The organism is Streptomyces sp. NRRL F-5135 (assembly GCF_000719775.1).
Taxonomy (GTDB): Bacteria; Actinomycetota; Actinomycetes; order Streptomycetales; family Streptomycetaceae; genus Streptomyces; species Streptomyces hebeiensis.
Genome location: NZ_JOHR01000002.1, coordinates 171485 through 225990 on the forward strand (window position 1 = coordinate 171485; position 54506 = coordinate 225990).

63 protein-coding genes, 4 tRNA genes and 1 pseudogene (2 of these 68 running past the window's edge) are annotated in these 54506 nt (G+C 69.1%); 55 read left to right on the top strand and 13 right to left on the bottom strand.

The genetic code is table 11. The annotated features are described in order from the left end of the window. The 4 genes from IG02_RS0104560 to htpX form a co-directional block, all read left to right on the top strand. A protein-coding gene (locus tag IG02_RS0104560; RefSeq protein WP_030742119.1) for an NADH-quinone oxidoreductase subunit L crosses the window boundary here: on the top strand, nt 1-803 show its final stretch. The gene continues 1204 nt to the left of window position 1, outside the view; 803 of the gene's 2007 nt are visible here — the last part of the coding sequence; its start codon lies beyond the left edge, outside the window; its stop codon occupies nt 801-803. Between the two features lie 27 nt (nt 804-830). Beyond that, the gene (locus IG02_RS0104565) at nt 831-2495 is read left to right on the top strand and encodes an NADH-quinone oxidoreductase subunit M (protein ID WP_234314607.1); all 1665 of its coding nucleotides are present in this window, start codon (nt 831-833) and stop codon (nt 2493-2495) included. Continuing rightward, entirely contained in the window at nt 2426-4264 is a 1839-nt protein-coding gene (locus IG02_RS0104570; protein WP_420707720.1) for an NADH-quinone oxidoreductase subunit N, read from the top strand. The genes IG02_RS0104565 and IG02_RS0104570 overlap by 70 nt, the downstream gene beginning before the upstream one ends. A 242-nt stretch (nt 4265-4506) precedes the next feature. Continuing rightward, nucleotides 4507-5370: a zinc metalloprotease HtpX gene (htpX, locus tag IG02_RS0104575; protein ID WP_030742123.1), complete on the top strand. Its 864-nt coding sequence runs from the start codon at nt 4507-4509 to the stop codon at nt 5368-5370. A 70-nt stretch (nt 5371-5440) separates the two neighbouring features. Here htpX and IG02_RS0104580 read toward each other — a convergent pair whose 3' ends face one another. After that, nucleotides 5441-5842, bottom strand: a complete 402-nt coding sequence (locus IG02_RS0104580) for a YccF domain-containing protein (protein ID WP_030742125.1) — start codon at nt 5840-5842, stop codon at nt 5441-5443. A 186-nt stretch (nt 5843-6028) separates the two neighbouring features. On the opposite strand from IG02_RS0104580, the gene IG02_RS0104585 reads away from it, so the two are divergent. Continuing rightward, nucleotides 6029-6298, top strand: coding sequence for a GlsB/YeaQ/YmgE family stress response membrane protein (locus tag IG02_RS0104585; protein WP_030742127.1), 270 nt, complete (start codon nt 6029-6031; stop codon nt 6296-6298). A 194-nt stretch (nt 6299-6492) separates the two neighbouring features. Here the strand turns inward: IG02_RS0104585 and IG02_RS0104590 are convergent, their stop codons facing one another. Then, entirely contained in the window at nt 6493-6981 is a 489-nt protein-coding gene (locus IG02_RS0104590) for a YajQ family cyclic di-GMP-binding protein (RefSeq protein ID WP_030742131.1), read from the bottom strand. 218 nt (nt 6982-7199) lie between these two features. Here IG02_RS0104590 and IG02_RS0104595 point away from each other — a divergent pair. Further along, nucleotides 7200-7281: transfer RNA gene (locus IG02_RS0104595), tRNA-Tyr, on the top strand. 142 nt (nt 7282-7423) lie between these two features. On the opposite strand, the gene IG02_RS0104600 is transcribed toward IG02_RS0104595, so the two are convergent. Both IG02_RS0104600 and IG02_RS0104605 read right to left on the bottom strand, forming a co-directional pair. Further along, nucleotides 7424-8083, bottom strand: a complete 660-nt coding sequence (locus IG02_RS0104600) for an SDR family oxidoreductase (protein WP_030742132.1) — start codon at nt 8081-8083, stop codon at nt 7424-7426. Nucleotides 8084-8162: 79 nt separating this feature from the next. Continuing rightward, nucleotides 8163-9506, bottom strand: a complete 1344-nt coding sequence (locus IG02_RS0104605; protein ID WP_030742133.1) for an amidohydrolase family protein — start codon at nt 9504-9506, stop codon at nt 8163-8165. A gap of 450 nt (nt 9507-9956) precedes the next feature. Between IG02_RS0104605 and IG02_RS0104610 the strand changes: the two genes are divergently transcribed. The 6 genes from IG02_RS0104610 to IG02_RS0104635 all read left to right on the top strand — a co-directional run bounded on the left by IG02_RS0104610 (nt 9957) and on the right by IG02_RS0104635 (nt 12549). Further along, nucleotides 9957-10029, top strand: a tRNA-Thr gene (locus tag IG02_RS0104610). Nucleotides 10030-10076: 47 nt separating this feature from the next. Then, nucleotides 10077-10149 (top strand) — tRNA-Met (locus IG02_RS0104615). Nucleotides 10150-10237: 88 nt separating this feature from the next. Next, nucleotides 10238-10402: a 50S ribosomal protein L33 gene (gene rpmG, locus IG02_RS0104620; protein WP_003956487.1), complete on the top strand. Its 165-nt coding sequence runs from the start codon at nt 10238-10240 to the stop codon at nt 10400-10402. A gap of 144 nt (nt 10403-10546) precedes the next feature. Further along, complete coding sequence (locus IG02_RS0104625; protein WP_030742134.1) at nt 10547-10999, top strand: MaoC family dehydratase N-terminal domain-containing protein; 453 nt, start codon at nt 10547-10549, stop codon at nt 10997-10999. A 5-nt stretch (nt 11000-11004) separates the two neighbouring features. Next, on the top strand, nt 11005-11433 hold the full coding sequence (locus IG02_RS0104630; protein WP_030742136.1) for a MaoC family dehydratase: 429 nt from the start codon (nt 11005-11007) through the stop codon (nt 11431-11433). 60 nt (nt 11434-11493) lie between these two features. Further along, nucleotides 11494-12549 carry a UDP-N-acetylmuramate dehydrogenase gene (locus IG02_RS0104635; RefSeq protein ID WP_030742138.1) on the top strand — a complete coding sequence of 352 codons (1056 nt, stop codon included), beginning with the start codon at nt 11494-11496 and terminating at the stop codon, nt 12547-12549. A gap of 34 nt (nt 12550-12583) precedes the next feature. Here IG02_RS0104635 and IG02_RS0104640 read toward each other — a convergent pair whose 3' ends face one another. Both IG02_RS0104640 and IG02_RS0104645 read right to left on the bottom strand, forming a co-directional pair. After that, nucleotides 12584-13705 (bottom strand): adenosine deaminase, encoded by a 1122-nt coding sequence (locus IG02_RS0104640; RefSeq protein ID WP_267958490.1) that lies wholly within the window; start codon nt 13703-13705, stop codon nt 12584-12586. A 156-nt stretch (nt 13706-13861) separates the two neighbouring features. Beyond that, the gene (locus tag IG02_RS0104645) at nt 13862-15088 is read right to left on the bottom strand and encodes a pyridoxal phosphate-dependent aminotransferase (RefSeq protein ID WP_030742142.1); all 1227 of its coding nucleotides are present in this window, start codon (nt 15086-15088) and stop codon (nt 13862-13864) included. A gap of 239 nt (nt 15089-15327) precedes the next feature. On the opposite strand from IG02_RS0104645, the gene IG02_RS0104650 reads away from it, so the two are divergent. The 14 genes from IG02_RS0104650 (at nt 15328) to tuf (ending at nt 33676) form a co-directional block, all read left to right on the top strand. Then, nucleotides 15328-15400 (top strand) — tRNA-Trp (locus IG02_RS0104650). A 105-nt stretch (nt 15401-15505) separates the two neighbouring features. Then, complete coding sequence (secE, locus tag IG02_RS0104655; protein ID WP_030742145.1) at nt 15506-15790, top strand: preprotein translocase subunit SecE; 285 nt, start codon at nt 15506-15508, stop codon at nt 15788-15790. A 72-nt stretch (nt 15791-15862) separates the two neighbouring features. Further along, the gene (gene nusG / locus IG02_RS0104660) at nt 15863-16705 is read left to right on the top strand and encodes a transcription termination/antitermination protein NusG (protein WP_030742147.1); all 843 of its coding nucleotides are present in this window, start codon (nt 15863-15865) and stop codon (nt 16703-16705) included. Nucleotides 16706-16928: 223 nt separating this feature from the next. Further along, nucleotides 16929-17363, top strand: coding sequence for a 50S ribosomal protein L11 (rplK, locus tag IG02_RS0104665; protein ID WP_030742150.1), 435 nt, complete (start codon nt 16929-16931; stop codon nt 17361-17363). An 80-nt stretch (nt 17364-17443) separates the two neighbouring features. Then, nucleotides 17444-18166, top strand: a complete 723-nt coding sequence (gene rplA, locus IG02_RS0104670; RefSeq protein ID WP_030742152.1) for a 50S ribosomal protein L1 — start codon at nt 17444-17446, stop codon at nt 18164-18166. A gap of 189 nt (nt 18167-18355) precedes the next feature. Next, on the top strand, nt 18356-19222 hold the full coding sequence (locus tag IG02_RS0104675) for a DUF6612 family protein (RefSeq protein ID WP_030742154.1): 867 nt from the start codon (nt 18356-18358) through the stop codon (nt 19220-19222). 299 nt (nt 19223-19521) lie between these two features. Beyond that, nucleotides 19522-20082 (top strand): 50S ribosomal protein L10, encoded by a 561-nt coding sequence (rplJ, locus tag IG02_RS0104680; protein WP_030742156.1) that lies wholly within the window; start codon nt 19522-19524, stop codon nt 20080-20082. Between the two features lie 111 nt (nt 20083-20193). Continuing rightward, the gene (gene rplL, locus IG02_RS0104685) at nt 20194-20577 is read left to right on the top strand and encodes a 50S ribosomal protein L7/L12 (RefSeq protein ID WP_030742158.1); all 384 of its coding nucleotides are present in this window, start codon (nt 20194-20196) and stop codon (nt 20575-20577) included. A 593-nt stretch (nt 20578-21170) separates the two neighbouring features. Then, complete coding sequence (gene rpoB, locus IG02_RS0104690) at nt 21171-24656, top strand: DNA-directed RNA polymerase subunit beta (RefSeq protein WP_030742159.1); 3486 nt, start codon at nt 21171-21173, stop codon at nt 24654-24656. A gap of 126 nt (nt 24657-24782) precedes the next feature. Next, nucleotides 24783-28697 carry a DNA-directed RNA polymerase subunit beta' gene (locus tag IG02_RS0104695; RefSeq protein ID WP_030742161.1) on the top strand — a complete coding sequence of 1305 codons (3915 nt, stop codon included), beginning with the start codon at nt 24783-24785 and terminating at the stop codon, nt 28695-28697. 599 nt (nt 28698-29296) lie between these two features. Next, complete coding sequence (rpsL, locus tag IG02_RS0104700) at nt 29297-29668, top strand: 30S ribosomal protein S12 (protein WP_003948652.1); 372 nt, start codon at nt 29297-29299, stop codon at nt 29666-29668. A gap of 2 nt (nt 29669-29670) precedes the next feature. Then, complete coding sequence (gene rpsG, locus IG02_RS0104705) at nt 29671-30141, top strand: 30S ribosomal protein S7 (protein WP_030742163.1); 471 nt, start codon at nt 29671-29673, stop codon at nt 30139-30141. Nucleotides 30142-30180: 39 nt separating this feature from the next. Beyond that, nucleotides 30181-32307: an elongation factor G gene (gene fusA, locus IG02_RS0104710; RefSeq protein ID WP_030742165.1), complete on the top strand. Its 2127-nt coding sequence runs from the start codon at nt 30181-30183 to the stop codon at nt 32305-32307. A gap of 175 nt (nt 32308-32482) precedes the next feature. Continuing rightward, entirely contained in the window at nt 32483-33676 is a 1194-nt protein-coding gene (tuf, locus tag IG02_RS0104715) for an elongation factor Tu (RefSeq protein ID WP_030742167.1), read from the top strand. A 171-nt stretch (nt 33677-33847) separates the two neighbouring features. On the opposite strand, the gene IG02_RS0104720 is transcribed toward tuf, so the two are convergent. Together IG02_RS0104720 and IG02_RS0104725 are read right to left on the bottom strand one after the other, a co-directional pair. Continuing rightward, nucleotides 33848-34207 (bottom strand): PIN domain-containing protein, encoded by a 360-nt coding sequence (locus tag IG02_RS0104720; RefSeq protein WP_078854198.1) that lies wholly within the window; start codon nt 34205-34207, stop codon nt 33848-33850. After that, nucleotides 34204-34425: a type II toxin-antitoxin system VapB family antitoxin gene (locus IG02_RS0104725; RefSeq protein WP_030742169.1), complete on the bottom strand. Its 222-nt coding sequence runs from the start codon at nt 34423-34425 to the stop codon at nt 34204-34206. Before IG02_RS0104725 ends, IG02_RS0104720 begins: the two co-directional genes overlap by 4 nt. Before the next feature lie 444 nt (nt 34426-34869). Between IG02_RS0104725 and IG02_RS0104730 the strand changes: the two genes are divergently transcribed. Next, nucleotides 34870-35433 (top strand): Uma2 family endonuclease, encoded by a 564-nt coding sequence (locus IG02_RS0104730; RefSeq protein WP_030742170.1) that lies wholly within the window; start codon nt 34870-34872, stop codon nt 35431-35433. Between the two features lie 9 nt (nt 35434-35442). Here IG02_RS0104730 and IG02_RS0104735 read toward each other — a convergent pair whose 3' ends face one another. Next, complete coding sequence (locus tag IG02_RS0104735) at nt 35443-35907, bottom strand: ATP-binding protein (protein WP_078854199.1); 465 nt, start codon at nt 35905-35907, stop codon at nt 35443-35445. A gap of 79 nt (nt 35908-35986) precedes the next feature. On the opposite strand from IG02_RS0104735, the pseudogene IG02_RS0104740 reads away from it, so the two are divergent. Together IG02_RS0104740 and IG02_RS0104745 are read left to right on the top strand one after the other, a co-directional pair. Beyond that, nucleotides 35987-36251, top strand: a pseudogene (locus IG02_RS0104740) (Scr1 family TA system antitoxin-like transcriptional regulator); the annotation flags it as partial. After that, complete coding sequence (locus tag IG02_RS0104745; RefSeq protein ID WP_030742176.1) at nt 36248-36454, top strand: DUF397 domain-containing protein; 207 nt, start codon at nt 36248-36250, stop codon at nt 36452-36454. The pseudogene IG02_RS0104740 and the gene IG02_RS0104745, both read left to right, overlap by 4 nt. A gap of 78 nt (nt 36455-36532) precedes the next feature. On the opposite strand, the gene IG02_RS0104750 is transcribed toward IG02_RS0104745, so the two are convergent. Further along, entirely contained in the window at nt 36533-36844 is a 312-nt protein-coding gene (locus tag IG02_RS0104750; protein WP_078854200.1) for an RlpA-like double-psi beta-barrel domain-containing protein, read from the bottom strand. A gap of 137 nt (nt 36845-36981) precedes the next feature. Between IG02_RS0104750 and IG02_RS0104755 the strand changes: the two genes are divergently transcribed. After that, entirely contained in the window at nt 36982-37725 is a 744-nt protein-coding gene (locus tag IG02_RS0104755) for a class I SAM-dependent methyltransferase (RefSeq protein WP_030742180.1), read from the top strand. A 109-nt stretch (nt 37726-37834) separates the two neighbouring features. Further along, nucleotides 37835-38140 carry a hypothetical protein gene (locus IG02_RS0104760; protein WP_030742182.1) on the top strand — a complete coding sequence of 102 codons (306 nt, stop codon included), beginning with the start codon at nt 37835-37837 and terminating at the stop codon, nt 38138-38140. An 85-nt stretch (nt 38141-38225) separates the two neighbouring features. Here the strand turns inward: IG02_RS0104760 and IG02_RS0104765 are convergent, their stop codons facing one another. Together IG02_RS0104765 and IG02_RS0104770 are read right to left on the bottom strand one after the other, a co-directional pair. Continuing rightward, nucleotides 38226-38474, bottom strand: a complete 249-nt coding sequence (locus tag IG02_RS0104765) for a ferredoxin (RefSeq protein ID WP_420707716.1) — start codon at nt 38472-38474, stop codon at nt 38226-38228. Beyond that, nucleotides 38471-39688 (bottom strand): cytochrome P450, encoded by a 1218-nt coding sequence (locus IG02_RS0104770; protein ID WP_030742186.1) that lies wholly within the window; start codon nt 39686-39688, stop codon nt 38471-38473. The genes IG02_RS0104765 and IG02_RS0104770 overlap by 4 nt, the downstream gene beginning before the upstream one ends. A 108-nt stretch (nt 39689-39796) precedes the next feature. On the opposite strand from IG02_RS0104770, the gene IG02_RS0104775 reads away from it, so the two are divergent. Further along, complete coding sequence (locus IG02_RS0104775) at nt 39797-40456, top strand: TetR/AcrR family transcriptional regulator (protein WP_030742188.1); 660 nt, start codon at nt 39797-39799, stop codon at nt 40454-40456. Nucleotides 40457-40629: 173 nt separating this feature from the next. Here IG02_RS0104775 and IG02_RS0104780 read toward each other — a convergent pair whose 3' ends face one another. Continuing rightward, nucleotides 40630-41862 (bottom strand): hypothetical protein, encoded by a 1233-nt coding sequence (locus tag IG02_RS0104780; protein ID WP_030742190.1) that lies wholly within the window; start codon nt 41860-41862, stop codon nt 40630-40632. A gap of 749 nt (nt 41863-42611) precedes the next feature. Here IG02_RS0104780 and rpsJ point away from each other — a divergent pair. From rpsJ to IG02_RS0104895, 23 genes are all read left to right on the top strand, one after another. Continuing rightward, entirely contained in the window at nt 42612-42920 is a 309-nt protein-coding gene (rpsJ, locus tag IG02_RS0104785) for a 30S ribosomal protein S10 (protein ID WP_003948644.1), read from the top strand. A 14-nt stretch (nt 42921-42934) separates the two neighbouring features. After that, nucleotides 42935-43579 (top strand): 50S ribosomal protein L3, encoded by a 645-nt coding sequence (gene rplC, locus IG02_RS0104790; protein ID WP_030742192.1) that lies wholly within the window; start codon nt 42935-42937, stop codon nt 43577-43579. Nucleotides 43580-43587: 8 nt separating this feature from the next. Beyond that, on the top strand, nt 43588-44241 hold the full coding sequence (gene rplD, locus IG02_RS0104795) for a 50S ribosomal protein L4 (RefSeq protein ID WP_030742194.1): 654 nt from the start codon (nt 43588-43590) through the stop codon (nt 44239-44241). Then, on the top strand, nt 44241-44651 hold the full coding sequence (gene rplW / locus IG02_RS0104800; RefSeq protein WP_030742196.1) for a 50S ribosomal protein L23: 411 nt from the start codon (nt 44241-44243) through the stop codon (nt 44649-44651). The genes rplD and rplW overlap by 1 nt, the downstream gene beginning before the upstream one ends. Nucleotides 44652-44699: 48 nt before the next feature. Further along, nucleotides 44700-45536 carry a 50S ribosomal protein L2 gene (gene rplB / locus IG02_RS0104805; protein WP_030742198.1) on the top strand — a complete coding sequence of 279 codons (837 nt, stop codon included), beginning with the start codon at nt 44700-44702 and terminating at the stop codon, nt 45534-45536. Nucleotides 45537-45548: 12 nt separating this feature from the next. Next, a complete protein-coding gene (gene rpsS, locus IG02_RS0104810; protein WP_030742199.1) occupies nt 45549-45830 on the top strand; it encodes a 30S ribosomal protein S19 in 282 nt (93 codons plus the stop codon). Nucleotides 45831-45871: 41 nt separating this feature from the next. Continuing rightward, entirely contained in the window at nt 45872-46219 is a 348-nt protein-coding gene (gene rplV / locus IG02_RS0104815) for a 50S ribosomal protein L22 (protein ID WP_004571827.1), read from the top strand. Beyond that, nucleotides 46219-47064, top strand: coding sequence for a 30S ribosomal protein S3 (gene rpsC, locus IG02_RS0104820; RefSeq protein WP_030742200.1), 846 nt, complete (start codon nt 46219-46221; stop codon nt 47062-47064). The genes rplV and rpsC overlap by 1 nt, the downstream gene beginning before the upstream one ends. Before the next feature lie 5 nt (nt 47065-47069). Beyond that, nucleotides 47070-47489, top strand: a complete 420-nt coding sequence (rplP, locus tag IG02_RS0104825; RefSeq protein WP_030742201.1) for a 50S ribosomal protein L16 — start codon at nt 47070-47072, stop codon at nt 47487-47489. Continuing rightward, nucleotides 47489-47713: a 50S ribosomal protein L29 gene (rpmC, locus tag IG02_RS0104830; RefSeq protein WP_030742202.1), complete on the top strand. Its 225-nt coding sequence runs from the start codon at nt 47489-47491 to the stop codon at nt 47711-47713. Before rplP ends, rpmC begins: the two co-directional genes overlap by 1 nt. Further along, the gene (rpsQ, locus tag IG02_RS0104835) at nt 47713-48000 is read left to right on the top strand and encodes a 30S ribosomal protein S17 (protein WP_030742204.1); all 288 of its coding nucleotides are present in this window, start codon (nt 47713-47715) and stop codon (nt 47998-48000) included. Before rpmC ends, rpsQ begins: the two co-directional genes overlap by 1 nt. Nucleotides 48001-48133: 133 nt before the next feature. Then, nucleotides 48134-48502, top strand: coding sequence for a 50S ribosomal protein L14 (gene rplN / locus IG02_RS0104840; RefSeq protein ID WP_003974257.1), 369 nt, complete (start codon nt 48134-48136; stop codon nt 48500-48502). A 2-nt stretch (nt 48503-48504) separates the two neighbouring features. Beyond that, nucleotides 48505-48828, top strand: coding sequence for a 50S ribosomal protein L24 (gene rplX / locus IG02_RS0104845; protein ID WP_030742207.1), 324 nt, complete (start codon nt 48505-48507; stop codon nt 48826-48828). Then, nucleotides 48828-49388 carry a 50S ribosomal protein L5 gene (rplE, locus tag IG02_RS0104850; protein WP_030742209.1) on the top strand — a complete coding sequence of 187 codons (561 nt, stop codon included), beginning with the start codon at nt 48828-48830 and terminating at the stop codon, nt 49386-49388. Before rplX ends, rplE begins: the two co-directional genes overlap by 1 nt. 2 nt (nt 49389-49390) lie before the next feature. Then, nucleotides 49391-49576 carry a type Z 30S ribosomal protein S14 gene (locus tag IG02_RS0104855; RefSeq protein WP_003948630.1) on the top strand — a complete coding sequence of 62 codons (186 nt, stop codon included), beginning with the start codon at nt 49391-49393 and terminating at the stop codon, nt 49574-49576. A 216-nt stretch (nt 49577-49792) separates the two neighbouring features. Continuing rightward, a complete protein-coding gene (rpsH, locus tag IG02_RS0104860) occupies nt 49793-50191 on the top strand; it encodes a 30S ribosomal protein S8 (RefSeq protein WP_030742212.1) in 399 nt (132 codons plus the stop codon). 21 nt (nt 50192-50212) lie between these two features. After that, nucleotides 50213-50752, top strand: coding sequence for a 50S ribosomal protein L6 (gene rplF / locus IG02_RS0104865; RefSeq protein WP_030742213.1), 540 nt, complete (start codon nt 50213-50215; stop codon nt 50750-50752). Nucleotides 50753-50755: 3 nt separating this feature from the next. Continuing rightward, nucleotides 50756-51139, top strand: coding sequence for a 50S ribosomal protein L18 (rplR, locus tag IG02_RS0104870; protein WP_030742215.1), 384 nt, complete (start codon nt 50756-50758; stop codon nt 51137-51139). A 46-nt stretch (nt 51140-51185) separates the two neighbouring features. Continuing rightward, nucleotides 51186-51788 (top strand): 30S ribosomal protein S5, encoded by a 603-nt coding sequence (rpsE, locus tag IG02_RS0104875; RefSeq protein ID WP_030742217.1) that lies wholly within the window; start codon nt 51186-51188, stop codon nt 51786-51788. Continuing rightward, nucleotides 51788-51970, top strand: coding sequence for a 50S ribosomal protein L30 (gene rpmD / locus IG02_RS0104880; protein WP_030742219.1), 183 nt, complete (start codon nt 51788-51790; stop codon nt 51968-51970). Before rpsE ends, rpmD begins: the two co-directional genes overlap by 1 nt. 1 nt (nt 51971) lies before the next feature. After that, nucleotides 51972-52427 (top strand): 50S ribosomal protein L15, encoded by a 456-nt coding sequence (gene rplO, locus IG02_RS0104885; protein WP_030742221.1) that lies wholly within the window; start codon nt 51972-51974, stop codon nt 52425-52427. Nucleotides 52428-52701: 274 nt separating this feature from the next. After that, on the top strand, nt 52702-54021 hold the full coding sequence (gene secY, locus IG02_RS0104890; RefSeq protein ID WP_030742226.1) for a preprotein translocase subunit SecY: 1320 nt from the start codon (nt 52702-52704) through the stop codon (nt 54019-54021). After that, nucleotides 54021-54506: the 5' portion of an adenylate kinase gene (locus tag IG02_RS0104895; protein ID WP_030742228.1), read on the top strand. Its footprint extends 183 nt past the window's final position; only the first 486 of its 669 coding nucleotides appear in the window; it begins with the start codon at nt 54021-54023; the stop codon falls past the right edge of the window. The genes secY and IG02_RS0104895 overlap by 1 nt, the downstream gene beginning before the upstream one ends.

Consider the following 54506-nt stretch of genomic DNA (forward strand, 5'->3'; position numbering starts at 1 on the left):
AGTCCGTCCTCGTCGCCGCCGAGCACACCGCCCTCGACGGCTCGGCCACGGCGCCCGGCGCCGCCGGCTGGACGGTTCTGCTCGCCGGTCTGGTCACCGCCCTCCTCACGGCCGCCTACGCGACCCGCCTGTGGCTGCTCGCCTTCCGGGGCCGGGGCGAGGAGGCCCCGGACCACGGCAAGCAGCCCCTGTCGATGAACGCGGTCCTGTGGCTGCTGGCCGTCCCCTCCCTCGGTCTCGGCCTGACGGTCGGCCGGCTCGCCGGCTGGTTCGACGGCCGCGACCTCGCGCCGAACCTCACCACCTCCGTCCTCGGCACCGGTGCCGCCCTCGTCGGCGGACTGGTCACCTACGGCTGCTGGCGGCACACCACGGCGCTGGCCGCCCGCACCCCCCTCGGGGCCGTCGCCGCCCACCCCGACGCCGAACCCGCGCTCTCCGAGGCGGAAGCCATCGAGACCCACACCCCCGCCTACGGCAACATCGCCGCCGCCCCCGACCCGGCGGACCCCGGCCGGCTGCTGCTCGGCCCGCTGCACCGCCACGCCGCGGCCGGCTTCCACCTCGACGCCCTGTACCACCACCTGTTCGTACGCCCCGTGTCGGCGGCGGCCGGGCTGGTCCGTTTCCTCGACCGCGAGGTCGTCGACACGTACGTACGCGGCGCGGGCACCGGAACCCGCCGGCTCGGCGCCGCCGTACGCCGGGCCCAGACCGGCAACGTGCAGACCTATCTCAGCGCCCTGCTCGCCGGCTCCGTCGTCCTGGCGATCGCCGCCGTCCTCGTCGCCGCCGGAGCGTGAGCCGTGATCGATATCAGTGAATCCGTGATGCAGCTCCTCCTCGCGTTGATCGTCGTCGGCCCGCTCGTCGGTGCCGTGGCGGCGCTCCTGCCGGCCCCGCCCGGACTGCGCGGCACCGGCCCCGACCAGGCCGTGCTCCGCCACGGCGTGACGGTGACCGGCGCGGTCCTCGCCGCCGCGATCGTCCTGGCCCTCGGCTTCGACCGCGACCACCCGTCGAGGATCCAGGCCACGACGGACATCAGCTGGATCCCCGCCCTGGACGTACGGATCCACCTCGGCATCGACGGCATCTCCCTCCCCCTTCTCGTCCTGACCGCCCTGCTGACCTTCCTCTGCGCGCTCTACGCCTACTTCAAGCAGCGGGACCGCCGGCGGCACGCGCCCACGCCGAACGACGCCACACCGGCAGACGGCCCCGCGACGACGGCCGATTCCGCGACGACGGACGCCCCCGCACCGGCAGACGGCCCCTCGTCCAAGGCGTTCGTCGCCCTGCTGCTCCTCCTCGAGTCCGGCATGCTCGCCACCTTCGCCGTCCTCGACCTGCTGCTCTTCTTCCTGGCCTTCGAGATGGTGCTGATCCCGATGTACTTCCTGATCGCCCGCTGGGGCGGCTCGGAAGGAGTGCCCGGCGGACGGCAGGCCGCCGCCTGGAAATTCATCCTCTACACGCTGCTCGGCTCCGTGGTCATGCTGCTCGGCCTGCTTCTCATCGGGCTCGAAGCGGGCACATTCGACATGGTGGCACTCGCCACTGACAACGGCCGGGGCCTGACCACGTCCGTGCAGGTCATCGCCGTTCTGGCGATCGGACTCGGGCTCGCGGTGAAGACCCCGATGTGGCCGCTGCACAGCTGGCTGCCGGACGCCCACACCGCCGCGCCGACCATCGGCTCCGTGCTCCTCGCCGGCGTGCTGCTCAAGATGGGTACGTACGGATTCGTCCGCATCGTTCTGCCCATCGCCCCCGACGGCATGCGGACCTTCGCGCCCTACCTCGCGGCCCTCGCCGTCAGCGGCATCATCTACGGCTCCCTCGCCTGCCTCGCCCTCGCCAAGGAGGGCGCGGGCGGCGACCTCAAGCGCCTGATCGCCTACTCCTCCGTCGGCCACATGGGCTTCGTACTGCTCGGCATCGCGACCATGACCCCCACCGGCGTCAACGGCGCGCTGTTCGCCAACATCGCCCACGGCCTGATCACCGGCCTGCTGTTCTTCGTCGTCGGAGGCGTCAAGGACCGGTACGGCACGGCCGACCTCGACACGCTCGCCGGCGCGACCGGCGCCGCGCTCTACGGCCGGGCCCCGCGCCTGGGCGGGCTGCTCGCCTTCGCCGCCGTGGCCTCCCTCGGCCTGCCGGGCCTCGCCGGGTTCTGGGGCGAGATGCTCGCGATGTTCGGCGCCTTCCGCCCCGCGGCCGGGCTCAGCCGCCCCGCCTTCCTCACCTTCATGGTGATCGCCGCCTTCGGCACCCTGCTCACCGCCGCGTACCTGCTGATCGTCGTACGCCGGGTGTGCATGGGCGCGCAGGCGCGGGAAGCCCCTCACCTGCCCGACGTACGGAACTACGAGTTCGCCGCGTGGACGCCCCTCGCCGCGCTGACCGTTCTCGCCGGGCTCTGGCCCGCGGCCCTCCTCGGACTCACCGACCCCGCCGTGCAGAAGCTCCTCGCAGGAGGCAAGTCGTGACCGTGGTCGCAGAAAGCGCCGCACAGAGCGCCGCGAGCGCCGCGCACGCCGTCGGGCACGGCGCGCAAGCCGCGTACAGCGTGCACGCTGCCCCCGGCAGCGCCTACGACGCCTACGCGACCGTCGCGAGCGGCACCGCCGACACCGCCGCCGGTCTCGTCCAGTCCATCGACTGGCTCGCCGTCGCGCCGCCCACCCTCACGGCCGTCACCGCGCTCGTCGTGCTCGTGGCCGACCTCTTCGTACCGGACCGGCGCAAGCCCCTCCTCGGCGGCGCGGCGATCGCCGGGCTCCTCGCCGCGCTGATCACGCTCGTACCGCTGCGCGGCGACGACCGCTCGACCTTCTGCCTCACCACCGACGCCGGCGCGTGCAGCTACACCGCCGACCGCTTCACCCTGGTCATCCAACTGCTCGTCCTGGGCGGGGCGCTGCTCACCGCGCTGATCTCGCTCCACGAGAGCCGGAAACTCCCCGCGGGCGAGTACTGGTTCCTGCTGCTCGCCTCCGCCGCGGGCGCCGCCCTGCTGCCCGCCTCGCGCGACCTCGCCACCCTCGTCGTCGCCCTGGAGGTCGCCTCCCTGCCCGCGTTCGCGCTGGTCGGGCTGCGGCGCGGGGACCGGCGCTCCTCCGAGGCCGCGCTCAAGTTCTTCCTGTCCTCCGTCACGGCGACGGCCGTGACGCTGCTGGGCGTGAGCTTCGTGTACGCCACGACCGGCACCCTCCACCTCGGCCGGATCGCTGGTCGGCTGGGCGAGGTGCCCGGCCCGCTGACCACCCTCGCCGCGGTGGGCGTGGCGCTCACCCTCATCGGCTTCGCCTTCAAGATGGCGGCGGCGCCGTTCCACTTCTGGGTTCCCGACACCTATGTGGGCGCGCCCCTGCCCATCGCCGCGTACCTCTCGGTGGTCAGCAAGGCGGTCGGCTTCTCCGGCCTGATCCTGGTGGCCGTCGTCGCGTTCCCCTCGTACGGCGACGTGTGGGGCCCGGTCCTCGCGGTCCTCGCGGCGCTCACGATGACCGTGGGGAACGCCGGCGCGCTCCGGCAGTCGGCCACGCGCGCGTGGAGCGCGGTACGACTGCTCGCCTGGTCGTCCGTGGCCCAGGCGGGGTACCTCCTCGTACCGATCGCCGCCGCCGCGTACGGCACCGGAGCCGGAACCGGGGCCAGGGAGGCGGCGGGCGCGGGCGCCGGCGGCCTCGGCGGCGAACGGATCGGCTCCACCGTCGCGTACGCCCTCATGTACGCCGTCGTCAACCTCGGTGCCTTCGCCGTCGCCGCCCTGGTGGCCCGTACGAAGCCGCTGAACCGCCTCTCCGACTACCGGGGCCTCTACGCCCGCCGTCCGCTCGCCGCCCTGGCCCTCGGCTTCTTCCTGCTCTGCCTGGCCGGGCTGCCCCCGGGGATCGTCGGTCTGTTCGCCAAGGTGACGGTCTTCTCGACCGCCGTCGACGCGGGACTCGGCTGGCTGGCCGTCGTCATGGCCGTCAATGTGGTGATCGCGCTGTACTACTACCTCCGGTGGACGGCGGTCCTCTTCCAGCCCGCGGAGGAAGGCGCCGCGCCCTCTCCCGCGACCCCGGTTCCGACCACGACACCGACTCCGACCACGACACCTGCTCCCGCACCGGCAGCGGCTCCGGCATCCATCACGACCCCCACCCCCATACCGGTGATGATCGCCATCGCCCTGACGGCCGTCGCGGGTCTCGCCCTCTCCGGAGCCCCGCAACTGGTGCTGCGGTTCGCGAACACGAGTCTCTTCTGAGACGCCCATGAGGGCGACACGCCCGACGCGACATCCGTAAGGACACCGCGGCGACCCGCACCCGTACCGTCCGGCGGCACCGCGCCTGCCCGTACCGCCACCCGGACGGCGCACCCCCCTGTCCGGACACGCCGGGGAACCCGAACCGTCCGTCTCGCGTTGACCTGTACGGAAGGGTCCACTTGAGGAGTGGAGCAGCGTCAGTAGCGGGTTCCCCTGCCGCACCATTTGGAGGGCGTACCGTGCACCGCCGGCACAACGGGCTGAAGACGGCCGTCCTACTGGGCGGACTGTCCGCGCTCATCATCGCGATCGGCAGTTTCTTCGGCCGTACAGGCCTGATCGTCGCGCTCGTCGTGGCGATCGGCACGAACGCGTACGCCTACTGGAACAGCGACAAGCTCGCTCTGCGCGCCATGCGCGCGCGCCCCGTCAGCGAGTTCGAGGCGCCACAGCTGTACCGGATCGTCCGCGAGCTGTCGACGGCCGCGCGTCAGCCCATGCCCCGGTTGTACATCTCGCCGACCCAGGCGCCCAACGCCTTCGCGACGGGCCGCAACCCGCGCAACGCGGCCGTCTGCTGCACGGAGGGCATCCTCCAGATCCTGGACGAGCGGGAGTTGCGCGGAGTCCTCGGTCATGAGCTCAGCCATGTCTACAACCGGGACATCCTGATCTCGTCGGTCGCCGGGGCCCTCGCCTCCGTGGTGATGTTCCTGGTGAACTTCGCCTGGCTGATCCCCGTGGGCCGCTCCGACAACGATGACGGTCCCGGCCCCTTCGGCATGCTGCTGATCATGCTCCTGGGGCCGCTCGCGGCCTCGGTCATCCAACTCGCGGTGAGCCGTTCGCGGGAGTACGAGGCGGATGCCTCGGGCGCTCAGATCACGGGCGACCCACTGGCCCTGGCGAGCGCGCTGCGCAAACTCGACGCCGGTACGAAGCAGTTGCCGCTGCCCCCCGAGCCACGGCTGGAGACGGCGAGCCATCTGATGATCGCCAACCCGTTCCGTCCCGGGCAGGGCCTGTCGAAGCTGTTCTCGACGCACCCGCCGATGGCCGAGCGGATCGCGCGGCTGGAGCAGATGGCGGGCCGCAGGCCCTGACCGGCCACCTCGGACCTGGCCGTCGGGCCCGGTCGGTCAGCGGGTCCCGAAACTCGGCGGACCCCCAAACTCAGCGGGCCCCGAAACGCTCGTCCGTCGCCACGACATCCCGTCCCAGGGGCATCAGCGAGATCGGGATCAGCTTCAGGTTCGCCCAGCCGAAGGGGATCCCGATGATCGACAGGAAGAGGGGAATGCTGGTAAGCAGGTGCCCGAGCGCCAGCCACCACCCGGCGAAGATCAGCCAGATCACATTGCCGATGAAGGAGGGGGCGCCGGCACCCGGCCGCTCGACGGTCGTACGTCCGAAGGGCCAGAGAACGTAGCCCGCGATCCGGAGAGAAGCGATCCCGAACGGAATGGTCACGATCAGTACGAAGCAGATGATCGCCGCGACCACATACCCGAGGGCCATCCAGATCCCGCAGAGCACCAGCCAGAGGATGTTGAGGATCAGTTCGATGAGCTTCATGAGCACGTGCCTCCCGCGTGTCCGCCCGTTGTCGCTGCTCACGACCAGTATCGGACCCAGCCCCCGGAAGCGGAAAACGAGCGGTTCACGGCGGCATCCGCAACCATGGGCCACGCCTTCGGCGTCTTGGTGGACAACTCAGTACGAAATGCATGGCGAACAGCACATGAAAGGCAGGTTCAAGGCGTGAGCATCATCGGGTGGATCATTCTCGGACTCCTCGCCGGGGCGGCTGCCAAGATCCTGCTCCCCGGAAAGGATCCCGGCGGGCTGATCGGTACGACACTCATAGGCATCGCGGGCGCCTTCGTCGGTGGCTGGATCTCCGCCCGCTGGCTCGACCGCCCGATCAACAACGACTTCTTCGACGGAGCCACCTGGCTCGCGGCGATCGGTGGGGCGTTCGTCCTGCTCGTCGTCTACCGGCTGCTCTTCGGCCACTCGCGGTCCCGCTGAGCCGACGACGGCCCGCGCGACCCCGGAACGGCCCCGAGCGGCTCCGAGCGGCCCCGTTCCTGAGCGCCCCGCCCCGAGCGGCCCCGGCCCCGAGCGGGTACGGGCCGCCCATGAGCGGCGGCCCGTACCCGCTCGACCGGTCCGACGGCCGTCCCCGTCACCGCCCCCACCGTGTCAGCGGCGGTTCAACGACGTCACCGGTAGTTCACGAACTGCAGCGCGAATTCGAAGTCCTGCCCCTTCAGCAGCGCGATCACGGCCTGGAGGTCGTCCCGGCTCTTGGAGCTGACCCGCAGCTCGTCGCCCTGCACCTGGGCCTTGACGCCCTTGGGACCCTCGTCCCGGATGATCTTCGCCACTTTCTTGGCGTTCTCCTGGGAGATGCCCTCCTCGATCGAGGCGAAGATCTTGTACTCCTTGCCGGACAGCTGCGGCTCGCCCGCGTCCAGCGCCTTGAGCGAGATTCCCCGCTTGATCAGCTTGGACTGGAAGACGTCGAGGATCGCGGTGACCCGCTCCTCCGAGTTCGCCTGCATCAGGATCTTCTCGCCGGACCAGCTGATCGAGGCGCCGACGTTCTTGAAGTCGTAACGCTGCGAGATCTCCTTCGCCGCCTGGTTGAGGGCGTTGTCGACCTCCTGCCGCTCGACCTTCGAGACGATGTCGAAACTGGAGTCGGCCATGTCCTGTGGCTCCTTGCATCGGGGGCTGACGGGGTGCTCATCACGTGCTCGCTCCACGACCGACACCGCCGGTCGCTGGCGTAAAGCCTAGTCACCCGCGCCCGCCCCGGGCGCTGATCAACCGGGTGGCGGAGCACCCCCGGGCATCGGGTATCGTTTACGTCGTTGCCACGGAGCACCGCCCCACGGCGGGCCTCCCACCGGCAGCGACATCCCATGGCGGTGTGCCCGAGTGGCCAATGGGAGCGGACTGTAAATCCGTCGGCTTAGCCTACCCAGGTTCGAATCCTGGCGCCGCCACGCGACAAAGACGGCCCCTGTTCCACGGACGACGTGGAACAGGGGCCGTCTTCGCGTGCGTTCAGGATGTGACCGATGCGACCGATGCGACCGATCCGCGCGGCCCGTCGAGCCGACCGAGCCGACCGGTCCGCCCCGGTTTTCAGGCCGTGCCCGCTGCCGCCTTCGTGGCGTCCGCGACCGGGTCCGGGCCGGCGATCAGCTCCAGGGTCAGTCCCGCCGTGGCCGGGGTGTCCAGCAGTTCGGCCAGGACCGCCGCCACGTCGTCCCGGGGGACCGGGCCGCGGCCCGTCGACTCCGCGAGCCGGACCAGACCCGTGCCCGCGTCGTTCGTCAGCATGCCCGGGCGCAGGATCGTCCAGTCCAGCGCTGCCCTGGAGCGTACGTACGCGTCCGCCTCGCCCTTGGCGCGCTGGTAGGCGTCGAAGACCTCGTCGCCCTGGTGGTCGGGGTCGGCACCCATCGACGAGACCACGACGTGGCGGCGCACGCCGGCGCGTTCCGCGGCGTCCGCGAACAGGACCGCCGCGCCCCGGTCCACCGTCTCCTTGCGGGCCGCCCCGCTCCCCGGGCCGGCGCCCGCCGCGAAGACCGCGGCGTCCGCGCCCTCCAGTACCGCGGCCACCTCGTCGACCGAGGCCGATTCCAGGTCCAGGACGACGGGTTCCGCACCCGCCGCCCGTAGCTCGTCCGCCTGTTCGGGGTTGCGGATGATGCCCGCCACCTCGTCGCCGCGCGCGGCGAGCAGGCGCTCCAGCCGCAACGCGATCTGGCCATGTCCTCCGGCAATGACAATGCGCATGGCCCCGACCGTACGTCCCCGAGCGTGTGCGCGCACGGGGCGCACCGTGCGCACCGGCTTCCGGCCGCCCGTCCCGCGCTCACGGGCCCGGCGGCCCCGGTTGTCCCGGCTGACCAGGCTGGCCCGGTTGTCCGAAGTCGGAGCGACCCTGGCGCGGGACCTCCAGGGAGACCGCCGCCGGGTCGCAGTACTCCCGTACCGCGCTCGTCCGCGCGACCACCCGCCCCCGGTGGATGACGATCCTGCTGTACGCGAGGGACAGCGCGCCCGCCAGCTCCTCGCCCCGGACGGCGAGCAGTTCGGCCGGGAAACCGGCCTCCACCCGCACCTCCGGCAGCCCCATCGCCGCCCGCGCCACCGCGCTCACCGCGCCGTACGCCTCGTCCGGGGACAGCCCGGACTGCGCGGCCAGCAGGTACGCGGCCTCCAGCGGGTCGCCGCGCCCCACGGGGTTCGAGACGTCGCGCAGCGCCCCGCTGCCCGCCGCGACCCGTACGCCGGCCGCCCGCAGCAGCCCCACGGGCGCGACGCCCCGTTCGTCCACCCCGCCGCAGCCGCCCTGCGGCAGGCAGACCACCGTCACCCCGGCCGCCGCGAGCTGGTCCGCGGCCCGGGCGGCCACCTCGGCCGGGAGCCGGGCCAGCCCCCCGCACGGCCCGAGCGTCACGGGCTGCCGCAGGCCGCCCACCATCGCCGCGAGCCGGGCCAGCCGCGCCGGGTCGTCACCGTCCGTGTGCAGGTCGACGGGGCAGCCGTGCTCTGCCGCGACCTCCAGCACCGCCTCCGCGAAGCCGGCCGGGTCCGGATCCAGGTCGGGCCGGCCGCCCACCGCGCCCGCGCCCATCTTCACCGCGTCCCGCAGCATCGCGAGCCCGTCGGCCCCGGCGAGCCCGGTCAGCAGCCGGGGTACGGCGACGGCCGCCAGGTCGCCGAGCCCGCGCAGCGAGCGCCGCGCCTGGAGCACCGCCTCCATCCGGACGAGTTCCTGCGCGTCCCCGATCCGTACGTGGGAGCGCAGCGCGGTCGCCCCGTGTCCCAGTTGGAGCAGGGCGGCCTCGGTGGCCCGGCGCCGTACGTCCTCGGGCCCGTACGGGACGGGCCCGGCGCCGCACTGCCCGGCGCCCTGCCCGCCCGGGGGGCCCTGCGCGGTCTCCCCGGTGTGCGGGGCGGGCGGGGAGGACAGGGCGGTCAGCGCGGTGTCGCTGTGCGCGTGCGGTTCCGCGGGGGCGGGCAGCAGCAGGTATCCGCCGAGGTCGACCCGGGCACCCTGGGCGCCGAGGCTGCCCGCCGTGCCGACGGCCTCGATCCGGCCCCCGCTGAGCCGTACGTCCACCGTCCTGCCGTCGGTGAGTCGGGCCCCGCAGAGAACGAGCGCGGTGGTGTCGGCGGCACCACCGGGCGGCTGCGGCTGGCTGTCGGGCATCCCGCTCCTGCTCAAGACTTCCGCGTGCGGATCGCACCGCGTGAATCGAGATTAGGCGCGGCTCCGCCGAGCGTCGTGGAAGAGCGCAATAGTCGTACCGGCGAGGCCACGAATGCCGTACGGGTGGGTACGAGAGGTGTACGCACGGGTGGACAGGAAACGCGTACGTACAGGTGGGTGCGAGAGGTATGCGGGCGGGCGCGTAACCGGACGGCACACGGGCTGTCCGGGCGCTGCCCGGGGGCACCTCTCGGCCGTCGCCGGGCACCCCCTCGGCCGGCCCTGAGCGGAGATCGGCCAGGCCCCGGGCGGCCCGTGGGCCGTCCCCGAACAGACCCCTGGGCGGTTCCGGGCGCGGGGCGGCCGGATCACCGGGCCGGCGGTCCCAAACGGATTCGCGTAAACGGATTTGGGCTAGTGGCGAGCAACCGTGTAATGTCTTCATCGCTCGCCCCAATAGCTCAGTCGGCAGAGCGTCTCCATGGTAAGGAGAAGGTCTACGGTTCGATTCCGTATTGGGGCTCAGATGTTCGGTGATCCTCGCCTTCGGGCGAGGTGATCCAGCATCGAAGCGGTGTAGCTCAGTCGGTAGAGCAAGCGGCTCATAATCGCTGTGTCACCGGTTCAAGTCCGGTCACCGCTACACACGGTAGCCGATTGTGGGGTCGGTCCTTCGATCGGCTACTCTTTTATGCGTTCATCCGTCCATCCGTCCGTCAAGGAGCACTCACGTGGCTGCCACCGACGTCCGCCCGAAGATCACGCTGGCCTGCGTGGAGTGCAAGGAGCGGAACTACATCACCAAGAAGAACCGGCGCAACAACCCGGACCGTCTTGAGATGAAGAAGCACTGCCCGCGCTGCAACTCGCACACCGCGCACCGCGAAACGCGCTGAATCAGGCTCGTCTGCGAGGCCGTCCCCGCTGGGGGACGGCCTCGCGTCGTTTGTCCTGGTCCGTCGTGGTCGGATCGCGTGCGGTCCGACGCAGAGCGACGCGCGACACAGTCCGACAGAGTTCGACACAGGAGGGAGCGAGTCATGGCGCTCGATCAGTCCTTCGTGGGGCGGAGCTATCCGCCCACCGCGCCGTACGAGGTCGGCCGGGAGAAGATCCGGGAGTTCGCCGAGGCGGTCGGCGACCCGAATCCGGCGTACCTCGACCCGGAGGCTGCCAAGGCGCTCGGGCACTGCGATCTCATCGCACCGCCGACCTTCGTGTTCGCGATCACCTTCAAGGCCGCCCGCGATGTGATCGCCGACCCGCGACTGGGCCTGGACTACAGCCGCGTGGTGCACGGCGACCAGAAGTTCGCCTACTCGCGGCCCGTACGGGCGGGGGACCGGCTGGCGGTCACCTCGACCATCGAGGCCATCAAGTCCCTCGCGGGGAACGACATCATCGACGTCCGGGGCGAGGTGCACGACGAGGCGGGCGAGCACGTCGTGACCGCCTGGACCAAGCTGGTGGCGCGCGCCGCCGAGGAGGCGTGAGGACCATGGCCGCGAAGATCGGTTACGACGAGGTCGAGGTCGGTACGGAGCTGCCGGCGGGCACGTTCCCGGTCACGCGCGCGACGCTGGTGCGGTACGCGGGCGCGTCCGGGGACTTCAACCCGATTCACTGGAACGAGAAGTTCGCCAAGGAGGTCGGCCTCCCCGACGTCATCGCGCACGGCATGTTCACCATGGCCGAGGCGATCCGGGTGGTGACCGACTGGGCGGGCGACCCGGGCGCCGTCGTCGAGTACGGCGTGCGCTTCACCAAGCCCGTCGTCGTGCCGAACGACGACGAGGGCGCGGTGGTCGAGGTCAGCGCCAAGGTCGGCGCCAAGCTCGACGACCGCCGGGTACGGGTGGACCTGACCGCCATGAGCGCCGGACAGAAGGTGCTCGGCATGTCCCGCGCGGTCGTCCGGCTCGGCTGACCGCCGCGCCCCGTCGCGCCCCGGGAACGGGTGGTCCGCCCTGACCGTACTCTTGTGCCCGTGCAGGAACTCCACGACGCCCCACTCGCCCCCCTGACCACCTTCCGCCTCGGCGGCCCCGCCGCCCGCCTTGTCACGGCCACCACCGACGACGAGGTGATCGCCGCCGTACGCGAGGCCGACGACGCCGGGACACCGCTGCTGATCATCGGCGGCGGCAGCAACCTGGTCATCGGGGACAAGGGTTTCGACGGCACCGCCCTGCGCATCGCCACCCGGGGCTTCGCGCTCGACGGCACCTCGCTCCAACTGGCGGCGGGCGAGGTCTGGAGCGACGCCGTCGCCCGGGCCGTCGAGGCGGGCCTCGCGGGTATCGAGTGCCTCGCGGGCGTCCCCGGCTCGGCCGGTGCCACCCCGATCCAGAACGTCGGCGCGTACGGCCAGGAGGTGGCCGGCACCGTCACCGAGGTCGTCGCCTACGACCGCGCCACCCGCGAGAGAGTCACCCTCCCGAACGCCGACTGCGGTTTCTCCTACCGCCACAGCCGCTTCAAGGCCCACCCCGAGCGCTGGGTCGTGCTCTCCGTGCGCTTCGCGCTGGAGGACGCGGGCGGGCTCTCCGCGCCCGTCAGGTACGCCGAGACCGCCCGCGCCCTCGGTGTCGCGCCCGGCGACCGCGCTCCCCTCGCCACCGTCCGGGAGACCGTCCTGGCCCTGCGCGCGGGCAAGGGCATGGTGCTGGACCCCGACGACCACGACACGTGGTCCGCCGGTTCGTTCTTCACCAACCCGGTCCTCGGCGCCGAGGAGTACGCGGACTTCCTGGCCCGCGTCCACGCGCGGCTCGGTGACGGCGTGGCGCCGCCCGCGTACCCGGCGGAGGACGGGCGCACGAAGACCTCCGCCGCCTGGCTGATCGACAAGGCCGGCTTCACCAAGGGGTACGGCTCGGGCCCGGCCCGTATCTCCACCAAGCACACCCTCGCCCTCACCAACCGGGGCGAGGCGACCACCGAGGACCTGCTGGCCCTCGCCCGCGAGGTGGTCACCGGGGTCCGCGAGGCGTTCGGGGTCACCCTGGTCAACGAGCCGGTGACGGTCGGCGTCAGCCTCTGAGGCCGCGCCTTCCGAAGCCGCCCCGGGCCCGCCGTCAGCCGGCCAGCCAGGCGTCGACGCCCGCCAGCAGCCTCTGCCGTACGTCGGCCGGCGCCGCCGAGCCCCGGACCGACTGGCGGGCCAGCTCGGCCAGCTCCTCGTCGGTGAAGCCGTGGTGGAGCCGGGCCAGCTCGTACTGGGCGGCCAGCCGGGAACCGAAGAGCAGCGGGTCGTCCGCGCCCAGCGCCATCGGGACGCCCGCCTCGAACAGCGTGCGCAGCGGCACGTCCTCCGGCTTCTCGTAGACCCCCAGCGCGACGTTGGAGGACGGGCAGACCTCGCAGGTGACCCCGCGTTCCGCGAGCCGGTGGAGCAGCCGGGGGTCTTCGGCCGCGCGTACGCCGTGCCCGATCCTGGCCGCGCGCAGGTCGTCCAGGCAGTCCCGTACGGAGGAGGGGCCGGTCAGCTCGCCGCCGTGCGGCGCGGCCAGCAGGCCGCCGTGCCGGGCGATGGCGAACGCGCGGTCGAAGTCCCGTGCCATGCCGCGCCGTTCGTCGTTGGAGAGCCCGAACCCCACGACGCCGCGGTCCGCGTAGCGCACCGCCAGCCGGGCCAGTGTCCTGGCGTCCAGCGGGTGTTTCATGCGGTTCGCCGCGACCACCACGCGCATCCCGAGGCCGGTCTCCGCGGAAGCGGCGTCCACGGCGTCCAGGATGATCTCCAGGGCGGGGATCAGGCCGCCCAGGTGGGGCGCGTACGACGTGGGGTCGACCTGGATCTCCAGCCAGCCGGAGCCGTCCCGCACGTCCTCCTCGGCGGCCTCGCGCACCAGCCGCTGGATGTCCTCCGGCGCGCGCAGGCAGGACCGGGCGATGTCGTACAGCCGCTGGAAGCGGAACCAGCCGCGCTCGTCGGTGGCGCGCAGCTTGGGCGGTTCACCGCCGGTCAGCGCGTCGGGCAGGTGGACGCCGTACTTGTCCGCGAGTTCGAGCAGGGTCGCCGACCGCATCGAACCGGTGAAGTGCAGGTGCAGGTGGGCCTTCGGCAGGGTGCTCACATCGCGGGGGCCCGCATCACGGGGATCTGTTGTACGGGGGCCGGTCCCGCCGGGCCGGGGCTCGCTGAGCCGCGTGTCGCGGCGGGGGCGGGGGGTGCTCTCCGGGGTGGTGCTCTCCATCCCAGGATCCTGCCGTATCACCGGGCCGTCCGGCATCCCGTTCCATCGATCGAGGGCTTGATCGAGATCTTGTCCGAGTACGCGAACGGGCCCCCGGCCGAGTGGCGGGGAGCCCGTTCGCACGTGCGGCGCCGCTTCGCGCGGCGGCGCCCCGGCTCAGTCCTTGGCCTCGGCCAGCAGCTTCTGGATCCGGCCGATGCCCTCGACCAGGTCCTCGTCCCCGAGCGCGTACGACAGCCGCAGGTAGCCCGGTGTGCCGAACGCCTCACCCGGGACGACGGCGACCTCGACCTCGTCCAGGATCAGCGCGGCCAGCTCGACCGAGGTCTCCGGGCGCCTGCCGCGGATCTCCTTGCCGAGCAGCGCCTTCACCGAGGGGTACGCGTAGAACGCGCCCTCGGGCTCCGGGCAGACCACGCCGTCGATCTCGTTCAGCATCCGCACGATGGTCCGGCGGCGGCGGTCGAAGGCGGTGCGCATCTCCGCCACGGCCTCCAGGTCACCGGAGATGGCGGCGAGCGCCGCGGCCTGCGCGACGTTCGAGACGTTGGACGTGGCGTGCGACTGGAGGTTCGTCGCGGCCTTGACGACGTCCTTGGGGCCGATGAGCCAGCCCACCCGCCAGCCGGTCATGGCGTAGGTCTTGGCGACCCCGTTGATCACGACGCACTTGTCCCGCAGCTCGGGCAGGATCGCGGGCAGCGAGGTGAAAGTGGCGTCGCCGTAGACGAGGTGCTCGTAGATCTCGTCCGTCATCACCCACAGCCCGTGCTCGACGGCCCAGCGCCCGATGGCCTCCGTGTCGGCCTCGCTGTAGACGGCGCCGGTCGGGTTGGACGGCGACACGAAGAGCACGGCCTTCGTGCGCTCGGTGCGGGCCGCCTCCAGCTGCTCGACGGAGACGCGGTAGCCGGTCGTCTCGTCGGCCACCACCTCTACCGGGACACCGCCGGCCAGCCGGATCGACTCGGGGTAGGTGGTCCAGTACGGGGCCGGGACGATGACCTCGTCGCCCGGGTCCAGGATCGCCGCGAACGCCTCGTAGATCGCCTGCTTGCCGCCGTTGGTCACCAGGACCTGCGAGGTGTCGATCTCGTACGCCGAGTCGCGCAGCGTCTTGGCCACGATGGCGGCCTTGAGCTCGGGGAGCCCGCCGGCCGGCGTGTAGCGGTGGAACTTGGGGAGGCGGCACGCTTCCACGGCCGCGTCGACGATGTAGTCGGGGGTGGGGAAGTCGGGCTCGCCCGTACCGAAGACGATCACCGGACGCCCGGCGGCCTTCAGGGCCTTGGCCTTGGCGTCCACGGCGAGGGTCGCGGACTCGGAGATCGCGCCGACCCGGGCGGAGACCCGGCGCTCGGTGGGTGGGATTGCAGCGCTCATGCGGCCCATGTTCCCAGACCTGAAACATGAACGGCACATACGTTTCGCGCGTCGGCCTTACGAGCCGCTCCCCGGGCGGGGGAAGGGAGCGGGGGCGAGCGACGGGGGACTCGTGGGGGAATGCTGTTCGACGCGGGCGCCACGACCACGTACACTCACTCGTCGTTGGCCTTCAGCAGTCGGTCCGTACCGCGCACGCCGTGCGTCCGGTCGGATGCGGTAGGTTGGGGAAAACGCAAAGGGTCGTAGCTCAATTGGTAGAGCACTGGTCTCCAAAACCAGCGGTTGGGGGTTCAAGTCCCTCCGGCCCTGCTACACACACCGCCAGGATGTGTGCGCATGTACGTACAGTCATTGCACCGCCGTGCGGCTCCCCCGGGCGCGGCACGGCCACGACCCGGAATCAGGTGAGAGAGCGTGACGGACGCCGTGGGCTCCATCGACAAGCCTGATGCCGACGATGAGTCCGCCGAGTCGAAGAAGACCCGCAAGGGCGGCAAGCGCGGAAAGAAGGGCCCGCTGGGTCGCCTCGCGCTCTTCTACCGTCAGATCGTCGCCGAGCTGCGCAAGGTCGTCTGGCCGACTCGCAGTCAGCTGACGACGTACACCACCGTGGTGATTGTCTTCGTTGTCATCATGATCGGTCTGGTGACCGTGATTGACTATGGCTTCCAGCAAGCGATCAAGTACGTCTTCGGCTGATCCCGCGGAGGGCGCCCCGCTCGGCGCCCCTTTCGCGTGTTCCACCCATTGAGCCAGGAAGAAGCAGCCACCGTGTCTGACCCGAAACTGAACGACGCCGGCGAGTCGGTGGAGTCCGCCAAGGACGAGACCGACATCGTCGAGGCGGCGGACGCTGTCGAGCCAGACCGGGCCGAATCCGCTGACGACGCCGCGGGTGAGCCGGCCGAAGAGGCCGCGGCCCCCGCGGCGGGGGAAGCGGAGGCGACCGACGACGAGCAGGCCGAGGAGCCCGCCGCCGCGGAGCCCGAGGCCCCGGTCGACCCGATCGCCGCCCTCCGTGAGGAACTGCGTGGTCTGCCCGGCGAGTGGTACGTCATCCACACCTACGCGGGCTACGAGAAGCGCGTGAAGGCCAACCTGGAGCAGCGCGCCGTCTCGCTGAACGTCGAGGAGTTCATCTACCAGGCCGAGGTCCCCGAGGAAGAGATCGTCCAGATCAAGAACGGCGAGCGGAAGAACGTTCGCCAGAACAAGCTCCCGGGCTATGTCCTGGTGCGCATGGATCTGACGAACGAGTCCTGGGGCGTCGTCCGCAACACTCCCGGTGTCACCGGCTTCGTGGGCAACGCCTACGACCCGTATCCGCTGACCCTGGACGAGATCGTCAAGATGCTCGCCCCGGAGGCCGAGGAGAAGGCCGCCCGTGAGGCCGCGGAGGCCGAGGGCAAGCCGGCTCCGGCCCGCAAGGTCGAGGTCCAGGTGCTGGACTTCGAGGTGGGCGACTCGGTCACCGTCACGGACGGCCCGTTCGCGACGCTCCAGGCGACGATCAACGAGATCAACGCCGACTCGAAGAAGGTCAAGGGCCTGGTCGAGATCTTCGGCCGGGAGACCCCGGTCGAGCTGAGCTTCGACCAGATCCAGAAGAACTGAGCGTGTCGGAGCGGGCCGGAGCGCACATCGCTCCGGCCCGCTCCGGCTGTACGGACGCCGAACGGCTCCCGAGCGCATTCCGACCGGGTCGGACAGGCCGAGTGCCTGTCTGACCTGTCGGTTTTTAACCGCACACCTCTACCCGTTATCGTTGTGCGGTATGCCTCCATCCGGATGACCGGGTGGTCGGCTGAACACTCTCACCAGGACCCGGAGAGAACACATGCCTCCCAAGAAGAAGAAGGTCACGGGGCTCATCAAGCTCCAGATCCAGGCCGGCGCGGCCAACCCGGCTCCGCCGGTCGGTCCCGCGCTGGGTCAGCACGGCGTCAACATCATGGAGTTCTGCAAGGCCTACAACGCCGCGACCGAGTCGCAGCGTGGCACGGTCGTGCCGGTGGAGATCACGGTCTACGAGGACCGCTCCTTCACCTTCATCACGAAGACTCCGCCGGCCGCCAAGCTGATCCTCAAGGCCGCGGGCGTGGCCAAGGGCTCCGGCACCCCGCACACCACGAAGGTCGCGAAGATCACGCGTGACCAGGTGCGCGAGATCGCCACGACCAAGATGCCCGACCTGAACGCGAACGACCTGGACGCCGCCGAGAAGATCATCGCCGGCACCGCCCGTTCGCTGGGCGTCACGATCGAGGGCTGACCCAGCCGGGCACCCCAGTGGCAGGGCCATGCGCGGCCCGGACCACGAACTCCACACCTGCAGAAAACCCAGGAGAAGAAGTGAAGCGCAGCAAGGCTCTCCGCGGCGCGGACGCGAAGATCGACCGGGAGCGCGCGTACGCCCCGCTCGAGGCCGTCCGTCTCGCCAAGGACACCACCGTTTCCAAGTTCGACGGCACCGTCGAGGTCGCCCTGCGTCTGGGTGTCGACCCGCGCAAGGCCGACCAGATGGTGCGCGGCACCGTGAACCTTCCGCACGGCACCGGCAAGACCGCCCGGGTCCTGGTCTTCGCGACCGGTGACCGTGCCGAGGCCGCGCGTGCCGCGGGCGCCGACATCGTCGGTGCCGACGAGCTCATCGACGAGGTTTCGAAGGGCCGTCTGGACTTCGACGCCGTCGTCGCCACCCCGGACCTCATGGGCAAGGTCGGCCGTCTCGGCCGTGTCCTCGGCCCGCGTGGTCTGATGCCGAACCCGAAGACCGGCACGGTCACCCCGGACGTCACCAAGGCCGTGACGGACATCAAGGGCGGCAAGATCGAGTTCCGGGTCGACAAGCACTCGAACCTGCACTTCATCATCGGCAAGGTCTCCTTCGACGAGACCAAGCTGGTGGAGAACTACGCCGCGGCGCTGGAGGAGATCCTCCGTCTCAAGCCGTCCGCCGCCAAGGGCCGCTACATCAAGAAGGCGACCCTGACGACGACGATGGGCCCCGGCATCCCGCTGGACGCCAACCGCACCCGCAACCTCCTCGTCGAGGAGGACCCGGCCGCCGTCTGAGACTGACGGCCGCCGCGGGTCAGCCGCGTCACGACAAGCCGGTCCTCCCGCCCGAAACCCCGGGCGGGAGGACCGGCTTGTCGTGTTCGTCCGAGAGGCCCGCCGGAGCCGGTGCGCACAGGATTGTCACAGGGCGGCTGTACAGTCATCGCACATCTGAACTACTTGTATGGACCCTTGGGGGGGATCATGAACAAGATGTACGGGAAGGTCGCGGTGGCCGGGCTGACAGGCCTGCTGCTGTGCGGTACGGCGGCGTGTTCGGCGTCGGCGGACAAGTCCGAGCCGAAGGCGGAGAAGCCCGCGCAGGCCGTGGAGATGTCGCCGGTCGCGGCGGTCAAGAAGGCCGCGGAGAACGGCAAGAAGATCACCTCGATGTCGTACACGATGAAGGGGCAGGTCCCGGGCCAGGGCACGTTCACCGGCGACGCCGCGATGAACCTGAAGCCCCTCGCCATGCGGATGACGATGAACGTCGAGGTCGCGGGGGAAAAGCAGGCGATCGAGGTCCGGCTCACGTCCGACGGCATGTACCTCAACGGCGGCGAGTCGGCCGCCAAGGAGATGGACGGCAAGAGCTGGATCAAGTTCCCGATGGAGGCGCTCGGGGAGGGCAAGGACAACCCCCTCGGCGCGCTCGCCGGCCAGGCCGACCAGAACCCGGCCGACCAGTCCGCCTCGATGACCGCGGCCGAGGACCTGAAGAAGGTCGGTGAGGAGACCGTGGAGGGCGTCAAGACGACGCACTACACGGGCACGGTCACCCTGGACGACGTGCGCAAGGCGCTGAAGGGGACGGACGCCGAGACGAAGGAGCGCCAGGAGAAGGGGCTCAAGGCGTACGAGGACATGGGCATCGAAAAGATGACCATGGACATGTGGATCGACGGCAGCGACCACACCAAGCAGTTCCGCACGCGGAGCACGACTCCGAGCGGGCCGCTCGACGTGACGATGGTCTTCGGGGACTACAACAAGCCGGTGGAGATCACCGCCCCGCCCGCCGCCGAGACGATGGACCTCGCCGAGATGATGGAGGAGGACGGCGCCGCCTGACGGCCGCCGGTCCGGCCCCGGTCCGGCCCCCGTGGTGGCGCGGGGGCCGGATTTGCCTGCCGGAGACCCCTTGACGTAATCTCCTCCAGAAGCCAAAGACCGCTGGTCGTTGCCGTGTACTCGTACGAGGGTGCGGTGGCCGAAGGATCCGCTCGATGCGGACGTCCTGCGCAGGTGACTGTGGAAAGCTCCCGGATTCCATTCGGTCGAGTTATGCCCCGTGCGCCCGCGCTCGGGGCGTTTTGCGTTGTCCAGCCCCTTCCTCGCGGTCCTCATCACCCGGAAGGAGGCCGATGCTCATGGCAAGGCCCGACAAGGCTGCCGCGGTGGCCGAGCTCACGGACAAGTTCCGCGACTCGAACGCCGCTGTGCTGACCGAGTACCGGGGTCTCACCGTGGCGCAGATCAGGGATCTGCGCCGTTCGCTCGGTGGGAACGCCCAGTACGCCGTGGTGAAGAACACGCTGACCAAGATCGCGGCCAACGAGGCCGGGATCAACACGCTGGACGACCTGTTCGAGGGTCCGACCGCTGTTGCCTTCGTCACCGGTGACCCGGTGGAGTCGGCCAAGGGTCTTCGTGACTTCGCCAAGGACAACCCGAATCTCGTCATCAAGGGCGGTGTCCTTGACGGCAAGGCGCTGAGCGCCGACGAGATCAAGAAGCTTGCGGACCTCGAGTCCCGTGAGGTTCTGCTTTCCAAGCTGGCCGGTGCCATGAAGGGCAAGCAGTCGCAGGCTGCGGCGCTCTTCCAGGCGCTTCCGTCGAAGTTCGTCCGCACCGCGGAAGCGCTTCGCGCCAAGAAGGAAGAGCAGGGCGGTGCCGACGCGTCGGCTCCCGCCGAGGCCGACGCCGAGTAATCACGCTCGCGCTCGGTCGCAGCGGGCAGACCCTCGCGGTCATGCCGTCAGGCAGTCGCCCGCCGAACTGTACATACCGGCACCAGCCGAATTAGTGGAAGGACCGCCATCATGGCGAAGCTCAGCCAGGAAGACCTGCTCGCGCAGTTCGAGGAGATGACCCTTCTCGAGCTCTCCGGCTTCGTGAAGGCCTTCGAGGAGAAGTTCGACGTCACCGCCGCCGCCCCGGCCGCCGTCGCCGTCGCGGGCCCGGCCGGCCCGGCCGAGGAGGCCGCCCCGGAGCAGGACGAGTTCGACGTCGTCCTCACGGCTGCCGGCGACAAGAAGATCCAGGTCATCAAGGTCGTGCGTGAGCTGACCTCCCTGGGTCTGAAGGAGGCCAAGGACCTCGTGGACGGCGCCCCGAAGCCCGTTCTCGAGAAGGTCGCCAAGGAGGCCGCCGACAAGGCCGCCGAGTCCCTCAAGGGCGCCGGCGCCTCCGTCGAGGTCAAGTGACCCGTTGAGGTCCCAGGACCTCTCCCGGGACCGCCACCGGCCGCCCGCAGGCGGAACGAGCCGGTCCCGGCGCCCTCGGGCGCAGCGTTGACGCGAAGGGCGATCACCCAGCCGGGTGGTCGCCCTTCCGCGTTCCCGAGGGGGGTGCCTTGCTCTTCGGCGCGCGGCGAGTATCGTGATCATCGCTGTGTCCGCACACCCGGGTGAGGTTCCGCATGGGGTGGGGGGCCTTGACGAACCGCACGTAGCGCGCGATTCTCAGGACGCGTCGTCACATCGATCCGGATTCGAGGCATGGATCGGCGGCGAAGAGGGCAGTATCGATGTGCGTCAGGGGACGCGAGGTTGACCGCGGTTGAGACAAGGGTGCTGGGACAAACGAGGGCGTCAGAAAACCCGCTCTGGACATCAGTGTGCCAAGTGGCTACACTGTCCCTTTGCGCTGCCTGTTAGCTGCCCCCTGCCCGTCACCAGGGGCACCCCCTCGCAAGAGTATCGGTGAGTGAAAGGCCCTGAACTGGGCTTTCTCCCTCCGTGCCCGGCCTGGGACCGGTACGCGCGTAGTGAGTCCGAGCCCTCGGAAGGACCCCCTCTTGGCCGCCTCGCGCAACGCCTCGACCGCGAATACGAACAACGGTGCCAGCACCGCCCCGCTGCGCATCTCCTTTGCAAAGATCAAAGAGCCCCTTGAGGTTCCGAACCTCCTTGCTCTGCAGACCGAGAGCTTCGACTGGCTGCTCGGCAACGCCGCTTGGAAGGCTCGTGTCGAGGCGGCTCTGGAGAACGGGCAGGACGTCCCCAGGAAGTCCGGTCTGGAGGAGATCTTCGAGGAGATCTCCCCGATCGAGGACTTCTCCGGGTCGATGTCGCTGACCTTCCGCGACCACCGCTTCGAGCCGCCGAAGAACTCGATCGACGAGTGCAAGGAGCGCGACTTCACCTTCGCCGCGCCGCTCTTCGTCACGGCCGAGTTCACCAACAACGAGACCGGCGAGATCAAGTCCCAGACGGTCTTCATGGGCGATTTCCCGCTCATGACCAACAAGGGCACCTTCGTCATCAACGGCACCGAGCGTGTCGTGGTGTCGCAGCTGGTCCGTTCGCCGGGTGTCTACTTCGACTCCTCGATCGACAAGACGTCCGACAAGGACATCTACTCCGCCAAGATCATCCCGTCCCGGGGTGCCTGGCTGGAGATGGAGATCGACAAGCGCGACATGGTCGGTGTGCGCATCGACCGCAAGCGCAAGCAGTCCGTGACCGTCCTCCTCAAGGCGCTCGGCTGGACGACCGAGCAGATCCTGGAGGAGTTCGGCGAGTACGAGTCCATGCGCGCCACCCTGGAGAAGGACCACACCCAGGGCCAGGACGACGCGCTGCTCGACATCTACCGCAAGCTCCGTCCGGGCGAGCCCCCCACGCGTGAGGCCGCCCAGACGCTGCTGGAGAACCTCTACTTCAACCCCAAGCGCTACGACCTGGCGAAGGTCGGCCGCTACAAGGTCAACAAGAAGCTCGGCGCGGACGAGCCGCTGGACGCCGGCGTGCTCACCACCGACGACGTCATCGCCACCATCAAGTACCTGGTCAAGCTGCACGCCGGCGAGACCGAGACGGTCGGCGAGAGCGGCACGCAGATCGTCGTCGAGACCGACGACATCGACCACTTCGGCAACCGCCGTCTGCGCAACGTCGGCGAGCTCATCCAGAACCAGGTCCGCACGGGTCTGGCCCGGATGGAGCGCGTCGTGCGCGAGCGCATGACGACCCAGGACGTCGAGGCGATCACGCCGCAGACCCTGATCAACATCCGGCCGGTCGTCGCCTCCATCAAGGAGTTCTTCGGCACCAGCCAGCTGTCGCAGTTCATGGACCAGAACAACCCGCTGTCGGGGCTGACCCACAAGCGCCGCCTGTCGGCGCTGGGCCCGGGCGGTCTGTCCCGTGAGCGGGCCGGCTTCGAGGTCCGTGACGTGCACCCGTCGCACTACGGCCGCATGTGTCCGATCGAGACGCCCGAAGGCCCGAACATCGGTCTGATCGGCTCGCTCGCGTCGTACGGCCGGGTCAACGCGTTCGGCTTCGTGGAGACGCCGTACCGCAAGGTCACCGACGGCCAGGTCACCGACGAGGTGGACTACCTGACCGCCGACGAGGAGGACAGGTTCGTCATCGCCCAGGCGAACGCGACCCTCTCCGACGACCTGCGCCTGACCGAGAGCCGGGTCCTGGTGCGCCGCCGTGGCGGCGAGGTCGACTACGTGCCCGCCACGGACGTCGACTACATGGACGTCTCGCCGCGCCAGATGGTGTCGGTCGCGACCGCCATGATCCCGTTCCTGGAGCACGACGACGCCAACCGCGCCCTCATGGGCGCGAACATGATGCGCCAGGCCGTGCCGCTGATCACGTCCGAGGCGCCGCTGGTCGGCACCGGCATGGAGTACCGCTGCGCGGTCGACGCCGGTGACGTCATCAAGGCGGAGAAGGAGGGTGTGGTCCAGGAGGTCTCCGCGGACTACATCACCGTCGCCAACGACGACGGCACGTACACCACGTACCGCATCGCCAAGTTCTCCCGCTCGAACCAGGGCACCTCGGTCAACCAGAAGGTCATCGTCAACGAGGGCGACCGGGTGATCGAGGGCCAGGTCCTCGCAGACGGGCCGGCCACCCAGCAGGGTGAGATGGCGCTCGGCAAGAACCTCCTCGTGGCGTTCATGCCGTGGGAGGGCCACAACTACGAAGACGCGATCATCCTCAGCCAGCGGCTGGTCCAGGACGACGTCCTCTCCTCGATCCACATCGAGGAGCACGAGGTCGACGCCCGGGACACCAAGCTCGGCCCCGAGGAGATCACCCGCGACATCCCGAACGTCTCCGAGGAGGTCCTCGCGGACCTCGACGAGCGCGGCATCATCCGCATCGGTGCCGAGGTCGTCGCCGGCGACATCCTGGTCGGCAAGGTCACGCCCAAGGGCGAGACCGAGCTGACCCCGGAGGAGCGCCTGCTCCGCGCGATCTTCGGTGAGAAGGCCCGCGAGGTCCGTGACACCTCGCTGAAGGTGCCGCACGGCGAGACCGGCAAGGTCATCGGCGTGCGCGTCTTCGACCGCGAGGAGGGCGACGAGCTGCCCCCCGGTGTGAACCAGCTGGTGCGCGTGTACGTCGCGCAGAAGCGCAAGATCACCGACGGTGACAAGCTCGCCGGCCGCCACGGCAACAAGGGCGTCATCTCCAAGATCCTGCCGATCGAGGACATGCCGTTCCTGGAGGACGGCACCCCCGTCGACATCATCCTCAACCCGCTGGGCGTCCCGTCCCGGATGAACCCGGGACAGGTCCTGGAGATCCACCTCGGCTGGCTCGCCAGCCAGGGCTGGGACGTCTCCGGCCTCGCGGACGAGTGGGCCGAGCGGCTCCAGGGCATCGGCGCCGACCGGGTCGACCCGCGTACGAACGTGGCGACGCCGGTCTTCGACGGCGCCCGCGAGGACGAGCTGGCCGGTCTGCTGGAGCACACCGTCCCGAACCGCGACGGCAACCGCATGGTGCTGCCGTCCGGCAAGGCGCGCCTGTTCGACGGCCGCTCCGGTGAGCCGTTCCCGGACCCGATCTCGGTCGGGTACATGTACATCCTCAAGCTCCACCACCTGGTCGACGACAAGCTGCACGCCCGCTCGACCGGCCCGTACTCCATGATCACCCAGCAGCCGCTGGGTGGTAAGGCGCAGTTCGGCGGTCAGCGCTTCGGTGAGATGGAGGTGTGGGCGCTGGAGGCGTACGGCGCCGCCTACGCCCTCCAGGAGCTGCTGACGATCAAGTCCGACGACGTGACCGGCCGCGTGAAGGTGTACGAGGCCATCGTCAAGGGCGAGAACATCCCCGAGCCCGGCATCCCCGAGTCCTTCAAGGTGCTCATCAAGGAGATGCAGTCGCTCTGCCTCAACGTGGAGGTGCTGTCCTCGGACGGCATGTCCATCGAGATGCGCGACACGGACGAGGATGTCTTCCGCGCGGCGGAGGAGCTCGGTATCGACCTGTCCCGGCGCGAGCCGAGCAGCGTCGAAGAGGTCTGACGGGTTCGCCGGCCGGACCCCGTGTCCGGCCGGCTCTCCCCGGACCCGTTCAGACCATTGATGAAGTGCCCCAATCCAATCGCTGAGGCGAGGGGCTCGAACCCCCGAAAGAGGGATTGACGACAAGTGCTCGACGTCAACTTCTTCGACGAGCTGCGGATCGGCCTGGCCACCGCGGACGACATCCGGACCTGGTCGCACGGCGAGGTCAAGAAGCCCGAGACCATCAACTACCGCACGCTCAAGCCCGAGAAGGACGGACTCTTCTGCGAGAAGATCTTCGGTCCCACCCGGGACTGGGAGTGCTACTGCGGCAAGTACAAGCGTGTCCGCTTCAAGGGCATCATCTGCGAGCGCTGCGGCGTCGAGGTCACCCGCGCCAAGGTGCGCCGTGAGCGGATGGGCCACATCGAGCTGGCCGCGCCCGTCACCCACATCTGGTACTTCAAGGGCGTCCCGTCCCGGCTGGGCTACCTGCTGGACCTGGCGCCGAAGGACCTGGAGAAGGTCATCTACTTCGCCGCGTACATGATCACGTACGTGGACGAGGAGCGCCGCACGCGCGACCTGCCCTCGCTGGAGGCGCACGTCTCCGTCGAGCGCCAGCAGATCGAGAACCGCCGCGACGCCGACCTGGAAGCCCGCGCCAAGAAGCTCGAGACCGACCTGGCCGAGCTGGAGGCCGAGGGCGCCAAGGCCGATGTGCGCCGCAAGGTGCGCGAGGGCGCCGAGCGCGAGATGAAGCAGCTCCGCGACCGCGCGCAGCGCGAGATCGACCGCCTCGACGAGGTGTGGAACCGCTTCAAGAACCTGAAGGTCCAGGACCTGGAGGGCGACGAGCTCCTCTACCGCGAGCTGCGTGACCGCTTCGGCACGTACTTCGACGGTTCGATGGGCGCCGCCGCGCTGCAGAAGCGCCTGGAGTCCTTCGACCTGGACGAGGAGGCCGAGCGCCTCCGCGAGATCATCCGTACCGGCAAGGGCCAGAAGAAGACCCGGGCGCTCAAGCGCCTCAAGGTCGTCTCCGCGTTCCTCCAGACCAGCAACAGCCCCAAGGGCATGGTGCTGGACTGCGTGCCGGTCATCCCGCCGGACCTGCGTCCGATGGTGCAGCTGGACGGTGGCCGCTTCGCGACCTCCGACCTGAACGACCTGTACCGCCGTGTGATCAACCGGAACAACCGGCTCAAGCGTCTGCTCGACCTCGGCGCCCCCGAGATCATCGTGAACAACGAGAAGCGGATGCTCCAGGAGGCCGTCGACGCGCTGTTCGACAACGGCCGCCGCGGCCGTCCGGTCACCGGTCCGGGCAACCGCCCGCTGAAGTCCCTGAGCGACATGCTCAAGGGCAAGCAGGGCCGCTTCCGGCAGAACCTGCTCGGCAAGCGCGTCGACTACTCGGCCCGTTCCGTGATCGTCGTCGGCCCGCAGCTCAAGCTGCACCAGTGCGGTCTGCCCAAGGCGATGGCGCTGGAGCTGTTCAAGCCGTTCGTGATGAAGCGCCTGGTGGACCTGAACCACGCGCAGAACATCAAGTCGGCGAAGCGCATGGTCGAGCGCGGCCGCACGGTCGTGTACGACGTGCTCGAAGAGGTCATCGCCGAGCACCCCGTGCTGCTCAACCGTGCGCCCACCCTGCACCGGCTGGGTATCCAGGCGTTCGAGCCGCAGCTCGTCGAGGGCAAGGCCATCCAGATCCACCCGCTCGTGTGCACCGCGTTCAACGCGGACTTCGACGGTGACCAGATGGCCGTCCACCTGCCGCTGTCGGCGGAGGCCCAGGCCGAGGCGCGCATCCTGATGCTCTCCTCGAACAACATCCTCAAGCCGGCCGACGGCCGTCCGGTCACCATGCCCACCCAGGACATGGTGCTCGGCCTGTTCTTCCTCACCACCGACGAGGAGGAGCGCGAGGTCATCGGCGCGGGCCGGTCCTTCGGCTCCACCGCCGAGGCGACCATGGCCTTCGACAACCGGGAGCTCTCGCTCCAGGCGAAGGTCGACATCCGCTTCCCGGTGGGCACCATCCCGCCGCGCGGCTGGACCCCGCCGGCCTCCGACGAGTTCGAGGCCGACCCCGCCGCCGCGCCGTGGCAGCCGGGCGACCCGTTCCGGCTGCGGACCACGCTGGGCCGCGCGCTCTTCAACGAGCTGCTGCCCGAGGACTACCCGTTCGTCGACTACACGGTGGGCAAGAAGCAGCTCTCCGAGATCGTCAACGACCTGGCCGAGCGCTACCCCAAGGTCATCGTGGCGGCGACGCTCGACAACCTGAAGGCGGCCGGCTTCTTCTGGGCCACCCGCTCCGGCGTCACCGTCGCCATCTCGGACATCATCGTGCCCGAGGCGAAGAAGGCGATCGTCCAGGGCTACGAGGCGCAGGACGACAAGGTCCAGAAGCAGTACGAGCGCGGTCTGATCACCAAGGACGAGCGCACGCAGGAGCTCATCGCGATCTGGACCAAGGCGACCAACGAGGTCTCCGAGGCGATGAACGCGAACTTCCCGAAGACCAACCCGGTCTCCATGATGGTGAACTCGGGCGCGCGCGGAAACATGATGCAGATGCGTCAGATCGCCGGTATGCGTGGTCTGGTGTCGAACGCCAAGAACGAGACGATCCCGCGTCCGATCAAGGCGTCCTTCCGCGAGGGCCTGTCCGTGCTGGAGTACTTCATCGCCACGCACGGTGCCCGTAAGGGTCTGGCCGACACCGCCCTGCGTACCGCCGACTCGGGTTACCTGACCCGTCGTCTGGTGGACGTCTCGCAGGACGTGATCATCCGCGAGGAGGACTGCGGCACCGAGCGCGGTCTGAAGCTGCGGATCGCCGAGCGCGGCGCCGACGGTGTGCTGCGCAAGGCGGACGACGTCGAGACCTCCGTGTACGCGCGGATGCTCGCCGAGGACGTCGTCGTGGACGGCAAGGTCATCGCGCCGGCCAATGTCGACCTGGGCGACGTCCTGATCGACGCGCTGGTGGGCGCCGGGGTCGAGGAGGTCAAGACCCGCTCGGTCCTGACCTGCGAGTCCGCGGTCGGCACCTGCGCCTTCTGCTACGGCCGCTCGCTGGCCACCGGCAAGCTGGTCGACATCGGTGAGGCGGTCGGCATCATCGCCGCCCAGTCCATCGGTGAGCCCGGCACCCAGCTGACGATGCGTACCTTCCACACCGGTGGTGTGGCCGGTGACGACATCACCCAGGGTCTGCCCCGTGTCGTCGAGCTCTTCGAGGCCCGTACGCCCAAGGGCGTCGCGCCGATCTCGGAGGCGGCCGGCCGCGTCCGGATCGAGGAGACGGAGAAGACCAAGAAGATCGTCGTCACCCCGGACGACGGCAGCGACGAGACGGCGTTCCCGATCTCCAAGCGTGCCAAGGTCCAGGTGCGCGAGGGCGACCACGTCGAGGTGGGCCAGAAGCTCACCATGGGTGCCACCAACCCGCACGACGTGCTGCGGATCCTCGGTCAGCGCGCCGTCCAGGTCCACCTGGTCGGCGAGGTCCAGAAGGTCTACAACTCGCAGGGTGTGTCGATCCACGACAAGCACATCGAGATCATCATCCGGCAGATGCTGCGCCGGGTGACGATCATCGAGTCCGGCGACGCGGAGCTGCTGCCGGGCGAGCTGGTCGAGCGCTCGAAGTTCGAGACCGAGAACCGTCGTGTGGTCACGGAAGGCGGCCACCCGGCCTCCGGCCGTCCGCAGCTGATGGGTATCACCAAGGCGTCGCTGGCCACCGAGTCGTGGCTGTCGGCGGCGTCCTTCCAGGAGACGACCAGGGTCCTGACCGACGCGGCGATCAACGCCAAGTCGGACTCCCTGATCGGCCTCAAGGAGAACGTCATCATCGGTAAGCTCATCCCGGCCGGTACGGGCCTGTCCCGCTACCGCAACATCCGGGTCGAGCCGACCGAGGAGGCCAAGGCCGCGATGTACTCGGCCGTCGGCTACGACGACATCGACTACTCGCCGTTCGGCACGGGCTCCGGCCAGGCCGTTCCGCTGGAGGACTACGACTACGGTCCGTACAACCAGTAAGGCGTGAGGAATCGGAGGGCGGTCATCCCGTACGGGGTGGCCGCCCTCCGGCGTGTCCGGCCGCTCTCCGGCGTACGCCCGGGGCCGTCCGGGCCCCGGTGTGTGTCCGGGGCCGCCCGTGGGAACCCGGTACGGCGGGACCCGGTACCGCGCGACCCCCAGGACCCCTCGTCGCGGGCCTCGGGGCGGGGCGAGCGGGACCGGCACACCCCGGTGCGGCCGGGGTGCCGCCCGGAGGGCCGGGCGCCGTCGGAGGGCCGGGCGCGGTCGGAAAGCGGGGCGCGGTCGGAGAACCGTTCTGACCTGGCGGGTATCCGCCCGGCGGCGCACGGCCCGGTGGCGCGGTGTCCGGCGTGTCGGGAGCGGGGCACTTGTTTTGACCGGAGTCGGTGCGGTAGGTACGCTCAGACCTTGTGCCTGGGGTGTGCCTGGGCTCCCGTGCGTGTCTTCAGCCGCATGAGGGGTTCGCGTACCGGCCACCGTGATCTGCGTCTTCTTCGCTACCCGCGAAGTCACCGCAGTATTCGACACACCCGACCGCGTGGGTCGGTGACGTTCCAGGTTAGTTTTACTGACGGCACACAGAAACCGGAGAAGTAGTGCCTACGATCCAGCAGCTGGTCCGCAAGGGCCGGCAGGACAAGGTCGAGAAGAACAAGACGCCCGCGCTCGAGGGTTCCCCCCAGCGCCGGGGCGTCTGCACGCGCGTGTTCACCACCACCCCGAAGAAGCCGAACTCGGCCCTCCGTAAGGTCGCGCGTGTGCGTCTGACCAGCGGCATCGAGGTCACGGCCTACATCCCGGGTGAGGGACACAACCTTCAGGAGCACTCCATCGTGCTCGTGCGTGGTGGCCGTGTGAAGGACCTGCCCGGTGTTCGTTACAAGATCATCCGCGGTTCGCTGGACACCCAGGGTGTCAAGAACCGCAAGCAGGCCCGCAGCCGCTACGGCGCCAAGAAGGAGAAGTAAGAATGCCTCGTAAGGGCCCCGCCCCGAAGCGCCCGGTCATCATCGACCCGGTCTACGGTTCTCCTCTTGTCACGTCGCTGATCAACAAGATCCTCCTCAACGGCAAGCGTTCCACCGCCGAGCGGATCGTGTACGGCGCCATGGAGGGTCTGCGTGAGAAGACGGGCAACGACCCGGTCATCACGCTGAAGCGCGCGCTGGAGAACGTCAAGCCGACCCTCGAGGTCAAGTCCCGCCGTGTCGGTGGCGCCACCTACCAGGTGCCGATCGAGGTCAAGCCCGGTCGCGCCGCCACCCTCGCGCTGCGCTGGGTCGTCGGGTACTCCCGCGCCCGCCGTGAGAAGACCATGACCGAACGCCTCATGAACGAGCTGCTCGACGCCTCCAACGGTCTCGGCGCCTCGGTCAAGAAGCGTGAGGACACGCACAAGATGGCCGAGTCCAACAAGGCCTTCGCGCACTACCGCTGGTAGTCGCTACCCCACATCGAGACCGAGAGAAGACTGAGCCATATGGCCACCACTTCGCTTGACCTGGCCAAGGTCCGCAACATCGGGATCATGGCCCACATCGACGCGGGCAAGACGACGACCACCGAGCGCATCCTGTTTTACACCGGTGTGAGCTACAAGATCGGTGAGGTCCACGACGGCGCTGCCACGATGGACTGGATGGAGCAGGAGCAGGAGCGCGGCATCACGATCACGTCCGCCGCGACGACCTGCCACTGGCCGCTCGAAGGCGTCGACCACACCATCAACATCATCGACACCCCGGGCCACGTGGACTTCACGGTCGAGGTGGAGCGTTCGCTCCGCGTCCTCGACGGTGCCGTCACCGTGTTCGACGGTGTCGCCGGTGTGGAGCCGCAGTCCGAGACGGTGTGGCGCCAGGCCGACCGTTATGGCGTGCCGCGCATCTGCTTCGTCAACAAGCTCGACCGCACCGGCGCCGAGTTCCACCGCTGTGTCGACATGATCAAGGACCGCCTCGGCGCGACCCCGATCGTCATGCAGCTCCCGATCGGCGCCGAGGCCAACTTCGAGGGCGTCGTCGACCTGGTGACGATGAAGGCGCTCGTCTGGTCCGCCGAGGCCGCCAAGGGCGAGATGTACGACACCGTCGACATCCCGGCCACGCACACCGAGGCCGCCGAGGAGTGGCGCGGCAAGCTGCTGGAGACCGTCGCCGAGAACGACGACGAGCTCATGGAGCTGTACCTGGAGGGCCAGGAGCCTTCCGTGGAGCAGCTCTACGCGGCGATCCGCCGTATCACCATCGCGTCCGGCAAGAGCGACGGCACGACGGTCACCCCCGTGTTCTGCGGCACGGCGTTCAAGAACAAGGGCGTCCAGCCCCTGCTCGACGCCGTCGTGCGCTACCTGCCCACGCCGCTGGACGTCGAGGGCATCAACGGCCACGCGGTGAGCGACCCGGAGGAGGTCGTCACCCGCAAGCCGTCCGAGGACGAGCCGCTCGCGGCGCTGGCGTTCAAGATCATGAGCGACCCGCACCTCGGCAAGCTCACCTTCGTCCGCGTGTACTCCGGCCGTCTGGAGTCCGGCACCGCCGTGCTGAACTCCGTGAAGGGCCGCAAGGAGCGCATCGGCAAGATCTACCGCATGCACGCGAACAAGCGTGAGGAGATCGACTCGGTGGGCGCCGGCGACATCGTCGCCGTCATGGGCCTGAAGCAGACCACCACCGGTGAGACGCTGTGCGACGAGAAGAACCCGGTGATCCTGGAGTCCATGGACTTCCCGGCGCCGGTCATCGAGGTCGCGATCGAGCCCAAGTCCAAGGGTGACCAGGAGAAGCTGGGTGTCGCCATCCAGCGGCTCGCGGAGGAGGACCCCTCCTTCCAGGTGCACACGAACGAGGAGACCGGCCAGACCGTCATCGGCGGTATGGGCGAGCTCCACCTCGAGGTGCTGGTCGACCGCATGAAGCGCGAGTTCCGCGTCGAGGCGAACGTCGGCAAGCCGCAGGTCGCCTACCGCGAGACGATCCGCAAGGCCGTCGAGCGCGTGGACTACACGCACAAGAAGCAGACCGGTGGCACCGGCCAGTTCGCCAAGGTGCAGATCGCGATCGAGCCGATCGAGGGCGGCGACGCCTCGTACGAGTTCGTGAACAAGGTCACCGGTGGCCGTATCCCGAAGGAGTACATTCCTTCGGTGGACGCCGGTGCTCAGGAGGCCATGCAGTTCGGCATCCTGGCCGGCTACGAGATGACCGGCGTGCGCATCACGCTGATCGACGGCGCGTACCACGAGGTCGACTCCTCCGAGCTCGCCTTCAAGATCGCCGGTTCGCAGGCGTTCAAGGAGGCCGCTCGCAAGGCCAGCCCCGTGCTCCTCGAGCCGATGATGGCCGTCGAGGTCACCACGCCCGAGGACTACATGGGCGATGTGATCGGCGACATCAACTCCCGCCGTGGCCAGATCGAGGCCATGGAGGACCGGGCGGGCGCCAAGGTCGTCCGGGGCCTCGTACCGCTGTCGGAGATGTTCGGCTATGTCGGAGACCTCCGCAGCAAGACCTCGGGTCGCGCAAGCTACTCGATGCAGTTCGACTCCTACGCCGAGGTTCCCCGGAACGTCGCCGAGGAGATCATCGCGAAGGCCAAGGGCGAGTAACTCCACCGAGTTCACGCTTTAGGCTTGTCACCGGCAGGTCCGTGGGCGTTCCCGCCCCCTCGGGAGAGATCCGGAGGGATCAGCGGAGAGCGCCCCCCGGGCCCCCGGCATTCCAGCAAAGATCACCTGGCGCCGATGAGTAAGGCGTACAGAACCACTCCACAGGAGGACCCCAGTGGCGAAGGCGAAGTTCGAGCGGACTAAGCCGCACGTCAACATCGGCACCATCGGTCACATCGACCACGGTAAGACGACCCTCACGGCCGCCATTACCAAGGTGCTGCACGACGCGTACCCGGACCTGAACGAGGCCTCGGCCTTCGACCAGATCGACAAGGCTCCTGAGGAGCGCCAGCGCGGTATCACCATCTCCATCGCGCACGTCGAGTACCAGACGGAGTCGCGTCACTACGCGCACGTCGACTGCCCGGGTCACGCGGACTACATCAAGAACATGATCACGGGTGCCGCGCAGATGGACGGCGCCATCCTCGTGGTCGCCGCCACCGACGGCCCGATGCCGCAGACCAAGGAGCACGTGCTCCTGGCCCGCCAGGTCGGCGTGCCGTACATCGTCGTCGCCCTGAACAAGGCCGACATGGTGGACGACGAGGAGATCCTGGAGCTCGTCGAGCTCGAGGTCCGTGAGCTCCTCACCGAGTACGAGTTCCCGGGCGACGACCTGCCGGTCGTCAAGGTCTCCGCGCTCAAGGCCCTCGAGGGCGACGCCGAGTGGGGCAAGACCGTCCTCGACCTGATGAAGGCCGTCGACGAGTCCATCCCGCAGCCCGAGCGTGACGTCGACAAGCCGTTCCTGATGCCGATCGAGGACGTCTTCACGATCACCGGTCGTGGCACCGTCGTCACCGGCCGTATCGAGCGTGGTGTCCTCAAGGTCAACGAGACCGTCGACATCATCGGCATCAAGACCGAGAAGACCACCACCACGGTCACCGGCATCGAGATGTTCCGCAAGCTGCTCGACGAGGGCCAGGCCGGTGAGAACGTCGGTCTGCTCCTCCGTGGCATCAAGCGCGAGGACGTCGAGCGCGGCCAGGTCATCATCAAGCCGGGCTCGGTCACGCCGCACACCTCGTTCGAGGCCCAGGCGTACATCCTGTCGAAGGACGAGGGTGGCCGTCACACCCCCTTCTTCAACAACTACCGCCCGCAGTTCTACTTCCGTACCACGGACGTGACCGGCGTCGTGACCCTCCCCGAGGGCACCGAGATGGTCATGCCGGGCGACAACACCGTCATGAGCGTCGAGCTGATCCAGCCCGTCGCCATGGAGGAGGGCCTGAAGTTCGCCATCCGTGAGGGTGGCCGGACCGTGGGCGCCGGCCAGGTCACCAAGATCAACAAGTAATCGCTGATCCTGATCTGACCTGGTGGCTCTTCGGAGCCGCTGACGGGAATGACGGGAAGGGCCCGTACGACTTCGGTCGTACGGGCCCTTTTCGTCGTTGTGCGGCGCGATGGCTCATCGCTTGTCTGGGGGGCATGGATGAGGAGAGCCCACGCGGTCGTTGCTGTCAGGTCATTCGGGAACGGTGAACACGCTTCGCTCGGTGACGTCGGGCAGTACGCGGGCGGCGGCCCGGAAGTCGTTGTCATCGTGGATCACGACCAGCCCGTGGTGAGCGGCCGTCGCGCACACGAGCCAGTCGACCGCGGACAGGCTCTGGTGCTGTCCACGTTGGGCGAGCCGATACTGAGCTGCTTCGATCCAGGCCCATGCCCGCTTGGGGACGGGCACGTCCGGGTGGAGATCGCCGAACATCTCCGTCATCTGGTCGTACTCGTCGAGGCTGCGGGCGGACTGCCGGAACTCCGTGCGCTGGGGCGCGCAGGAGCCGCACAGGAGTCGATCGCTCCGTCGCCAATCTCGTGGCCTCACGCGTCGTTCGGTTTCTCGGCCGCGTGGCGTTCCTGGAAGCCCGCCTCGTCCCAGCGCTGGGCGTTCTCCAGGTGGCGCAGCCGCCGCTCGGCGCGCCGGCGCCTGTCGGCGTACTCCCGCAGAGCGATGTTGACCATTTCCTTTTTGGTCTTGGCTCCCGAGAGCCTCATCGCCTCCGCGAGGGCGTTGTCGTCGACGTCGATCTGCGTGGCGGACACGGGCCACCTCCATAAAGTGGGCCACATGCGGCGCGGCAGGTGTTGCGTCCGTTGTCGCGTTCAGGGCTCGGGCGAGCCGGCAGAGCGAGGAAGGCGACGTCATCTCCAGGATCGACCGTTGTGGTCTTCCCGAACAGTGCGTGCTTCTCGGCTTCCTTGATCATGATGGCGCAGAGAGTGCGCCGCGTCCGTCACTCCATCCGGTGAACGCGCCCGGACCGGGCCCGAAACGCGCTGGTGTGCTTCAGGGTGACACCGTCGGCAGTGTTGCCCGTCCCCTTCATCAGAGGTGGTGCGCATCGTCCCGGGCAGAGGTCGGCGGGGAGCACGCGCTGTTCGGCACCTGCGCGAGGCCCGGCGCGCGCATTCGCCCGGATTGCCGACGTGGGCACCTGGCGGCGGGGGACACTGGCGGAAGCCGACCTCAGGAGGTGAAAGGAAGAAGTGAGTGTCGCCGCCAACGATCACTCGGGGCCTTGGACGGTCGATGACGTCCTGGCCCTGCCCGAGGACAAGCAGAACCGGATCGAACTGGTGGGGGGCGCGCTACTCATGAGCCCGAGCCCCGGTGTGCCGCATCAGAGGGCCAGCCACCGTCTCGCCGCCCTTCTGGACAGTGCTGTCGAGGCGTCCGGCCTGCCTGTGGAGGTGCTGGAAGCGGTCAACGTGGTGGTGCCCGACGGTCTGCTGATCCCCGACATCGCCGTCGTCGACGCCGACGCGGCGGCGGACGCCACCGTAACCGTCGACGCGCACGACGTTCTGGTCGTCATCGAGATCGCTTCTCCCTCCACCCGGGTCACCGACCGCAAGATGAAGCCCACCTTGTACGCGGCGGCCGGCATCCCGCACTACTGGCGCCTGGAACTCGAACCGGCGCCCCGCCTGTACCTGGGGCGGCTGAACGTCGGTGGCTACACCGATCGCCTGGTCCAGGCCGGAGAGACGACGGCGCTCACCGACCCGTTCGCCTTCGACATCGACCCCGGCCGTCTCGTCCGACGGTAGGGGCGGGGTTCACGGGCCGTCTCCGGGGACGGTCAGTTCCGCCCGGACGGTCTTGCACGGCGCCGGCCCGGTCACGACGCCCCACCGGTCGGCGAGTGCGGTCACGACCAGGAGCCCCCGCCCCGACTCGCTCTCCCCGGGCGGTGTGCGATGGGCGGGAGGAAAGTGGGGCAGCCGTGCTTCCCGGGTGTCCGTCACCTCGATCCGGAGCAGACCCGGCGCCGGTCGCCGGACGGTGAGCCGGAAGTCCCGCCCCGGCGTACGGCCATGTGTGACGGCGTTCGCCGCCAGCTCGGCCACAACCTGGGCGGCGCTCTCGTACGGCAGCCCCCAGGACCGCAGTTGCTCCACGGTCAGCAGCCGGGCGAGGCGGGCGCCCCGGAGGGTGGACGACAGCAGGACGCGGAACTCCTCGGTGGGAGGCGCGGATTGCGTCAGGGGGAGGTGGCCGGTGTCGGTGATTTCGTGGTTCACATCACACAGGGTGGCGGGATGTGCCTACGCTGAACAGTGATGACGCTCTTACGGTACGTGATTGTCCCAGCTCGGGCGGGAGAAAGGCCGGTTGCGAAACGTCGAGATCCAGGTGATGCCCACCCGGCCTTGAGGATCACGCCGGCATGAGTGGTCAGGTGCAGGTGTTGAAGCTCAACGACGGCTCGGCGGTCGGGTATTCGGAAGCGCAGCTCACCAGTCGCATCGTCGCCGACCCGAAAGAGACGCAGGTCCTGGACCTGCGCTATGGGATCATCCGTTCCCAGGCTCTCAGCCCACGGGAGTCGCTGGCCTTCATCGAGAAAGTGCTGGGGGAGACATGACGCCGGAGTCAGCCGCCGGGAACGCGGGAGAACTGAAGTGGTTCAAGAGCAGCTACAGCGGCAGTGACAACAACGATTGCGTCGAGGTCGCCGCCGTACCCGGCACCGTCCTCGTGCGCGACTCCAAGGACACCCGGCGCTCCCACCTCGGCTTCGGGCCCGTCGCCTGGGCCGGCTTCGTCTCGTACGCGACCGGTCACTGACTTCGGCGCCTCGTTCGGGGAACGGGTGGGCCGGGGCGGAGGGAGCTCCCGGCTCACTCCGAGCGGCGGGCTACATCATCAGACCCAGTTCCACGTGACGTTGATACGGCCGGCGTTGAGGTCGCCGATCGCGTTGAACGCGGTGGGGCTGAGGTCCACATCGTTCGCGGCACAGCCCCAGCACTTGTCCACGACGGTCACGGTGACCGAGCCGCGGGGGCCGTTGACCCGCAACTGCTTCCCGCACACCGGGGAGTTGTTCGGGTTGGGCCGGCTGCCGTACACGGCCTGCGAGACGGCCACGACCAGCTGACTGTCATTGCTGACCCAACCACAGGCGCCGAGCCCGGTGTTGTACAGGTGGCCTGCCCGCTCACCTACCGCACCCAATCAGGCCCACTCGGCACCCGCACGCCGACCCTGGTGTGACGGGATGCGCCGGGATATGCCGGGAAGCGGCGTGGACACCGACGTATGTCGCGAAAAAACGATCGCCCTGGACGGGCCGGGTTCGGCAGGCTGAGGCCATGGTCGACCGACTCTTCTCCGATGCCCGGCTCGCCGCCCTGTACGACCTCTACGCTCCCTGGGACGACCGCGACGACTTCGCGTTCTACCTGCCCCTGGTCATGTCCGCGCGGTCGGTGCTGGACGTGGGGTGCGGGACGGGCGTGCTGCTGCGCAGGGCCCGCGAGGACGGTCACACCGGCCGGCTGTGCGGGCTGGACCCGGCCGAGGGAATGCTGACGGTGGCGCGGGAGCGCCCCGACATCGAATGGCTTCTCGGCGACCTGGCCACGGCACCGGCCTGGGACCGCGAGTTCGACCTGGTGGTGATGACGGGCCACGCGTTCCAGGTGCTCCTCGGCGACGACGAACTGCGCGTCGCGCTGTCGGCGATCGCGGCGGCGCTGAGCGACCAGGGTGCCTTCGTCTTCGAGACGCGCAACCCGCTCGCGCGGGAGTGGGAGGACTGGCACGTGCGCTACTCGGGCCGGGTGGTGGACGCGGACGGCACGGTGGTGGACGGCACGTGCGAGGTCGCCCGGCCGGTGGAGGGCGAATTCGTCTCGTTCACGCACACGTACACCGGTCCGGCCTGGGACGGGCCGCTGCGCAGCCACAGCACGCTGCGGTTCCTCGGCCCGGAGGCGCTGTCGGCGTTCCTGGCCGAGGCGGGCCTGGTGGTGGCGGAGCAGTACGGGGACTGGAACCGAGGCCCGCTGACCGCCGACAGCCCGGAGATCATCACGGTCGCCCGCCGCGCCTGAGCATGTCCGGTGACCGGGTGCGCGGTACGGCGTCACGGCGGTAGGACGGTGCAGCTTGGCGGCTCCCCGGCAGCCTCGTCCGATGGTTCCGTCATGGCACACTCCACGCGTGCCCACCTGGATAACCCCGCGCCGGTTAGGCGCCACCGCCGTCCTGTACGCCGTCTTCCTCGGCGGCTGGTACCTCGGCCAGCCCCTCCCCGGCGTCGGCTGCCACGCCCCCGAACCGACGACCGCGCTCGAAGGCCCGGACCGGATCAGGGAGCCCGGCGACACCTTCAGCGACCTCTCCGGGGCGGCCCGGACGGCACAGCAGGTCGTCACCGCCGAGGTCGTCGACACCGACGCGATCGTGCCGTGCGATGGGACGTCCCACGCCCGTCTGGTGGCCTGGGCGACGGGCGACTGGCGCTGAGGCCCGGACCACCGGCCCGGACCACCGGCCCCGGTCCCACGCCCCGTACCGCTCGGGTCCGTCCCGCCGAGGATCAAGACGTGGCCTACTCGATGATCCGCACTGCGCCGGACGGGCAGAGGGTGGCGGCCTCGCGCGCCGTGGCACGGGCCTCCTCGTCTCCCGGCTCGGCGACCAGGAGGGTCACCACTCCGGCCTCGTCCTGGTCGAACACCCGCGGCGCCGTGAGCGCGCACATTCCGGCGCCCACGCAGACGTCCTGATTCACCGTCACCCGCACGACCGCTGCTCCGTCCGCCGTTGTTCCTTCCGTCCCGTCGGCTCGCCCGGTCACCAGGTCACCGGAAGCTCGTCGACACCCTGGATCGTCGTTCCCGGCCGCAGCGTGAGCTGATCGACCGGGACCGCCAGCCGCAGGGTCGGCAGCCGGTCGAACAGTGCCGTGAACATGATCTCCAGCTCCAGGCGGGCCAGGTTCTGGCCGAGGCACTGGTGCACCCCGTAACCGAACGAGAGATGGTGCCGCGCGTCGCGCCGCACGTCGAAGGCGTCCGGGTGCTCGAAGGCCGCGCCGTCGCGGTTGGCGATCGAGCCGGTGATGAACACCCCCTCTCCCGCGCGGACGGTCTGCCCGTCGACCTCGATGTCCGCCGTGGCGACGCGCGCGCCGGCCACGTCGGCGATCGCCAGGTAGCGCAGCAGCTCCTCCACCGCGCCGGGGACGAGCGAGGGGTCGGACCGCAGGGCGGCGAGCTGGTCGGGGTGGTCCAGTAACGTGATGACGCCGAGCGAGGCCATCGACGCGGTCGTCTCGTGCCCGGCGACCAGCATGAGCATCGCGGTCGACACCAGGTCCTCGCGGTCGATCGTCCCCTTCGCCAGCTGCTCGGTGACCATGGTGCCCAGCAGCCCGGGCCGGGGCTCGCGCTCCAGCTCGCGGACGAGACCGTCCAGGTAGGTCTCCAGGTCGTCCCGCGCGGCCTGCGCCTCGGCCCCCGTCGTCGACCGGAGCAGCCTGCCACTGGCTTCCTGGAAGAACTCGTGGTCGTCGTAGGGCACCCCGAGGAGCCGGCAGATCACCAGGGACGGCACGGGCAGCGAGAACCGGCTGACGAGGTCGGCGGGCGGTCCGGCGGCGATCATCTCGTCCAGGAAGCCGTGCACGATCCGCTCGATCTCGGGCCGCATGGCCTTGATGCGGCGCACCGTGAACGCGCTGATGGTCATGCGCCGCCGGTGCCCGTGCTCGGGCGGGTCCAGGCTGATGAAGCCCGGCCGTTTCTTCGTGATGCCCTTCGCCCGCGCCGAGGTGAGTGGGAAGTCGTCCCGGGTCCGGTCGGACGACAGCCGGGGGTCGGCCAGCAGCCTCCGTGCCGTCTCGTGGTTGGTCGCCACCCAGGCCCGGCGGCCGTCGTAGAGGGTGATCCGCCGCAGCGCGTCCCCGGTCCGCCGCAGGCGCTCGTAGGACTCGGGCAGCTGGTACGGACAGGTGCGGTCGCCGGGGTAAGCGGGAGCGTCCGGCGCGGGTGTCGCCACCGATTCGGTCATGGGAGCCTCGCATTCGTCGAGGGTTAAAGAACGACCAGTTCTCTAACTTGAGGCTAGGCTGGCGCCCCCGACGAACACAACGGGCACTTGGAGATTGGCCGAGAGAGCATGCCTCCACCCGACGCCGACCAGCCGGTCCGCACGACCGGCGACACGACCGCCGATCACCGAAGAGGCCCGCGCCGCCGCGGCCAGGAGCTGGAGGAGGCCATCCTGGCGGCGACGATCGAGGAACTCGCGGAGGTCGGCTACGCCCGTCTCACCATGGAACGGGTGGCCGCCCGGGCCCGGACCGGCAAGGCCACGCTCTACCGGCGGTGGCCCGGGCTCGCCGAGCTCGTCGTCGACGCCTGCGCGATCCGCGACGCGTCCGACGCCGACCTGCCGGACACCGGTGCCCTGCGCACCGATGTCCTCGCCGCGCTGCGCCTGATCTCCGGCCAGCTGGCCGGCCTGCGCGGCGACGTACTGCGCGGCCTGCTGCCGGAGTTCGTGGGCGACCCCGATTTCGCCCGCGCGATCCGCGAGAAGGTGCGCACCGCCGGCCCCGGTGCCATCAAGCAGGCGCTGCGACGCGGCGTCGACCGGGGTGAGATCGAAGCGTGGCTGCCGGACTCGCGACGCGCCACCGTCGCGGTCGACCTGCTGCGCAACCACTTCCTGCTGCACGGGGCCCCCATCGCGGACGACGTCATCACCGAAATCGTCGACGACGTCTACCTGCCGCTGCTCCTGGCCCCGCCGAGCGGCCCCGACACCGAGCGGTAGGGCGGCCTGTCGTTCGGACGGGGCACGCGCCGGCGAAGGGGCAGCTCGGCGGTGTCGGCCGTCGCGAACCACGGTCGTGGCGAACCGCGATCGTCACGAACGGCGGCCGTCGCAGACCGCGGCCGACGCGCACGGCGGACCGGAGCGGGAACGCGGAGGGGGATCCGGCCGGCTCAGGCCAGCTTGCCCCAACTGCCGGGCCGGAAGTCGACGGCCGCCACCCTCGGCCCCAGCACCGGGTCCGCGCGGAGCCGCGCGTACTCGTCCTTGCGGCGCGGCGGGACGACCAGATATCCGCCCGGGCCCGGGTCCTCCAGCGGGATGCCCAGCTCCAGACAGGTCTCGGCGAGCCGCGCGTCGAGGCGGTTTCCGGAGCCGTCGGAGTCGGCGTAGTGCGCGCGCACCGGCACGCCCTCCGCCCTCAGCCGCTCGGCGAGGCGTTTGAGCAGCAGGTAGAGCTGGGGCGGCATGATCCTGGTCTTCAGGCGGCCGTCCTTGGTCATGTAATACGTGAAGTACTTGACGAACCCGGTCAGCCACCCCGCGCAGCCGTTCTTCGGAGTCACCCTGCCGTCGGCCATCGCGTCGAAGGCGCCGCTGTTCTTGAGGATCGTCAGCATCGGCTTGCCGCCGACACCGCTGTTGCCGCCCGGATAGACGCCGAGCAGCCGCCGCTGTGTCTCCTCGTCCGGCCGCGCCCGCGCGAACACCTCGGCGGCGTCCGTGAGCAGGGGCGCCGTGGCACGCCACGTGGCTTGACCGGTCAGGGCGATGCCGAGCAGCCGGGCGTCCTCCTCCAGGCCGAAACCGGCCGCCCCGGCGCAGTCCCGGATCAGCCCGGCCAGGTTCTCCGGTGGCTCCAGGTAGTTGTGGGCGGCGGTGGCGGTGAGGAAGCGGACCGTCTCCGCGTGCGCCCGGGCCGGCTCGAACGCCTCCTGGAGCCACCGCAGATGCGTGGCCTGCTCGTCGCCCCACATTCCCGCCCGGCCGGTGAGGAACAGGGCGTTGGCGACCAGGTAGTCGGCGTCCACCGGCAGGTGGTGCTCGCGCTCGGCGGCACGGGCGCGGCGGTAGGCGCCGGTCGCGTGCCAGTTCTCGTACCGGTGGCTGATGGCGTCCCAGAAGTAGGGGAGATGAGACGGGGGCAGGTCCCGCACGCGGGCGTCGAGGTCGGCGAAGTACTTCACCTGGCTCCGGTCCGGAACCTTGCGCTTCGGGGCCCACTCGTCGCGTACGTACGCCATGAGCTCCTCGGCCGCGCTCTCGGCAGCGGCCTGCTCTCCGGGCGGGTACGGGCGGCTGCCGCGCAGCCACGCCAGGTAGAGGTCGGGCTGTCCGGGCGTGAGCGAGAGCTGTGGTGCGGAGGAGGGCTGGGGTGTCGAGGAGGTCTGTGATGCGGTGGACATCCGCCGATTCTCGACGGCGACCGCTGCCGTATGCCAGACCGGGGGCATAGCCGCAGCGTGGTTGTGACCGAGCGGGGACGGACGCGACGAGAAGCGGCCCGAGCCAGGCGCCGAGCGGCCAGGACCCGGCGCTCCGGCCCGGCCCCGGATCGCCTTCGGGTCTGGTCCCGATGAACGCGGTATACGCACCCGGGGACACAAAAGGCGGCTGTCGACGTCAGCGAACGGCTACCCTCGGTTACAGGTGCCCGCCTCGGCGTCAAAGCCCCGCCGCCCCGCCGAAGCCCGCCCCTCGTCCGGCGCGATCGCGCCGCCCCGTGCGGCATACAGGATTGGCGCCGTCCCCCGTGGGGTACGCTGTCGGGCCGCGATTGGCCATGGCCAGGCGGCCTGTGGCACACTGTTCAGGTTGCTCGGTTGAGTGCCGATGCTGCGCGCCTCCCGCCGGGGGGACCGGAAGCGAGTCCCACAGTACTCGTCGCGCCAACTGCCTTGCGGGGCAGCGCTGGGGCGGACGTACGGGAATCTTCCGGGAAGCGTCAGCGGGGTGCCGACCAGGCTCCCGGTGGGTGTTGTGCCCCCGGCCCGCGGCGGCAGTGCCGTACCCCCTCGGTTGGGAAATCCTTCGGGAAAGCTCCGTGGAGGGGATGCGACACGCCCGACCGCGTGGGTCGGAGCAGCGGCGGTCCGCGAGGATCGCGCCCCAGCGGGCTCCAGAGCGTTACGAGAGACAGGACTACGAAGCAGCCATGGCGGGACAGAAGATCCGCATCCGGCTCAAGGCCTACGACCACGAGGTCATCGACTCCTCGGCGAAGAAGATCGTCGAGACGGTGACCCGCACTGGTGCGTCGGTCGCGGGCCCGGTGCCGCTGCCCACAGAGAAGAACGTGTACTGCGTCATCAAGTCGCCGCACAAGTACAAGGACTCGCGCGAGCACTTCGAGATGCGCACGCACAAGCGCCTGATCGACATCCTCGACCCGACGCCCAAGACCGTTGACTCGTTGATGCGCCTGGACCTTCCGGCCGGCGTCGACATCGAGATCAAGCTCTGAGAGGCGCGGAAGAGATGGCTAAGCAGATCAAGGGTGTCCTGGGCGAGAAGCTCGGCATGACCCAGGTCTGGGACGAGAACAACCGTGTCGTCCCGGTCACCGTGGTCAAGGCCGGTCCCTGCGTCGTGACCCAGGTCCGTACGAACGACTCCGACGGCTACGAGTCGGTCCAGATCGCCTTCGGCGAGATCGACCCGCGCAAGGTGAACAAGCCCCTCAAGGGCCACTTCGCCAAGGCCGACGTGACCCCCCGCCGCCACCTGGTGGAGCTCCGCACCTCCGACGCGTCCGAGTACACGCTCGGCCAGGAGGTCACCGCCGAGGTGTTCGAGTCCGGCGTCAAGGTCGACGTCACGGGCAAGAGCAAGGGCAAGGGCTTCGCCGGTGTCATGAAGCGTCACAACTTCAAGGGCCTCGGCGCCGGTCACGGCACCCAGCGCAAGCACCGCTCCCCCGGCTCCATCGGTGGCTGCGCCACCCCGGGCCGTGTGTTCAAGGGCCTCCGCATGGCGGGCCGCATGGGCAACGAGCGGGTCACCACCCAGAACCTGACCGTTCACGCCGTTGACGCGGAGAAGGGGCTGCTCCTGATCAAGGGCGCGGTTCCTGGTCCGAACGGCGGCCTCGTCCTGGTCCGTACCGCGGCCAAGGGGGCCTGAGGTAACCGATGAGCACCATTGACATCCTTTCGCCGGCAGGCGACAAGGCCGGGACCGTCGAGCTCCCCGCGGAGATCTTCGACGCGAAGGTCAGCATCCCGCTGATCCACCAGGTCGTCGTCGCCCAGCTGGCCGCTGCCCGACAGGGCACGCACAAGACCAAGACCCGCGGCGAGGTCCGTGGCGGTGGCAAGAAGCCGTACCGCCAGAAGGGCACCGGCCGCGCCCGCCAGGGTTCGACCCGCGCGCCGCAGTTCGCCGGCGGTGGCGTCGTCCACGGCCCCGTGCCGCGTGACTACTCGCAGCGGACCCCGAAGAAGATGAAGGCCGCCGCCCTGCGCGGTGCCCTCACCGACCGGGCCCGCCACTCGCGCATCCACGTCGTCTCCGGCGTGGTCGAGGGCGAGATCTCCACCAAGGCCGCCAAGACCCTGTTCGGCAAGATCAGCGAGCGCAAGAACCTGCTCCTGGTCGCCGAGCGGACCGACGAGGCCGCGTGGCTGTCCGCCCGCAACCTGCCCCAGGTGCACATCCTGGCGCCGGGCCAGCTGAACACGTACGACGTGATGCGTTCCGAGGACGTGGTCTTCACCAAGGCCGCCTTCGAGTCCTTCGTGTCTGGCCCCTCCAAGGCCGCTGAGACTGAAGGGAGCGAGGCCTGATGGCTACGCGACACCCGAGCATCGCCCCGAAGGCCGCCAAGGCCGCCAAGGCCGCGCGTGCCGCCAAGGCCCGCCGCGGTCCCGGCCCGGCCGTCGAGACGCCGCTGAGCAAGACGCTGGCGGACCCGCGCGACATCCTCGTCAAGCCGGTCGTCTCGGAGAAGAGCTACGCGCTGCTCGACGAGAACAAGTACACGTTCGTCGTCGACCCGCGCGCGAACAAGACCCAGATCAAGGAGGCCGTCCAGGCGGTCTTCTCGGTCAAGGTCACCGGGGTCAACACGCTGAACCGGCAGGGCAAGCGCAAGCGCACCCGCACCGGTTTCGGCAAGCGCGCCGACACCAAGCGCGCCATCGTGACCCTCGCCGAGGGCGACCGTATCGACATCTTCGGCGGCCCGACCTCCTAACCGGAGATCGGTTCGTTCAGAAGTCCGGAATATTCCGAGGACTGAGAAATGGGTATCCGCAAGTACAAGCCGACGACTCCGGGCCGTCGTGGGTCCAGCGTCGCCGACTTTGTCGAGATCACGCGGTCCACGCCGGAGAAGTCGCTGGTCCGTCCCCTGCACAGCAAGGGCGGCCGTAACAACGCCGGTCGTGTGACCATGCGCCACCAGGGTGGCGGCCACAAGCGCGCCTACCGCGTGATCGACTTCCGTCGTCACGACAAGGACGGCGTGCCGGCCAAGGTCGCGCACATCGAGTACGACCCGAACCGCACCGCGCGCATCGCGCTCCTGCACTACGCGGACGGCGAGAAGCGCTACATCATCGCGCCGCGCGGCCTCGGCCAGGGCGACCGGGTGGAGAACGGCCCCACGGCCGACATCAAGCCCGGCAACAACCTGGCGCTGCGCAACATCCCGGTGGGTACGACCATCCACGCCATCGAGCTGCGGCCCGGCGGCGGCGCGAAGTTCGCCCGCTCCGCGGGTGCCTCCGTGCAGCTGCTGGCGAAGGAGGGCTCCATGGCCCACCTCCGCATGCCGTCGGGTGAGATCCGCCTGGTCGACGTCCGCTGCCGCGCCACCATCGGCGAGGTCGGCAACGCCGAGCAGTCGAACATCAACTGGGGCAAGGCCGGCCGCATGCGGTGGAAGGGCGTCCGCCCCTCCGTCCGCGGTGTCGCCATGAACCCGGTCGACCACCCGCACGGTGGTGGTGAGGGCAAGACCTCCGGTGGTCGCCACCCGGTCTCGCCCTGGGGTCAGAAGGAGGGTCGTACGCGTTCTCCCAAGAAGGCGAGCAACAAGTACATCGTCCGCCGCCGCAAGACGAACAAGAAGCGCTAGGAGCGGGTTCAGATGCCGCGCAGTCTCAAGAAGGGGCCCTTCGTCGACGACCACCTGATCAAGAAGGTGGATGTCCAGAACGAAGCCGGCACCAAGAACGTCATCAAGACCTGGTCCCGTCGCTCGATGATCGTCCCGGCCATGCTGGGCCACACGATCGCGGTGCACAACGGCAAGATCCATGTCCCGGTGTTCATCACCGAGTCCATGGTCGGCCACAAGCTCGGCGAGTTCTCGCCGACTCGCACCTTCCGCGGCCACGTCAAGGACGACCGGAAGTCGAAGCGCCGCTAAGCGGGGTGGAAACGACTATGACTCACACCGAAGGGACAACCATGGAAGCCAGGGCCCAGGCGCGGTACATCCGCGTCACGCCCATGAAGGCCCGCCGCGTGGTGGACCTCATCCGTGGCATGGACGCCACGGAGGCTCAGGCGGTCCTGCGTTTCGCCCCGCAGGCCGCGAGCGTGCCCGTCGGCAAGGTGCTGGACAGCGCCATCGCCAACGCCGCGCACAACTACGACCACACGGACGCCTCTTCGCTGGTCATCAGCGAGGCGTACGTGGACGAGGGCCCGACCCTGAAGCGGTTCCGGCCGCGCGCCCAGGGCCGTGCCTACCGGATCCGTAAGCGGACCAGCCACATCACCGTGGTCGTCAGCAGCAAGGAAGGAACCCGGTAATGGGCCAGAAGGTTAACCCGCACGGGTTCCGGCTCGGTGTCACCACGGACTTCAAGTCCCGCTGGTACGCCGACAAGCTGTACAAGGACTACGTCAAGGAAGACGTCGCCATTCGTCGCATGATGACGAAGGGCATGGAGCGGGCCGGCATCTCCAAGGTGGAGATCGAGCGCACCCGCGACCGCGTCCGCGTGGACATCCACACCGCGCGCCCGGGCATCGTCATCGGCCGCCGCGGCGCCGAGGCCGACCGCATCCGCGGCGAGCTGGAGAAGCTCACCGGCAAGCAGGTCCAGCTGAACATCCTCGAGGTCAAGAACCCCGAGGTGGACGCCCAGCTGGTGGCCCAGGCCGTCGCCGAGCAGCTGTCCTCCCGCGTCTCCTTCCGTCGCGCCATGCGCAAGAGCATGCAGTCGACGATGAAGGCCGGCGCCAAGGGCATCAAGATCCAGTGCGGTGGCCGTCTCGGCGGCGCCGAGATGTCCCGCTCGGAGTTCTACCGCGAGGGCCGCGTGCCCCTGCACACGCTCCGCGCGAACGTCGACTACGGCTTCTTCGAGGCCAAGACGACCTTCGGCCGCATCGGCGTGAAGGTCTGGATCTACAAGGGCGACGTCAAGAACATCGCCGAGGTGCGTGCCGAGAACGCCGCGGCCCGCGCCGGCAACCGTCCGGCCCGTGGCGGCGGCAGCGACCGTCCCGCCGGCCGCGGTGGCCGTGGCGGCGAGCGTGGCCGCGGCCGCAAGCCGCAGCAGAGCCAGCAGACCGAGGCCCCCAAGGCCGAGGCCACCGCTGCTCCGGCCGCCGAGGCGACGTCCTCTTCTACCGGCGGAACGGAGGCCTGACCGACATGCTGATCCCCCGTAGGGTCAAGCACCGCAAGCAGCACCACCCGAAGCGGACCGGTATGTCCAAGGGTGGTACGCAGGTTTCGTTCGGCGAGTACGGCATCCAGGCGCTGACCCCGGCGTACGTGACGAACCGCCAGATCGAGGCCGCGCGTATCGCGATGACCCGTCACATCAAGCGTGGCGGCAAGGTCTGGATCAACATCTACCCGGACCGTCCGCTCACCAAGAAGCCCGCCGAGACCCGCATGGGTTCCGGTAAGGGTTCCCCCGAGTGGTGGATCGCGAACGTCAAGCCCGGCCGGGTGATGTTCGAGCTGTCCTACCCGAACGAGAAGATTGCGCGTGAGGCGCTTACCCGCGCTGCTCACAAGCTTCCGATGAAGTGCCGGATCGTTCGGCGCGAGGCAGGTGAGTCGTGATGGCGGCCGTGACCAAGGCGTCCGAACTCCGCGAGCTGGGCAGCGAGGAGCTTGTCGCCAAGCTCCGCGAGGCCAAGGAAGAGCTGTTCAACCTCCGCTTCCAGGCGGCGACCGGTCAGCTCGAGAACCACGGTCGGCTGAAGGCCGTCCGGAAGGACATCGCGCGGATCTACACCCTGATGCGTGAGCGCGAGCTGGGCATCGAGACGGTGGAGAGCGCCTGATGAGCGAGAGCAACGTGACTGAGACCACGAAGACAGACCGCGGCTTCCGCAAGACCCGTGAGGGCCTGGTCGTCAGCGACAAGATGGACAAGACCGTCGTCGTCGCCGTCGAGGACCGCGTCAAGCACGCGCTGTACGGCAAGGTCATCCGCCGTACGAACAAGCTCAAGGCGCACGACGAGCAGAACGCCGCCGGCGTCGGCGACCGCGTCCTCCTGATGGAGACCCGGCCGCTGTCCGCCACCAAGCGGTGGCGCATCGTCGAGATCCTCGAGAAGGCCAAGTAACCCCCTGCCGGTCTGCCAACAGGGCACCGACCGGCATCAGTTCCGCCAGGCTCGGCGGGGGTCCGCGAGTCACTAGTCCGCTAGTCGACTCCCGGACCCCCGCCGGGAACCGGCAGACGATCAGGAGATAGACGTGATCCAGCAGGAGTCGCGACTGCGCGTCGCCGACAACACGGGTGCGAAGGAAATTCTCACCATCCGTGTTCTCGGTGGCTCGGGTCGCCGCTACGCGGGTATCGGTGACGTCATCGTCGCCACCGTGAAGGACGCGATCCCCGGTGGCAACGTGAAGAAGGGTGACGTCGTCAAGGCCGTCATCGTTCGCACCGTCAAGGAGCGCCGCCGTCCGGACGGCTCGTACATCCGCTTCGACGAGAACGCCGCCGTCATTCTGAAGAACGACGGCGACCCTCGCGGCACCCGTATCTTCGGCCCGGTGGGCCGTGAGCTGCGCGAGAAGAAGTTCATGAAGATCATCTCGCTCGCGCCGGAGGTGCTGTAAGCATGAAGATCAAGAAGGGCGACCTGGTCCAGGTCATCACCGGTAAGGACAAGGGCAAGCAGGGCAAGGTCATCGTGGCCTACCCGGCCAAGGACCGTGTCCTCGTCGAGGGTGTCAACCGGGTCAAGAAGCACACGAAGGCCGGTCAGACGGCTCGCGGCTCGCAGACGGGCGGCATCGTGACCACCGAGGCCCCGATCCACGTCAGCAACGTTCAGCTGGTCGTGGAGAAGGACGGCAAGAAGGTCGTCACGCGCGTCGGCTACCGTTTCGACGACGAGGGCAACAAGATCCGCGTTGCCAAGCGGACCGGTGAGGACATCTGATGACTGCCACCACCAACGCGCCGCGGCTCAAGCTGCGCTACCGCGAGGAGATCGCGGGCAAGCTGCGTGACGAGTTCAAGTACGAGAACGTCATGCAGACCCCCGGGCTCGTCAAGATCGTGGTCAACATGGGTGTGGGCGACGCCGCCCGCGACTCGAAGCTGATCGAGGGTGCCATCAAGGACCTCACCCAGATCACCGGCCAGAAGCCGTCCGTCACCAAGGCCCGGAAGTCCATCGCGCAGTTCAAGCTGCGCGAGGGTCAGCCGATCGGCTGCCACGTCACCCTCCGCGGTGACCGCATGTGGGAGTTCCTGGACCGTACGCTGTCGCTCGCGCTGCCGCGTATCCGTGACTTCCGCGGCCTGTCCCCGAAGCAGTTCGACGGCCGTGGCAACTACACGTTCGGTCTCACGGAGCAGGTCATGTTCCACGAGATCGACCAGGACAAGATCGACCGGGTCCGGGGCATGGACATCACCGTGGTCACCACGGCGACCAACGACGACGAGGGTCGTGCCCTCCTTCGTCACCTCGGCTTCCCGTTCAAGGAGAACTGACCGTGGCGAAGAAGGCTCTGATCGCTAAGGCCGCCCGCAAGCCGAAGTTCGGTGTGCGCGGTTACACCCGCTGCCAGCGCTGCGGCCGGCCCCACTCCGTCTACCGCAAGTTCGGCCTGTGCCGCGTGTGCCTCCGCGAGATGGCGCACCGTGGTGAGCTGCCGGGCGTGACCAAGAGCTCCTGGTAATTCCCGTTCCCACGGGAATCACCGGACGCTCTCGGTAAGCAATTCCGGGTTGGCGGAAGCCCACCTCCCCATGGCTTAGGCTTGGGGGGTTGGGCGCCCGCCGCCCGTGACGACTTACTACGCCGTAGGTCCCCGCACCGCACCCGTCCCGACCTGATTCGGGGAGAAGGACGGCGCATACAGGAAACCCCGGCGAGAGAGGCCGAAGGCCAATTCATGACCATGACTGATCCCATCGCAGACATGCTCACGCGTCTGCGCAACGCGAACTCGGCGTACCACGACGAGGTCGTGATGCCGCACAGCAAGATCAAGTCGCACATCGCGGAGATCCTCCAGCAGGAGGGCTTCATCACCGGCTGGAAGGTCGAGGACGCCGAGGTCGGCAAGAACCTCACCCTCGAGCTGAAGTTCGGCCCGAACCGCGAGCGCTCGATCGCCGGCATCAAGCGCATCTCGAAGCCGGGTCTGCGCGTGTACGCGAAGTCCACCAACCTGCCGAAGGTCCTCGGCGGCCTGGGCGTGGCGATCATCTCCACGTCCCACGGTCTCCTGACCGGCCAGCAGGCTCAGAAGAAGGGCGTAGGTGGGGAAGTCCTCGCCTACGTCTGGTAGTCGGGAACGGAGGAAAAGCTCATGTCGCGAATCGGCAAGCTCCCCATCCAGGTTCCCGCTGGTGTGGACGTCACCATCGACGGCCGCACGGTCGCGGTGAAGGGCCCCAAGGGTTCCCTCTCGCACACCGTCGCCGCGCCGATCGAGGTCTCCAAGGACGAGGACGGCCTGCTCAAGGTCTCCCGCCCGAACGACGAGCGTCAGAACAAGGCCCTGCACGGCCTGTCCCGCACGCTGGTGGCGAACATGATCACCGGCGTGACCACGGGATACACGAAGGCACTCGAGATCAGCGGTGTCGGTTACCGCGTCCAGGCCAAGGGCTCCAACCTGGAGTTCTCCCTGGGCTACAGCCACCCGATCCTGGTCGAGGCCCCCGAGGGCATCTCCTTCAAGGTCGAGTCGCCCACGAAGTTCTCGGTCGAGGGCATCGACAAGCAGAAGGTCGGCGAGGTCGCCGCGAACATCCGCAAGCTGCGGAAGCCCGACCCGTACAAGGCCAAGGGTGTCAAGTACGCCGGCGAGGTCATCCGCCGCAAGGTCGGAAAGGCGGGTAAGTAAGCCATGGCATACGGTGTGAAGATTGCCAAGGGCAAGGCCTACAAGGCCGCTGCCATCAAGCGCCGTCACATCCGCGTCCGCAAGAAGGTCTCGGGTACGCCGGAGCGTCCTCGTCTGGTCGTGACGCGCTCGAACCGCCACATGGTCGCCCAGGTCATCGACGACATCGCGGGCCACACGCTCGCGTCGGCGTCCACCCTGGACACCTCGATCCGCGGTGGCGAGGGCGACAAGAGCGCCCAGGCCAAGCAGGTCGGCTCCCTGGTCGCCGAGCGTGCCAAGGCGGCGGGCGTCGAGGCCGTCGTGTTCGACCGCGGTGGTAACCAGTACGCAGGGCGGATTGCCGCTCTGGCTGACGCCGCCCGCGAAGCCGGGCTGAAGTTCTAGTCCCGGCTCCCACGCACAGCGGACGTAACAGAGAGAGGTAAATCCAATGGCTGGACCCCAGCGCCGCGGCAGCGGCGCCGGTGGCGGCGAGCGGCGGGACCGGAAGGGTCGCGACGGTGGCGCTGCCGCCGAGAAGACCGCTTACGTCGAGCGCGTCGTCGCGATCAACCGCGTCGCCAAGGTCGTGAAGGGTGGTCGTCGCTTCAGCTTCACCGCGCTGGTCGTGGTGGGCGACGGTGACGGCACCGTGGGTGTCGGGTACGGCAAGGCGAAGGAGGTGCCGGCCGCCATCGCCAAGGGCGTTGAGGAGGCCAAGAAGCACTTCTTCAAGGTGCCGCGTATCCAGGGCACCATCCCGCACCCGATCCAGGGCGAGAAGGCCGCGGGCGTCGTCCTGCTCAAGCCGGCTTCCCCCGGTACCGGCGTCATCGCCGGTGGCCCGGTGCGTGCCGTGCTCGAGTGCGCGGGCGTGCACGACATCCTGTCGAAGTCGCTCGGCTCGGACAACGCGATCAACATCGTGCACGCGACGGTCGAGGCCCTCCGGGGTCTGCAGCGTCCCGAGGAGATCGCGGCCCGCCGCGGTCTGCCCCTCGAGGACGTGGCCCCCGCCGCACTGCTCCGTGCGCGTGCGGGAGCGGGTGCGTGATGGCCCGCCTCAAGATCACGCAGACGAAGTCGTACATCGGCAGCAAGCAGAACCACCGCGACACCCTGCGGACGCTCGGCCTGAAGAGGGTCGACGACGTGGTTGTCAAGGAGGACCGCCCCGAGTTCCGCGGCATGGTGCACACCGTCCGCCACCTCGTGACGGTTGAGGAGGTCGACTGACATGGCGGAGAGCAAGCCGCTGCGCGTCCACAACCTCCGTCCTGCCCCGGGCGCCAAGACCGCCAAGACCCGTGTCGGTCGTGGTGAGGCGTCCAAGGGTAAGACCGCAGGTCGTGGTACCAAGGGCACCAAGGCCCGTTACCAGGTTCCGGAGCGCTTCGAGGGTGGGCAGATGCCCCTCCACATGCGGCTCCCGAAGCTCAAGGGCTTCAAGAACCCGTTCCGCACCGAGTACCAGGTGGTGAACCTGGACAAGCTCGCGAGCCTCTACCCCGAAGGGGGCGAGGTCACGGTGGCCGACCTGGTCGCCAAGGGCGCGGTGCGCAAGAACAGCCTCGTCAAGGTCCTGGGCCAGGGCGAGATCTCCGTCGCGGTGCAGGTGTCGGTCGACGCCGTGTCCGGCTCCGCCAAGGAGAAGATCACCGCCGTCGGCGGTACCGTCACCGAGCTCGTCTGAGACAACTCGATGGCTTGAACATCCGACCGGGGATGCCTCTCAATCGGGGCATCCCCGGTTGGTCGTTCCAAGGGGGGCACTGTCGCCGGTAAGGTGGCGTGCATTGTTGCTGTAATGAAGCCGGAGGCTCGCCTCCGGACCGGGGGTTCGCCCCCGGACCCCCGCCGCGCGGCGCGTCCGCAAGGTTTCGCCGCGCGGTTCCGCTTGTTCCGTATCCGTCGAACCTCAAGACCGTCACCTCTGACGCGACAGCGCGGGGGTCGCAGGAGGCACCGTGCTCACCGCGTTCGCCCGGGCGTTCAAGACGCCCGACCTGCGCAAGAAGCTGCTCTTCACGCTGGGCATCATCGTGCTCTACCGGCTCGGGGCGCATGTCCCGGTCCCCGGTGTGAGTTACGAGAACGTCCAGATCTGTGTCGACGCGGCCCAGAAGGGCAACAACAGCCTGTTCGGCCTCGTGAACATGTTCAGCGGCGGGGCGCTGCTCCAGATCACGATCTTCGCGCTCGGCATCATGCCGTACATCACCGCGAGCATCATCCTCCAGCTGCTGACCGTGGTCATCCCGCGGCTGGAGGCCCTCAAGAAGGAGGGGCAGTCCGGCCAGGCCAAGATCACCCAGTACACCCGTTACCTGACGGTGGCCCTCGCGGTGCTCCAGGGCACCGGCCTGGTCGCCACCGCCCGCAGCGGCGCGCTGTTCAGCGGCTGCCCGGTGGCCTCGGAGATCGTGCCCGACCAGTCGATCTTCGTCACCGTCACCATGGTGATCACCATGACCGCGGGCACCGCGGCCGTCATGTGGCTCGGTGAGCTGATCACCGACCGCGGCATCGGCAACGGCATGTCCATCCTGATGTTCATCTCGATCGCGGCCGGCTTCCCCGGCGCCCTGTGGGCCATCAAGCAGAGCGGCACGCTCGCCAAGGGCTGGATCGAGTTCGGCACGGTCATCCTGATCGGCTTCGTCATGGTGGCGCTGGTGGTCTTCGTCGAGCAGGCCCAGCGCAGGATCCCCGTCCAGTACGCGAAGCGCATGATCGGCCGCCGCTCCTACGGCGGCACCTCGACCTACATCCCGCTCAAGGTCAACCAGGCGGGTGTGATCCCGGTCATCTTCGCGTCGTCCCTGCTCTACATCCCGGCCCTGGTCGCGCAGTTCTCCAACACGAACGCCGGCTGGAAGACCTGGATCGAGGCGCACTTCGTCAAGGGCGACCACCCGTACTACATCGCCTCGTACTTCCTCCTGATCGTTTTCTTCGCGTTCTTCTACGTGGCCATCTCGTTCAACCCCGAAGAAGTCGCGGACAACATGAAGAAGTATGGTGGCTTCATCCCGGGTATCCGGGCAGGTCGGCCGACCGCCGAGTACCTGAGCTACGTGCTCAACAGGATCACTTGGCCGGGCTCGCTGTACCTGGGGCTGATCGCTCTTGTTCCGACGATGGCGTTGGCGGGCTTCGGCGGTGCGAACCAGAACTTCCCGTTCGGCGGGACGAGCATCCTGATCATCGTGGGTGTGGGTCTGGAGACCGTGAAGCAGATCGAGAGCCAGCTTCAGCAGCGCAACTATGAAGGGTTCCTCCGCTGATGCGAATCGTCCTCGTCGGACCGCCCGGTGCCGGCAAGGGAACGCAGGCCGCGTACCTCGCCAAGAACCTGTCGATCCCGCACATCTCCACGGGTGACCTCTTCCGCGCCAACATCAGCCAGGGCACGCCCCTCGGCAAGCAGGCGAAGGCGTACATGGACGCCGGGAACCTGGTGCCCGACGAGGTCACCATCGCGATGGCGCAGGACCGCATGGCCCAGCCCGACGCGGAGAACGGCTTCCTCCTGGACGGTTTCCCGCGCAACGTCTCGCAGGCCGAGGCGCTGGACCGGGCGCTGGCCGGTGACGGCGTGCACCTGGACGCGGTGCTCGACCTGGAGGTCCCCGAGGACGAGGTCGTCAAGCGGATCGCGGGCCGCCGCATCTGCCGGAAGAACAGCGCGCACGTCTTCCACGAGTCGTACAGCCCGCCCAAGGAGCCGGGCGTCTGCGACGCCTGCGGCGGTGAGCTGTACCAGCGGGAC

Bases quoted from the DNA above. Each gene is read 5' to 3' on its own strand.
- IG02_RS0104565 (WP_234314607.1), top strand. From the start codon at position 831: ATGCAGCTCCTCCTCGCGTTGATCGTCGTCGGCCCGCTCGTCGGTGCC.
- IG02_RS0104580 (WP_030742125.1), bottom strand. From the start codon at position 5,842: ATGAAGCTCATCGAACTGATCCTCAACATCCTCTGGCTGGTGCTCTGC.
- IG02_RS0104590 (WP_030742131.1), bottom strand. From the start codon at position 6,981: ATGGCCGACTCCAGTTTCGACATCGTCTCGAAGGTCGAGCGGCAGGAG.
- IG02_RS0104600 (WP_030742132.1), bottom strand. From the start codon at position 8,083: ATGCGCATTGTCATTGCCGGAGGACATGGCCAGATCGCGTTGCGGCTG.
- IG02_RS0104605 (WP_030742133.1), bottom strand. From the start codon at position 9,506: ATGCCCGACAGCCAGCCGCAGCCGCCCGGTGGTGCCGCCGACACCACC.
- IG02_RS0104625 (WP_030742134.1), top strand. From the start codon at position 10,547: ATGGCGCTCGATCAGTCCTTCGTGGGGCGGAGCTATCCGCCCACCGCG.
- IG02_RS0104630 (WP_030742136.1), top strand. From the start codon at position 11,005: ATGGCCGCGAAGATCGGTTACGACGAGGTCGAGGTCGGTACGGAGCTG.
- IG02_RS0104640 (WP_267958490.1), bottom strand. From the start codon at position 13,705: ATGGAGAGCACCACCCCGGAGAGCACCCCCCGCCCCCGCCGCGACACG.
- IG02_RS0104645 (WP_030742142.1), bottom strand. From the start codon at position 15,088: ATGAGCGCTGCAATCCCACCCACCGAGCGCCGGGTCTCCGCCCGGGTC.
- rplK (WP_030742150.1), top strand. From the start codon at position 16,929: ATGCCTCCCAAGAAGAAGAAGGTCACGGGGCTCATCAAGCTCCAGATC.
- IG02_RS0104675 (WP_030742154.1), top strand. From the start codon at position 18,356: ATGAACAAGATGTACGGGAAGGTCGCGGTGGCCGGGCTGACAGGCCTG.
- rplJ (WP_030742156.1), top strand. From the start codon at position 19,522: ATGGCAAGGCCCGACAAGGCTGCCGCGGTGGCCGAGCTCACGGACAAG.
- rplL (WP_030742158.1), top strand. From the start codon at position 20,194: ATGGCGAAGCTCAGCCAGGAAGACCTGCTCGCGCAGTTCGAGGAGATG.
- rpsG (WP_030742163.1), top strand. From the start codon at position 29,671: ATGCCTCGTAAGGGCCCCGCCCCGAAGCGCCCGGTCATCATCGACCCG.
- fusA (WP_030742165.1), top strand. From the start codon at position 30,181: ATGGCCACCACTTCGCTTGACCTGGCCAAGGTCCGCAACATCGGGATC.
- IG02_RS0104745 (WP_030742176.1), top strand. From the start codon at position 36,248: ATGACGCCGGAGTCAGCCGCCGGGAACGCGGGAGAACTGAAGTGGTTC.
- IG02_RS0104755 (WP_030742180.1), top strand. From the start codon at position 36,982: ATGGTCGACCGACTCTTCTCCGATGCCCGGCTCGCCGCCCTGTACGAC.
- IG02_RS0104770 (WP_030742186.1), bottom strand. From the start codon at position 39,688: ATGACCGAATCGGTGGCGACACCCGCGCCGGACGCTCCCGCTTACCCC.
- IG02_RS0104775 (WP_030742188.1), top strand. From the start codon at position 39,797: ATGCCTCCACCCGACGCCGACCAGCCGGTCCGCACGACCGGCGACACG.
- IG02_RS0104780 (WP_030742190.1), bottom strand. From the start codon at position 41,862: ATGTCCACCGCATCACAGACCTCCTCGACACCCCAGCCCTCCTCCGCA.
- rpsJ (WP_003948644.1), top strand. From the start codon at position 42,612: ATGGCGGGACAGAAGATCCGCATCCGGCTCAAGGCCTACGACCACGAG.
- rplC (WP_030742192.1), top strand. From the start codon at position 42,935: ATGGCTAAGCAGATCAAGGGTGTCCTGGGCGAGAAGCTCGGCATGACC.
- rplD (WP_030742194.1), top strand. From the start codon at position 43,588: ATGAGCACCATTGACATCCTTTCGCCGGCAGGCGACAAGGCCGGGACC.
- rplW (WP_030742196.1), top strand. From the start codon at position 44,241: ATGGCTACGCGACACCCGAGCATCGCCCCGAAGGCCGCCAAGGCCGCC.
- rplB (WP_030742198.1), top strand. From the start codon at position 44,700: ATGGGTATCCGCAAGTACAAGCCGACGACTCCGGGCCGTCGTGGGTCC.
- rpsS (WP_030742199.1), top strand. From the start codon at position 45,549: ATGCCGCGCAGTCTCAAGAAGGGGCCCTTCGTCGACGACCACCTGATC.
- rplV (WP_004571827.1), top strand. From the start codon at position 45,872: ATGGAAGCCAGGGCCCAGGCGCGGTACATCCGCGTCACGCCCATGAAG.
- rpsC (WP_030742200.1), top strand. From the start codon at position 46,219: ATGGGCCAGAAGGTTAACCCGCACGGGTTCCGGCTCGGTGTCACCACG.
- rplP (WP_030742201.1), top strand. From the start codon at position 47,070: ATGCTGATCCCCCGTAGGGTCAAGCACCGCAAGCAGCACCACCCGAAG.
- rpmC (WP_030742202.1), top strand. From the start codon at position 47,489: ATGGCGGCCGTGACCAAGGCGTCCGAACTCCGCGAGCTGGGCAGCGAG.
- rpsQ (WP_030742204.1), top strand. From the start codon at position 47,713: ATGAGCGAGAGCAACGTGACTGAGACCACGAAGACAGACCGCGGCTTC.
- rplX (WP_030742207.1), top strand. From the start codon at position 48,505: ATGAAGATCAAGAAGGGCGACCTGGTCCAGGTCATCACCGGTAAGGAC.
- rplE (WP_030742209.1), top strand. From the start codon at position 48,828: ATGACTGCCACCACCAACGCGCCGCGGCTCAAGCTGCGCTACCGCGAG.
- rpsH (WP_030742212.1), top strand. From the start codon at position 49,793: ATGACCATGACTGATCCCATCGCAGACATGCTCACGCGTCTGCGCAAC.
- rplF (WP_030742213.1), top strand. From the start codon at position 50,213: ATGTCGCGAATCGGCAAGCTCCCCATCCAGGTTCCCGCTGGTGTGGAC.
- rplR (WP_030742215.1), top strand. From the start codon at position 50,756: ATGGCATACGGTGTGAAGATTGCCAAGGGCAAGGCCTACAAGGCCGCT.
- rpsE (WP_030742217.1), top strand. From the start codon at position 51,186: ATGGCTGGACCCCAGCGCCGCGGCAGCGGCGCCGGTGGCGGCGAGCGG.
- rpmD (WP_030742219.1), top strand. From the start codon at position 51,788: ATGGCCCGCCTCAAGATCACGCAGACGAAGTCGTACATCGGCAGCAAG.
- rplO (WP_030742221.1), top strand. From the start codon at position 51,972: ATGGCGGAGAGCAAGCCGCTGCGCGTCCACAACCTCCGTCCTGCCCCG.